Here is a 57,671-nt window from a genome sequence, read left to right as displayed (position 1 = left end):
GCTCGTCATAACCGACCGTGACCACAATCTCGCCCTGACGGGTAAATTTCACCGCATTGCCGATAAGATTCCATAAAATCTGTCGCAGCCGGGTACCATCAGCAATAATCGTTTGCGGTAGCGGAGGTTGCGCTGACATCACAAATTTCAGCCCTTTCGGCTGAACCAGTAACCCGGAGAGATTTTCCAGATCAGCGAGAAATCCGGTGAAATCAATCGGCTGGTTATCCAGTTGTACTTTACGACGTTCAATTTTATCCATTTCAATCACATCGTTAAAAATATTGCCCAGAGTGATTGCTGAGACATGGATAGTTTTCAGATAATTAAGTTGTTCCTGACTGAGCTCTGTATCCAGCAAAATACGGCTAAGACCGACAATGCCATTTAAAGGTGTCCGCAGTTCATGACTGATCGTCGAGATAAAGGTGGTTTTTTCGCGGCTGGCATTTTCCAGCGCATCCTGATAACGCTTACGTTCAGTAATGTCGCGACCGAAGCCCATCAGTCCGCTGCGTTTACCTACCCGGTCGTAATAAGGGACTTTACGGATTTCAAAACAGGCTTTTTTGCCGTCGGGATATTGTATCCACTGCTCATACGTCAGAGCCACATTGTGACGAAACACTTTCTCGTCTGTTTCAAGTATCTTTTCGGCGGTATCTGCATCATAAATATCTTTAGGTGACAGTCCCACCAGCTGCTTTTCGTTTCTGCCAGTCAGCAGTTCCACAGCACGGTTACAGCCGGAAAACTGGCGGTCAATATTGCGGTAGAACACCAGGTCCGGTGAAGCATCAAGAAAAGATCGCAGAAAAGTCGACTGTTGCTCCAGCTCAATCTGGGTTTTTTCACGACTTGCCATTTCCTCCCTGAGTTTGTCCATCACCTGTTCACGGGCCAGCTCAGCTTTTTTACGATCATTAATTTCCTGATTAAGCTGCTGAATATTTTCTTTCAATTGCTGATTAAGCTGTAAGTCACGCTTGCGCATTTCTTCCAGCTTATCCACCAGCCTTTCCAGGCGCTGACGCGAGTCTTCCAGCTGATCGACCACCACAGATAAAAAGTAGACAGCCCACGGGGTAATTAATAAGCCAAAAAATACCGACCGGACCACATCGATACTCTCTACGCGGCCCTGTAATACCAGCGTGACCGCCATCTGAACGATCATCGCCAGCACGACCAGCGCAGAAGCCAGAAGTAATGAAAAACGGATCAGGCCAAGTTTGACCATAAGATCCACGTAATATTGTGCTAACAGTCTTATTTGTTTCATAACGCGCTCCCGGACAATGACCTTCATCATATCCTAAATTGTCAGCCCTGAGAGACACGCCGGAAAATTCCCCGGGATCAATCACAGTTAGCGATTAATTATGGCCGCCTCCGGAGGCATACTGATACTTTGCCGCAACCGCCGGGTATACCGCCCCGCCCCGAAGATAAATATAAATTCATATTTGATGAATCAATAATCAGGAAAGAGTTGATTAATTTTATTAATATCCCGCCCGGGGGAATGCAAAAAAACATTGATAAAAAAAAACAGATACATCATATGAGTTTACCTAATATTCCAGCACTTTATGCTGAGAATTACCCCGGCACCAGCATGGTGCAGGCTCAGGGGCAGCGCACTATAGTGAGACAGCTCACACTTCACTGGCTGGTAATATCAGAGCCCGCCGACAGCTCTCTGATATAAATCTATAATAATCATAACGATAGTTATTAATCAGTGACCGGTACTGAAAAAACGCCACTATTTGACCTGACTTAACTTTCCCGATAAGTTGGAAATCCACTGGAAGCTTTCTGTGCGGATCCACTGTCCGCCATATTTATGCAGTAGCAGAGGTTCCCTGTAGCAAGTTCCCGGCACTTGTCACATCGACGAAACCAGTCCTGGCTGTAAGGGCGAAAAACGAATGTCCGCGTAACCCGCACATTCACTATTACGCCTGCACTGAGCCTGTCTGAATGCCGGAATAATAAGGGTCTATAGAGCCCGGGGAGGTTCACTAAATGTTGTATGATAAATCCCTTGAAAAGGATAACTGTGGTTTTGGTCTTATCGCCCATATAGAAGGTGAACCCAGCCATAAAGTAGTACGTACTGCCATTCACGCCCTTGCCAGAATGCAGCATCGCGGTGCAATCCTGGCTGACGGTAAAACCGGCGATGGCTGCGGACTGTTATTACAAAAACCGGACCGTTTTTTCCGCGTCGTCGCAGAAGAAAAAGGCTGGCGTCTGGCGAAAAACTACGCCGTCGGAATGTTGTTTTTCAGCACCGATGAGGCTAAAGCCAGTGCCGCCCGTCAAATTGTCGAAGAAGAACTCGTTCGCGAAACGCTTTCTGTCGCGGGCTGGCGTGAAGTACCGACCAATCAGGACGTACTGGGTGAAATTGCCCTCTCCTCGTTACCTGATATCCGGCAGGTCTTTATTAACGCCCCTGCAGGCTGGCGTCCGCGGGATATGGAACGTCGCCTGTATATGGCCCGCCGTCGGATAGAAAAACGGGTTGAAGCACTGAATGACAGTGATTTCTATGTCTGTAGTTTCTCCAACCAGGTGAATATCTACAAAGGGTTGTGCATGCCTGCAGACCTGCCACGTTTCTATCTGGATTTGGCAGATTTACGTCTGGAATCAGCAATTTGCCTTTTCCATCAGCGTTTCTCAACCAACACAGTGCCCCGCTGGCCGCTGGCGCAGCCTTTCCGTTATATGGCACATAACGGCGAAATTAATACCATTGCCGGTAACCGTCAGTGGGCTCGGGCGCGTGCATATAAATTCAATACACCACTGATCCCGGATTTGCAGGCCGCTGCGCCGTTTGTCAATGAAACCGGTTCAGACTCCAGCTCAATGGATAATATGCTGGAACTGTTTCTGAGTGGCGGGATGGACCTGATTCGTGCCATGCGTTTACTGGTACCGCCAGCCTGGCAGAATAATCCGGATATGGATCCTGAGTTACGTGCCTTTTTCGATTTTAATTCCATGCATATGGAGCCCTGGGATGGCCCGGCAGGGATTGTCATGTCTGACGGTCGCTACGCAGCCTGTAACCTGGACCGCAATGGTTTACGCCCGGCACGCTATGTGATCACCAAAGATAAACTGATTACCTGCGCCTCTGAAGTCGGGATTTGGGATTACCAGCCGGATGAAGTGGTCGAAAAAGGTCGCGTCGGTCCCGGCGAATTAATGGTAATTGATACCCGTGAAGGGCGAATCCTGCATTCCGCTGAAACGGATAATGACCTGAAAAGCCGCCATCCTTATAAAGAATGGATGGAGAAAAACGTTAAACGCCTGGTACCGTTCGAAGAGCTTTCTGAACAACAGGTGGGCAGCCGTCAGCTGTCTGATGCCATGCTGGCGACTTATCACAAGCAATTCGGCTACAGCAGCGAAGAACTGGATACTGTACTGCGGGTACTGGGTGAAAATGGCCAGGAAGCCGTCGGATCTATGGGTGACGATACTCCGTTTGCCGTACTTTCAAGTCGTCCGCGGATCATTTATGACTATTTCCGCCAGCAATTTGCGCAAGTCACTAACCCGCCGATTGACCCGTTGCGGGAAAACCACGTGATGTCACTGGCGACTTGTATCGGTCAGGAGATGAATGTCTTTTGTGAAGCAGAAGGCCAGGCGCACCGGGTCAGCTTTAAATCACCGATCCTGCTCTATTCTGATTTTACCCAGCTGACCACGCTGGAAGGTAAATATTACCGTGCAGATACCCTTGACTGTACCTTTGAGCCTGAAACCGAAACTCTGGAACAGGCCATTCACCGGCTGAATGACCAGGCCGAAGAGCTGGTCCGCCAGGGGACGGTATTACTGGTGCTTTCTGACCGTCAGATCAGTGCCGGTCGTCTGCCGGTTCCGGCCCCGATGATTGTCGGTGCAGTCCAGACACGGCTGGTAGAAAAAAATCTGCGTTGTGATGCCAATATCATCGTCGAAACGGCGTCTGCCCGTGACCCCCACCATTTTGCCGTGTTGTTTGGTTTCGGAGCGACAGCGGTCTACCCGTGGCTGGCTTATGAATCTCTGGCACAGATGTCAGACCGCCGGGTGATCGCAAAAGATTACCGCGCGGTAATGCTGAATTATCGTAACGGGATAAATAAAGGGCTGTATAAGATTATGTCCAAAATGGGCATTTCGACTATCGCCTCTTATCGTTGCTCTAAACTTTTTGAAGCGGTCGGGTTACATCAGGATGTGACACGTCTGTGCTTCCAGAATGTTACCAGCCGTATTGCCGGTGCCAGTTTTGATGACTTCCAACAGGACCTGGTCAACCTGGCGAAACGGGCATGGCTGCAGCGTAAAACGCTGGATCATGGCGGTTTGCTGAAATATGTTCATGGCGGTGAGTACCATGCCTATAATCCTGATGTAGTGAATACGCTGCAGCAGGCAGTACAGAGTGGTGAATATAGCGATTATCAGCAGTATTCGGCTCTGGTAAATAACCGCCCGGTAGCAACCTTCCGTGACCTTCTGCAGCTGCAACCCGGAACAAGTACACTGAGCATTGACGATGTTGAACCGGCCAGCGAGCTGTACAAACGTTTTGATACTGCCGCAATGTCGATTGGCGCATTAAGTCCGGAAGCCCATGAATCCCTGGCAGAAGCCATGAACAGTATTGGCGGATTCTCTAACTCCGGAGAAGGTGGCGAAGATCCGGCACGCTACGGCACCGGTAAAGTCTCACGTATCAAGCAGGTAGCTTCCGGACGTTTCGGTGTCACCCCCGCTTATCTGGTGAATGCAGATGTTATTCAGATCAAGGTTGCTCAGGGGGCCAAACCGGGAGAAGGCGGACAGCTGCCGGGCGATAAGGTCACACCTTATATTGCCAGACTGCGTTACTCAGTGCCGGGTGTTACTCTGATTTCGCCGCCACCCCATCACGATATCTATTCAATCGAAGATTTAGCCCAGCTGATTTTCGATTTGAAGCAGGTCAACCCGCAGGCGATGATTTCCGTCAAACTGGTTTCAGAGCCTGGTGTCGGTACCATTGCGACAGGTGTCGCCAAAGCCTATGCCGACCTTATTACCGTTGCCGGTTACGATGGCGGTACCGGTGCCAGCCCGCTGACGTCGGTGAAGTATGCCGGCTGCCCGTGGGAGCTGGGATTAGTGGAAACCCAGCAGGCTCTGGTCGCGAATGGCTTACGTCATAAAATTCGTCTGCAGGTAGATGGCGGCCTTAAGACCGGGCTGGACATTATTAAAGCGGCGATTCTCGGCGCAGAAAGTTTCGGCTTCGGTACCGGCCCGATGGTTGCTCTGGGCTGTAAATATTTGCGTATTTGCCACCTGAATAACTGTGCGACGGGTGTGGCCACTCAGGATGATAAACTACGTAAAAACCACTATCACGGCCTGCCGTTCAAAGTGACCAATTACTTTGAATTTATTGCCCGTGAGACCCGTGAAATTATGGCTTCACTGGGAGTGACCCGGTTGACCGACCTGATTGGTCGCACTGAGCTGCTCAAAGAGCTGGACGGATTTACCGCGAAGCAACAGAAGCTCGACCTGTCATCACTGCTGAAAATCGCCGAGCCAATGCCCGGTAAAGCGGTGCACTGTACTGAGAGTAACCCGCCATTCGATAAGGGGTTGTTAAATAAGGCCTTACTGGAACAGGCATTACCGTTTATTGAACAGAGACAAAGTAAGACCTTTTACTTTGATATCCGCAATACGGACCGTTCAGTAGGTGCGATGTTATCCGGCGCTATCGCCCGTATTCACGGTGATCAAGGCCTGGCTGCTGATCCTGTCCGCGTGCACCTTGCCGGGACTGCCGGACAAAGTTTCGGGGTATGGAATGCCGGCGGACTGGAAATGATCCTGACAGGCGACGCTAACGATTACGTCGGTAAAGGTATGGCCGGCGGTCTGCTGGCAATCCGTCCGCCGATGGGATCGGCGTTCCGCAGTGCCGAGGCCACCATCGCAGGTAATACCTGCCTGTACGGAGCCACCGGCGGTAAATTATTTGCCGCCGGCCGCGCAGGTGAACGGTATGCGGTTCGTAACTCCGGGGCAATTACGGTGGTTGAAGGGATCGGTGATAACGGCTGCGAATATATGACCGGTGGTATTGTCTGTGTGCTGGGCCGTACCGGTGTCAACTTTGGGGCCGGGATGACCGGTGGATTCGCGTATGTTCTCGATGAAGACGGTGAATTTCGCAAGCGTGTGAATACAGAGTTGGTAGAAGTGCTGGATGTTGAGCAACTGCCAATCCATGAAGAACATCTGCGCGGACTGATCACTGAACATGTTCAGTGCACACAATCGGTCCGTGGTGAAGAAATGCTGGCCAACTGGCCGCAGTGGTCTTCAAAATTCACCCTGGTAAAACCTAAGTCCAGTGATGTAAAAGCATTGCTGGGTCACCGCAGTCGTTCCGCAGCAGAGCTGCGGGTTCAGGCGCAGTAAGAGGTCACGATGAGTCAGAACGTTTATCAATTTATCGACTTGCAGCGCGTTGATCCGCCAAAAAAACCGCTGAAGATCAGGAAAATTGAGTTTGTAGAAATTTACGAACCCTTTTCTGAGGGCCAGGTCAAAGCGCAGGCCGACCGCTGTCTGGCTTGTGGTAATCCCTATTGTGAATGGAAGTGTCCGGTTCACAACTATATTCCTGACTGGCTGAAACTGGCGAATGAAGGCCGGATCATGGAAGCTGCGGATTTGTCACACCAGACTAATAGCCTGCCTGAGGTCTGCGGGCGGGTATGCCCGCAGGACAGACTATGCGAAGGATCCTGTACGCTGAATAATGAGTTTGGGGCTGTCACCATCGGTAACATTGAGCGTTATATCAATGATAAAGCGATGGAAATGGGCTGGAAGCCGGATATGTCACACGTCACCCCGACAGGTAAACGTGTGGCTATCATCGGTGCCGGTCCGGCCGGACTGGCCTGTGCTGATGTCCTGACCCGTAACGGTGTTAAAGCCGTGGTATACGATCGTCACCCGGAAATTGGCGGATTGCTGACGTTTGGTATCCCTTCTTTTAAATTAGAAAAAGAAGTGATGATAAAACGGCGCGAATTGTTCACTGAGATGGGTATTGAATTCCGGCTGAATACAGAAATCGGCCGTGATGTTCACCTGAATACCCTGATGGTCGAGTATGATTCAGTATTCCTCGGCGTGGGAACCTATCAGTCAATGCGTGGCGGGCTTGAAAATGAATCTGCCCCCGGAGTATATGATGCGCTGCCATTTCTGATTGCCAATACCCGTCATACCATGGGCTTCGCTGCTCTCGATGACCAGCCCTATATTTCCATGCAGGGCAAACGCGTGGTGGTTCTGGGGGGCGGTGATACAGCGATGGACTGTGTACGCACGTCGATTCGTCAGGGCGCCAGTCACGTCATCTGTGCCTATCGTCGTGATGAAGAAAATATGCCGGGCTCCAAACGGGAAGTTAAAAATGCCCGTGAAGAGGGCGCAGAGTTTCAGTTTAACCTGCAGCCTCTGGGGGTGGAGATTAATGGCAATGGCCGTGTCTGTGGCGTGAAAATGGCCCGCACCGAGATGGGACCACCGGATGCTGCCGGACGCCGCCGGGCTGAGATTGTCGCAGGTTCGGAACATATCATCCCGGCAGATGCGGTAGTTATGGCGTTCGGTTTCCGTCCGCACAAAATGGAATGGCTGAGTGATTTCAGTGTAGAGCTTGATGCTCAGGGACGGATCATTGCTGCTGAAGGCAGTGATAACCCTTTCCAGACCAGTAACCCTAAAATCTTTGCCGGGGGCGATGCCGTCCGCGGGTCTGACCTGGTCGTCACCGCTATCGCAGAAGGTCGTAAAGCCGCTGAAGGTATTATGGACTTCCTCGAAGTGTAGTCATATACAGAGTATTCATGTGAAAAGGCACAATCATGTGCCTTTTTTTATTGCCTGTGACCCGTCCTGAATAGCCGTTTTTACTGTCAAATACTGCTGTACAGATGGCAGAGAGGAACCGTAGCCGTGCATCTCCCTCAGCAGCCCTGTCCTTATGCCCGGATAAAAAAACCGGCCATACTGGAATATGGCCGGCTTCAGAGAATATCTGTTGATATCAGCAGAATGTCGCGGGTTATTTCACGACCCGTAAAGCCGGACGACCACCGCGCGGAGGCTGAGGAGGCTCATTATCGTCGTCGGTGTCTGCCTCAACAGCTTCAGCTTCATCCGGCCGATCACCGTCAATGACAGACATAACAGGATCAGCAGTAGCCATTTGTGAGGCGGCTCCTTCTTCTGACTCATAAGCCGGTTCAGGTTCAAACATCGTTCCGGCACCATTTTCCCGTGCGTAGATAGCCATAACAGCAATCATAGGTACCACTACCTGACGTGGCACCCCGCCGAAGCGGGCATTAAAATGGACTTCTTCGTTAGTCAGTTCCAGATTACCGACCGCACGTGGTGCAATATTCAGGACAATCTGCCCGTCCCTTGCATATTCCAGCGGAACCATCACTCCCGGCAGATTAATATCAACCACCAGATGCGGGGTCAGATCGTTATCCAGTAACCAGTCATAGAAAGCACGCAGCAGATAAGGACGACGTGCCGTCATTTCTGTCATTTCCATAATCAACCCCGGAAGTGCAGGCGCATTTCACGTTCAGCTTCGGTCAGGGAAGCCAGGAAAGAATCACGTTCAAATACGCGGGTCATATAACCTTTAAGTTCTTTCGAGCCTGCGCCACTCAGGTCAACACCCATGGACGGCAGACGCCACAGCAGCGGCGCAAGATAGCAATCAACCAGGCTGAATTCTTCACTCATAAAGAACGGCGTACGGGAGAATAATGGTGCAATGGCCAGCAGCTGTTCACGCAGCTGTTTACGGGCATCATCTGCTTCCTGAGCCGTACCGTTTTCGATCCGGAACATCAGGCTATACCAGTCCTGTTCGATACGGTGCATCATTAAACGGCTTTCACCACGGGCCACCGGGTAAACCGGCATTAATGGCGGGTGGGGAAAACGTTCATCCAGATATTCCATGATAATATGGGACTGGTACAGAGTAAGCTCACGGTCAACAAGAGTCGGTACCGTACAATACGGATTCAGATCAATCAGATCCTGTGGAAGGTTATCCATATCGACCTGTTCAATCTCCACACTAACGCCTTTTTCAGCCAGTACAATACGTACCTGGTGACTGAAAATATCAGTGAGTCCGGAAAACAGTGTCATTACCGAACGTTTGTTGGCAGCGACAGCCATGAAAACCTCCACTTTGCTCAAAAAGATACTGCGAATAGTCAACCACAGCCGACTAGCCAGTAAACATGGCGCTTGCAACCTGTGCTGATGCGTTGTTTTCAACTGTTGCCTGAATTGAGCGCATCGCTTAACTGCTGACAAGCATAAATTAGTTCGCTAGTTTATCAGATCTTCGCCTGTTTGTGGCGGGTGATTAAAGATTTGCCAATAAAATGCCTGAAACAACAGAAAAACAGAGGATAAAAACACAAAAAACCCGCCGAAGCGGGTTTTTGATGCCAATTGCGATGCTGCATAAGCAGCAAACAAGTCGGGTAGGCGGAAGAGTATTACTACTCTCCGCCCCCCTAAGAACCGTACAAGCGAATCTCTCCGCATACGGCTCAAGCCTTCCTATTAACTCGTGATTGAGTCGGCTTAACTACATTTAGATCAAGAGCATGTAAGCGTATATGGCAGACTGGATGTAGTAGAACACGATTACTTAGTGCATTACTCCCTCCATTCATCCGATACACTATATGGTGATCATGCCACCCTGTTTCCTGCGTCATCAGCTTTCCACATAGCCCGCATTTACCTTTCTGTTCCCGATACAGTGTTTGCCATCCCTTACGGTGTGCCCATTTATCAAGCATCCGTTTACGGTAGAGTTCCTCACCATAGAGTTCCCATTCTGGTAAATAAGGGTTATATGCCGCCTTAACTTTCTGGTGTCGTTTAATCTTGGTATCGCCTGCCATTCGCAAGTTCAACCATTTCATTCCGTCACCATCAATTATGCGTACACCAAACACCCAATTACGGTTTGCTTCTGAATGAAAGTATTTATTTTTCACCCATCGCTTACCTTTCATTGGATGTCTACGGCTTGCCCAGCGCCAGATGGCTCGCCATATCAGCGCATCCATCCGGTAAAACGCACCACTGGCGACTTGATGACAATGGTAGTTTGTCCATCCTCTTATCTTCGGATTGAGTTTTCTTACTAAGACTTCCTGCGTCTGTGAACCATATTTTGTTATCGTGTCCTTCACATTTCTATAGAATGCTTTCACATTCTTGCGTGAAGGCTTGATAAGAATATGTCCGTTATAACGCCTCACCATCCAGCCTAAAAACTCAAATCCTTCCTCAATATGCCTTACTTTAGTTTTTGTCTCAGAAAGAACGAGTCCTCGCTTCGCAAGAAACTCTTCCACCAGTGGTTTAACCCGCTGTTCAAGCAACTCTTTCGAGATCCCTGAGATGACAAAATCATCTGCATATCGAATCAGATAGACTTTAGTTTGACGAATAGCTCTACTGCCTTTTGCACCGAAGTGTTCCGCCAGTTGCTTTTCTAAACCATCCAATGCCATATTTGCCAATGTAGGGGAGATAATTCCCCCTTGAGGCGTCCCTTCCTCTGTCGCTTTAAGCTGCCCCATGTCCACGACCCCAGCTTTTAACCACCTGCGTAATATCCCTTTATCCATTGGGATATTCTCAAGTAACCAGTCGTGACTGATATGGTCGAAACATCCTTTGATGTCTGCGTCCATAACCCAACGGGGTGACCCTGCTTTACTCAGCGTCATATGACAGTGAGTAATCGCATCTGCCGTAGACCGATTAATGCGAAATCCATAAGATCCCGTATCACCGGTAGTTTCCGCTACTGGCTGTAATGCCATCAGAAACAGAGCCTGCATCGCGCGATCTTTCATGGTTGGAATACCCAGAGGGCGTTTCTTCCCATCCGCTTTAGGGATATATACTCTGCGTAATGGCATCGCTTTATATCCTTTCCGCGTCAGTCGACCGATTGCAGACCATTTTGCTTGAGGTGAATTCCACTTCTCCTTATCAACCCCAGCAGTCTTGCTGCCCTGATTTTCTGTCACTCGACGTACTGCCAATGCTTTCGCACATGTTGAGTGGGTCAGTTTCCGTTGTAAGTTTTTAACCCTACGCCAGTCCCCTTCCTGTGTTGCCTTCGCAATCCGTACCTGCAATCCTCTCACGACCGTAGTAACATGACTCCAATTAATGAGGTGCCATGGACTACTCTCGCCGGAGGACGCTGGGCTAGCTACCTTGCGCTTAGCACTGACATATTGTTGTTTGTCAGACTGTTGCGTTAGATTCACTGGCTTAATCATGCTTTCCTCCTGTGATACAGGAGTAAGCAAGTCCCCGGTTTATGTTTCAGTTCACGTTTCCCAGCGTGCCGAATCAGGATCAATTCTCTCTTTGGTTGCCACGTTACGAAGGCAGAGAGAACTGAACCTTTTGCTCCAGTTTCCTGCCTACTGCCCATAACATGGTGTTTAATTAAGGTTGATAGAGATATTTCTCCTCTCGCTCTTAATTTCCATTAGAGAATTAGCCTGTCATCTTGCGATGAAAGACCAGATGGAAGTCTGCTCCCTTTCGGGCGAAGGTATGTTTCACCCTCCTATCGGCACCATTACAGCGCCGCATTCGCTTTCTCCATCCTCCTTTACCTGCACTCTCATCAGCTCCCCTTACGGTTTGCCTGCCTGTTTCTTTCGTTCCATTTCGCTGATAATAACGATTAGAGAACTGTGGACACAGGCGAAAATACAGGCTTACCGAGTTCCGTAATCATCACACGGAAAATTAAGACGCTGCCTTGTCCGCCGGTGGTCGTTGTGTTGACGTATTCCAACGCTAAAGTGGAATAACCGACCACTTACCTTTTTGGTTAGAGCCTGTCAGCAACTTTGGCTCCTTCTCGATTACGACGTTTAAACAGACAATTCACTTACGTTCGTCTTTCTTTCCAGCCTTGCCCCTCAACCGCTTTGTTGCTAGCAGTCTCTATATTCTCACCTCACGGTGAAACTATACCTTTATACAAGGGGGTACGTTGTCAGGAAGCTTCGCACCAGACCGTTACCAGTCCCGCACTATCCCTAGGCTACTGTTGGTCAAACAACAGGTCGGCTACCTTTTATCAGGCTCGACAATGATGAACTACAGCTTTAGCCTTGCCCTGCAAGCACTTCCGATTAACAGTGAGACTCAGCCCCATACATCTGAAACCCGCCCGAGGGAATATCCCCACTACGGCTTTTGATGAAGGAAACAAGCGCTGTTAACTTCCAGATAAGTTTTACCGAAAACCTTGTAGATAAGGTTTGTGATAAAAATGGCGTAATGATGAACTTTACTCTGTAAAACAGATAAAAGAGTAGAGGACATGCCATGTTAGGATTGGTGCAACAGATATTAGTGAATAAATGTTGGATAAGTTTGGAATTCAGATTGAAAGCGTGATGCTTTATCTAAAGGAAGGTTGAATAATCCTAGGGAACGAAAATTTCTTTCGTTGGATTGTATCCCGTTTCGCTAAAAACCTTCCAAGCCCCAAAAGGGCTGGAAAGATCCAGCTCTTCGGGGCTTGCAAGGATGTTGAAAGATGCGATAAACACCTTCCAACACTCCAAAAAGTCCTTGAAAAACAAGGACTTTTTGTCGCCAAGGCGACTCTCGTCGCACTTAACGTTTGGAGAACTGTGGACGACGACGTGCTTTACGCAGACCGACTTTCTTACGTTCAACTTTACGTGCATCACGGGTAACAAAGCCCGCTTTGCGCAGTTCTGAACGCAGAGATTCGTCATACTCCATCAGAGCGCGTGTGATACCGTGACGGATCGCACCAGCCTGACCAGAGATACCACCACCTTTAACAGTGATGTACAGATCAAATTTTCCAACCATATCGATCAGTTCCAGCGGCTGACGCACGACCATACGTGCAGTCTCACGACCGAAATACTGCTCTAAAGAGCGCTGATTGATAACGATGTTACCGCTTCCCGGCTTGATAAAGACGCGAGCGGAGGAGCTTTTGCGGCGACCTGTGCCGTAGTTTTGAGTTTCAGCCATTGCCTGTAATCCCGATTAAATGTCAAGAACTTGCGGTTGCTGTGCCGCATGGTTGTGCTCGTTACCTGCGTAAACTTTCAGTTTACGGTACATAGCACGACCCAGCGGGCCTTTTGGCAGCATGCCTTTAACCGCGATTTCAATCACACGCTCAGGACGGCGAGCAATCATCTCTTCGAAGGTCGCTTGCTTGATACCACCGATGTGGCCGGTGTGATGGTAATAAATTTTATCGCTACGCTTGTTGCCGGTAACAGCAACTTTATCAGCGTTCAGAACGATAATATAATCACCGGTATCAACATGCGGAGTGTATTCCGCTTTATGCTTACCACGCAGACGACGAGCCAGTTCAGTCGCTAAACGACCTAAAGTTTTGCCTGTCGCGTCAACAACATACCAGTCACGCTGGACGGTTTCTGGTTTAGCTGTAAAAGTTTTCATTGAAAAGCTTACCCAAATATAAGTTACACGTTGGTGAAATCCCAAACGCTTAAGTAAACGATTGAGGCTCACACGACCATTTTGCCAGCAAGCCTACCCCTTCGGATAGAGTTACCGGATCACAAAGGTTTTTGGGAAAAAAAACCATTTGCCGTAACGTGGGGTCGCAAGATTATAGAGAAGTCACCGCGAAAGGTCGACTCTTTTTGCGATAAAATTGCGCTCCCTCTTCCCGGCATTCGCATTCAGGGCAAATGAGGGCGGCGCAGAAACTCTTCACTTTGCATTTCCTGCAAACGTGAAAGGCAACGCTGGTATTCAAATTTCAGCTGGTTGCCGGCATAAATCTCTTCCAACGCTGCTTCTGCACTGACGATCAGTTTAACATGTCGTTCGTAAAACTCATCGACTAATGCCAAAAATCGTCTGGCCTGATCTTCCTGAGCATAATTCATCACCGGTACATTAAATAACAATACACTGTGATAATGGCGGGAAAGCTCAATGTAATCCATCTGACTGCGCCCCTCACCGCACAGGGTAATAAAGTCCAGCGCGACCACACCATGTGCCGATTTCAGAGTTTGCATCTGACGATGATTGACTTCCAGTACCGGTGATTCCGCCGTCTGATAGTCACACCCGGCCAGTGATCCAAACATTGAAACCATCTCTTCCGTGGTCTGTGTGTTCAGAGGGGTTTTCCATAAATGTGCAGAAGTCAGGGTACGTAAACGGTAATCGATCCCCGCATCGACATTCATAATTTCACAATGGCGATTGATCTGCTCAATTGCCGGTAAAAAACGCGCCCGTTGCAGACCATTACGGTAAAGCTGGTCCGGGGGGATATTTGAAGTTGCTACCAGGGTAATCCCCCGTTCAAACAGCGCTTCCATCAGGGTACCAAGCAGCATCGCGTCAGTAATGTCCGAAACAAAAAACTCATCAAAGCACAGTATATCGGCCTGTGTTTTAAAACGGTCAGCAATAATCAGTAAAGGGTCACTTTGCCCCTGTAATTCGGTCAGTTGCTGATGTACCCGCTGCATAAAACGATGGAAGTGTAAACGAAGCTTACGTTCACCCGGAATAGACTGAAAAAACAGATCCATAATCCAGGTTTTCCCCCGTCCTACTCCGCCCCACATATACAATCCTGTGGCCGGTGCAAGCAGATCTGCTTTTCCTTTACCCAGTAAACCGGATAACCGGCTAAAGACGCTTTTTTTAGGCTGAGTACTGGCAAGACTTTTTTCTGTAAGTAACTGATAAATTTCATCAAGTCGGGTTATTGCAGCCTTTTGTACGTCATCAGGCTGAAAACTACCACGGGTAAGCTCTTGCTGATACAGGGCCAGGGGTGATGTCATTTGTATTTTCTCAGCTGTCCGGAAAAGTCCGTTTGGTGTTATTTGACGAAAAAAAAACCGTTATACAGTACGCCAGGCTGACGCAGGATTCCACTTCCGGAAGATTAACGGGTATAGTGACAGGTATTGAAGTAGGTTATCTTCTTGTTGTTAACTGACTGGCATAAAGAAGAAAACCGTTGTGCCCTGGACAACAACGGAAATGAGGGGAGTTATTATGACCTGGGAATACGGGCTAATCGGATTGGTTGCCGGCCTGATTATTGGTGCCGTCGGCATGCGCTTTGGTAACAGAAAATTACGTGAGCAACGTAACGTACAATATGAGCTGGAAAAATCTAAATCTGAGCTGGAAGACTATCGCAAGGAACTGACCGGACATTTTGCCCGCAGTGCGGAATTACTGGACAATATGGCCCATGATTATCGCCAGCTTTATCAGCATATGGCGAAAGGTTCCAGTGATCTGCTGCCGGATTTGCCCGGAGATCAAAACCCGTTTGCATGGCAGGAAACCGAAGCTGAAGCGGATAACGATCAGGCTCCGGTACAAATCCCGCGGGATTACTCCGAAGGGGCTTCCGGATTACTCAGAAGCGGCCCGGTAAACCAGAAATAATCCTCCGGGCGCTTCAGGCGCCCGGTTTTTTTCTGCTGCTCTCAGCCTCTGGTCTTTGCTTTTAACCGTGAGAATACTTGCATAATGAAAAAACTATCACCGCTATTGCTCGCCATGACGCTAAGTGCCGGGCTAAATCTGTCCCTGACCCCTGCTGCACATGCCAGCCTGCCGGTTAAAGTTCAGGGACAGCAGCTTCCTTCACTGGCACCGATGCTGGCTCAGGTATTACCCTCAGTGGTCAGCGTAAAAGTAAGCGGTATCCAGACCCCTTCAGCTACAGCTCAGCTACCCGGCCCCCTGAAAAAATTCTATGGTCAGCAACCCCCGCAAAATCCCCAGGGCACGCCGTTTGAAGGACTGGGATCAGGGGTAATCATTAATGCCGGAAAAGGCTATATTCTGACCAACTACCATGTTATTAACGGTGCCAGCAAAATCACGGTGCAATTAAGCGACGGCAGTGAATACAATGCAAAACTGACTGGCAGCGATAGCCAGTCAGATATCGCACTGATTCAGGTAAGCAACCCGAAAAATCTGACCCAGATAAAAACCGGCAATTCAGATCAGTTGCAGGTGGGCGATTTTGCGGTTGCTATCGGTAATCCGTATGGTTTAGGTCAGACAGCAACTTCCGGGATCATTTCAGCCCTTGGCCGTAGCGGGTTAAATATCGAAGGACTGGAGAATTTTATTCAGACTGATGCCGCCATTAACCGGGGTAACTCCGGCGGGGCACTAGTGAATCTACGCGGTGAGCTAATCGGTATCAATACGGCAATTCTGGCTTCGGGTGGCGGTAACATTGGTATTGGCTTTGCGATTCCCGGTAATATGGCCCTTAATATCGCCGACCAACTAATAAAATATGGTCAGGTAAAACGGGGACAGTTGGGCATTAAAGGTACTGAACTCACGGCTGATATGGCAAAAGCGTTCAGGGTTAATGTCAATCACGGAGCCTTTGTTGCGCAGGTTTTGCCGGGGTCGGCGGCCGAAAAAGCCGGTATAAAAGCCGGTGATATCATCACAACACTCAATGATAAGGCAATTTCCGGTTTTGGCGAACTCAGGGCCAAAGTAGCAACCAGTGCCCCCGGGGAACGGGTACGCCTCGGCCTGCTGCGCGACGGCAAGCCACTGAACCTGGTGGTAACTCTGGACCAGAGCACAGCGTCTCAGCCGGTGACAAAAGAATTATCACTCCCTGCCTTACAGGGTGCTGAGTTCGGCGACGGACAAACAGCGGCCAAAGAGAAAGGTATACAAGTACTGAGTGTAAGCCCGCAAAGTGCTGCGGCACAGACGGGGTTCCGGCCCGGTGATGTTATCGTCAGTATTAACCACCAGCGTGTGCAAAGCCTGGAAGCTCTGAAAAAAGTACTCGACACGAAGCCAGACGTGATTGCATTAAATGTGATCCGCGGTAAAGAGAGTATCTATCTGTTAATGCGTTAGAAAAACGCAAATGACGCGGGCACAAGCGAATACCTGTGCCCGCTGTTATCGTGTTATCCTTAACCATCCTTTCCCGGCAATTATACTATCGGTATGCTACTCAAATTATTACGTTCAGTGATTATCGGCCTTATTGTGGCAGTGGTAATACTGCTGGCTATGCCTGAATACCATGTCGGCAGCCGCCTGCTGGCGTTAGTTAATCATTCAGATACCAGTACCGAAGAACCTATCGTCAGTTTCAGTCAGGGTGTCCGGCGTGCAGCTCCGGCAGTGGTCAATGTCTATAACCGTAATACCCAGACCGACAACAGCCACGGGATCACCACGCTGGGTTCCGGGGTGATCATGAACAATAAAGGCTATATCCTGACGAATAAGCATGTGATTAATAATGCTGACCAGATTATTGTAGCATTGCAGGATGGCCGGTTTTATGAGGCGACGCTGGTGGGGTCCGATGCAATGACTGACCTTGCGGTACTGAAAATTTCTGCCACCAATTTACCGGTTATTCCGATTAATTCGCAGCGTATTCCACATATCGGCGATGTCGTGATGGCGATCGGCAATCCTTATAACCTGGGACAGACAGTCACCCAGGGCATTATCAGTGCCACAGGACGGGTAGGACTGAGCTCTTCCGGCCGGCAAAATTTCCTGCAAACAGATGCATCGATCAATCAGGGAAATTCTGGTGGCGCATTAATTAATTCCCGCGGAGAACTGATGGGGATAAATACACTGACCTTTGACAAAAGCAGTGACGGAGAAACGCCCGAAGGCATCGGCTTCGCTATACCCACAGCACTGGCAACCCAGATTATGGATAAACTCATCCGTTATGGCCGTGTAATACGTGGCTTTATCGGTATTACGGCGCGGGAGATCCCGGCGCTTAATGGTCACGGAAACTCAGTGGATAAGATACAAGGAATTATCGTAAGTAAAGTCGCCCCCGGCGGGCCTGCTGAGCTGGCGGGTATTCAGGCCAACGATCTGCTGCTGAGTGTTAATGGCAAACCGGCTATTTCTGCCCAGGAGACGATGGATCAGGTGGCTGAGATCCGTCCGGGGTCAGTGGTCCAGGTCCGGCTGCTGCGTAACGATAAACAACTGACTATCCCGGTAACTCTCCGTGAATTTCCGCAAGATACCCCGGCAGTGAACTAATTAGTATTCAATAGCAGCCAGTCACAACCCTGTGCTGGCTGCACTCTCTGTCCCAGCCTGGTAATCCGCGACCTGTTTCATCATTGTCTGACTTTTTATCCAGATTAACCCCCACTTATCCGGCCGGCACTGTCCATTATTTTCACTGTCAACGCCCTGCAGACAGCAGAGCGAATACGCTATCCTTCGGTCAGCTACAATATAAAAAACTGCGAAAAAATGCTTATTTAGTAATTTGGACTATCAGGGTTTTATTTGTTAGAATCCGCGCCTTGTATTATCCCGCCCCTTGATACCAACACCACGCATTGCATAAAAATTCATCCAGGTGCATAATAATGTAATTATCTCTGCGGGATCCTCTTTAAACAAACATGGTAGCCTATGCGAACCTCCTCTAAACAAGAAGATTTAATCAGGGCTTTTAAAGCACTGCTAAAAGAAGAAAAGTTTAGTTCTCAGGGTGAGATTGTTGTTGCTCTGCAGGACGATGGCTTTACTAACATTAACCAGTCTAAAGTCTCAAGGATGCTGACCAAATTCGGCGCAGTACGTACCCGTAATGCAAAAATGGAGATGGTCTATTGTCTCCCCGCTGAACTTGGCGTACCGACCACCAGCAGTCCGCTCAAAAACCTGGTATTAGATATTGATTATAACGATGCACTGATTGTTATTCATACCAGTCCTGGTGCGGCACAATTGATTGCAAGATTACTTGATTCATTAGGAAAAGCGGAAGGGATCCTCGGTACCATTGCCGGCGATGACACTATTTTCGTAACCCCTTCCAGAAGCTTTACCGTGAAAAAACTCTACGACGCCATTCTGACGTTGTTTGAACAAGAGCTCTGAGTCTCTGTCCCCCGGCCTCAGCCGGATGTCGGGGGGAATAAAGGCTTTCTGCTTTCTGCTTTCTGCTTTCTGCTTTCTGCTTTCTGCTTTCTGCTTTCTGCAGAGATAATCACTCAGGAAACTATGAAGCCAGCATTACACATCAACCAAACAGCACAAATTGATAAATTGTTATATGCCTATGTTTTAAATGTAAAAATAACATCATTGTTTAAAACATGGTCATCTTTTAGTTGAATTTGTTATAAAAAATATCAGGTAAACGGTTACATTTGAAAAAACATTATTAGCAATGTATTAATTTCTTACGTTACCAGACCTATAATGCGCTTCGTGATCTGAATCACAAAAATGAATAAATCAACGAGGAATAAATTGTGAGTATAAAAGCCGGTCTGGCTATGATGGGTGTACTTTCCGCACTGTCGTTTGGTGTATCTGCTGCACAATCAGTAACCAGCGAACAAGCACAAGCGATGCAGTCTATCGGTGTTATCTCTGTCAGTGGTCTGGACGCTTCTCCTTCTGAGATCAGTGAACAATTAAGTCATAAAGCAGATGCAATGGGAGCAACGGCCTACCGTATCACGGAAGCCTATATGAACGGTAATTATCACGAGACTGCAAGTATCTACAAATAATAAAAGCAGATATGTTAAATTTTCACCTGTGAAATAGCGTCAGTTATTATCTTACTGAGCAGGTTTATCAATACGTCAAAAGTAAGCAATGTTGTTTATAGAATAACGATATTCAGGAGGAAGGGTATTTATTACCTTCGGTAAATATAAAAACACCTCAATATCGTAGCCGGACAGGGAACGTCGGCAAGAATAGTAATCATCAGTAAAGAATCATAATAAAGTTAATTCTTCGGGGCTGCCCCGGGAATTACATAAAGAACCATCGTAACGTCATATTAGACCCCTTGTCAGGGGGGCCTTTTTCGGATGCTCAAATCTGCAATGATCTCCGCCAGTAAAGCCCGGGGGCAAAGATAATATCAGATATTAATCAGCGTATTTTGATAGCGGGTCAGTATGTCCACCAGCCGGCGAACCGGTTCGGTGACAGATAATGGTGCTGCATATTGCTGTAACTTCTGCTGATAAATATCAAACTCCTGCAATAGCCGCTGGTAATAGTAACGTTTTTTTTCTTCACCGTGTGACGAAATTATCCGGTCTCCCGTATATCTCAGACGACGATGAAATTCTGATAACTCTTCCTGGCAGGGAATATTAGCCTGACGTAATCTCTGATGACTAATAATAAGAGTTAATGCCAGACGGTATTTATTAATATCCCCGGGAAATAAATTAAGCAGCAGGAATAATTGCTGATACAGTGAGGGAAGATGATTTTCCCTGCGTCTGTCAGGGTTAGTTGTTAATGCAGAAACCGCCGCATACATAAACCTGTTCAGTATTTTTCTGCCAGTACGGCCTTTGGATTTATCACGGATTAACAGTATCACCAGCATTGCCAGAAAACAGCCAATCACCTGTCCCAGTGCGTTATCAAGAAAGGTATTAATCCCGAAGCTCATCGGGTTACTCAATACAATGATATTCAGCGTTCCGATAAAAGCCCCGAGGGTGCCTAGCTGCCGGCGCTGGATAAAAATACCCGAGACAAATGCCAGTGCACCAATAATCAGACACAGTAAGAACAGGCTTTGCTGGGTACCCGGCATCAGAAAAACATAATACAGCGCCCCGAGTGGTACTGCGACAGACATCCCGTACAGAAAATCTTTCGCCAGCATCAGCGGGTTAGGTAAACGCATCGCTAATGAAGTGACCACTGCCAGCATCACCATACAGGCACTGCCTGCATTCCAGCCCGAATATAACCAGAATAATGACCCAAGGGCCGTCGCCACAAAGGTACGGATACCGTTAATCATCGCCGGATGCGTTTCGGCAGAGCGTACGTGAACTTCACCTTCCCGTTGCAGGATGGTTTCTTCGATTTTATTAATACGTGCGTTGGTCTGAATACCTTTCATTAATAACAAGTACTCAGACGCAGCCCCGATCCAGCTGCTGAGTGTGACCGGGATATCTGCATTAGTATTCAGTGTCAGCAGACGCCTGAGCTCTTTTAATTGTTTACGCAGATCGACAATATTGCTGACATCCTGCCCGATTAACTCCCGGAAGGAAGCCGGAATATAGTTTTCGCGGGTATTCTGAATAAGGAACGTTTCTGCCGCCTGGGTAATCATGGTCAGTGACAGAGTATGTAACATCTTCATTCGCCGGCTGGCATTTTGCCAGTGGCTGGATTCCATACGTAACTGGCTGCGCATACCGCTGAAAGCACTGGTCCTGCGAACCAAAGTACTCCATGCCTTATCAAGTTCTTCTTTACTGTTATGTCTGACCCCTGACTGCAGCAACTGATACTGAGATAACAGTAATGACTCCACTTCCTGGTCGATAACTTTTTTTATCGAACGGGGAGAAAAGATCATGTCCGCCAGGATGGCGCAGACAATACCAATAATGATTTCACAACACCGTTCTACGGCGAAACGCGGTACCAGCTGCAGTGTACCGCTGGCATTCACTGTCACCACAATAATCAGGGTCGTATAACCTGCCAGTCCCAGCGCATAAGAATTTTCGGCTCGAATAAGGGATGACTGCCAGACACAGAGTCCTGCCCAGGCACAGCAAAGCATCAGCATCACCACCGGTGCCTGTGCGGTAAAAATCATAATGGTCAGGGCGGCAATACAACCGATAAAAGTACCGATAATCCGCAATACCCCACGGTGTCTCAGGGCTCCTGAATAAGGATCACCCCCTGCCGCAAAGGCCTGTCCGCCGGCCACAATTCCGGCTGTCATTACCGCCCAGCGCGGGGTTTCTAAATTACAATAGAAGCCCAGCATCAGCGCTAACAGGATGGCGAAAGTCAGCTTAACCGGGAAACGCAGATACTGAACCATAGCCCCCCCAATCAACCAAATTCTCTTAATCTGTTCAGCATATCTGATACAAAAGAAGGTTTTTCATGGGGACGATCTTTATCACCGGTCACAACGACTGTCGCAGTGGTTCCTGCAGGAAAACGATTACCGGGTTGCTTATCCAGACGGATACGGACCGGTACACGCTGAGCCAGCCTGACCCATTCAAGGTTCGAATCAACCGTTGCCATCCCTTTTGAATCGACAGTACTGCTGCTATTGGTGACCCCGGCAGCAATACTGTCTACGGTACCCCGCAGTACACTATTACTTCCCAGCGGAGTAATCTCGGCGCGGTAGCCCGGTTTAACCCCATCCAGCTTGGTTTCCTCCATATATGCAAGGACATAGAAAGAGTCAGCTTTCACCAGTGCAACAGCAACCGAGCCACGGCTGATAAATTCACCACCGTATACCGTCAGGTTGGTCACCCAGCCATCAGAGGGCGCCCGGATATCAGTACGCGTCAGGTCTATCTGCGCCAAATCACGGGCAGCCGTTGCCTGAGCCAGCTGATGCTCACTGGTCTGCAGATCATTATTCGCCTGCTCTACGGCTTCTTTAGACAGCGCCAGAGTCCCTATTTTATTGCGTCGTGCGGCCTCACGGCGTTTTTCACTGACCACGGCCTGGTAGTAATCCACATTCGCCTGAGCTTCATCTAAGGCTTCCTGAAAGCGCGGACGGTCAACGATAAATAGCGTATCACCTTTTTTCACAAACTGGTTATCACGCACATTAACATCCGTAATCAGGCCGGTGACATCGGGTGAAATCGCCACCACGTCTGCCGCAAACTTAGCATCTCTGGTCCAGGGGGATTCGGTGTAATAAACCCATGCCCTGAAGACAATAATAATGGCAACAATCACCAGAATCAGGGTTATCCCATAGCGTGCGATTTTTCTTATAAGCGTTTTCACTGAAACCTCAGACCATTAAACTGGAGACAAAATAAAAGACACAGCAATACAGCGCTGTGTTAAAAAGAGAAGGATGCCAGACAAGATCATAGATCCCGCTGGGTGTGAGGATCCTTTTCACTACCCAGAACAGCAGCAATGACAGGATCAGCTCGACAAAAATAGGCGGAAAAGATAGCCCAAAAACGACTAAAACCGGATGCACACTCATTTTAAATCCTTTGGAATAAATATCTTACACCCGGCCAACCAGTAACCGATAGTCGTTAACATCAGAGCAAACGTTGCCTGATGGCAGGTTAACCACAAGCCTGTGTCAGAACACATGGATTCGTATAATTTCAGAAGTTACGGTAAGCACATAAATTATCGACCGGATCTCATTATAGTAACGTGTCTGATAGTTAGTTTTCTACATTATGTGACATAAATCACTTTTAAGTCAGAGTTAATAATGGAACGGTTAAAAGGTATGTCAGTTTTTGCGAAGGTTGTCGACCTGGGGTCCTTCACAGCCGCGGCTCGTCAGCTCCGGCAAAGTGTTTCCTCAGTCAGCCAGACAATCGCGAAACTGGAAGATGACTTACAGGTTAAATTACTCAACCGTAGTACCCGCAGTATTGGTTTAACCGAAGCAGGCAGGATTTATTATCAGGGCTGCAAACGGATGCTAAACGAGGCATCGCAGGTCCATGAGCAAATTTATGCGTTTAATAACACGCCAATTGGTATGCTGCGTATCGGCAGTACCACTACCATGGCCCGGAACGTACTGTCACCGATGACAGCCAAACTGCTGAATGACTTCCCGGGACTGAGCGTTAATCTGATCACCGGTAACCCTTCTCCGGATTTGATTGCTCATGGGCTGGATTTAGTGATCAAAGCCGGCAAACTGGAGAATTCGGCTTTATTCTCACGACGGCTGGGAAGTATGCCAATGGTACTCTGTGCATCCGCACATTTTCCGGAACTGCGTAATTTACCGGCCAGCCCCGAAGAATTAGAACGTTTTGTCTGGCTGGAATACAGTGTTTCGCCTTATAACCAATTCAGGCTGATAGCCCCCGACGGTCATCACCTGAAGATGTCGCCGAAAGGACGGTTTGCGACCAATGATCCCCTGACGTTGATTGGCTGGCTGAAAGCCGGTTCGGGGATCGCTTATATGCCGCTGATGTGGGTACTTGATGAAATCAAACGCGGTGAAATTGAGATCCTGTATCCCCGGTATCAGTCGGAACCCCGCCCTGTTTATGCGCTGTTCACCGAACGGGACAAATTACCCCTGAAAGTACAGGTATGTATTGATTATCTGACAGAATACTTCCGGGAAATGGCAGTAAAGTATCAGGAATATCGTGCCAGACTCTGACCCGCATCACTTTATCAGCACTACGGGTCAGCCTCAGAGAGCAAACGCTGCTCAGGCGGTCCCGCCGACGGTCAGTTTATCCAGTTTCAATGTCGGTTGTCCTACGCCAACCGGTACGCTCTGCCCGTCTTTTCCGCAGACACCAACTCCTTTATCCAGCGCCAGGTCATTACCGACCATCGAAACCTGCTGCATCGCTTCGATACCGGAACCAATCAGGGTCGCCCCTTTGACAGGTGAAGTAATCTTTCCTTTTTCGATCAGGTACGCCTCAGAGGTCGAGAATACAAATTTACCGGAAGTAATATCTACCTGACCACCACCAAAGTTTGGCGCATACAGCCCGAATTCAACACTTTCAATAATATCCTGTGGCGTTGATTTCCCTGCCAGCATGTAAGTATTGGTCATCCGTGGCATCGGTAAATTCGCATAAGATTCACGGCGGCCGTTACCGGTCGGTGACACACCCATTAGCCTGGCATTCAGCTTATCCTGCATATAACCTTTAAGAATACCGTTTTCAATCAGTACATTATACTGACCAGGTACGCCTTCATCATCGATGGCCAGAGAGCCACGGCGTCCGGACATGGTGCCATCATCAACAATAGTGCAGAGTTCTGAGGCCACTTGCTGTCCTAGTTTCCCGCTAAAAACCGATGTTCCGCGGCGGTTAAAGTCGCCTTCCAGACCATGGCCTACGGCTTCATGCAATAGCACTCCCGGCCATCCTGCACCCAGTACTACCGGCAAGGTACCTGCCGGTGCGGCGATTGCCGAGAGGTTGACCAGAGCCATACGGACCGCCTCTTTTGCCCAGGCATCGGCACGGACATCCCCGTCTTCGTCGGCAAGGAAAAAGTCATAACCGGTACGCGCACCACCACCACTGGCACCACGTTCACGTTTACCCTGGTCCTCGACCTGTACACTGACCGACAATCTGACCAGCGGGCGAATATCTGCCGCCAGAGTACCGTCAGTCGCAGCCACCAGTACCTGTTCATAAACACCTGTCAGACTGACACTGACTTCCTGTACCCGCGGATCAGCTACTCTGGCGACCTTATCCACCTGGTGTAATAAGGCTATTTTATCATCACGGGTCAGGCTATCCAGCGGATTCAGTACCGGATAGCGCGGAGTATGATCCACTTTCGCCAGTGTTTTTATTTTTCCGTTACCCGCTTCACGGACAATACTGCGCGCAGCTTCTGCACTCCGGGTCAGTGCTTTCAGCGTCAGTTGATCGGCATAAGCAAAACCGGTTTTTTCGCCACTGATGGCACGGATGCCCACACCCTGATCGATATTCCACGATCCGTCTTTAATAATACCGTCTTCGAGTACCCAGGATTCATGGTAACTCGACTGAAAGTAAAGGTCGGCATAATCCAGACGGCGTTCTGAAAGCTGGCCTAACCGGGAAAATAGATCCTGCTGTGTAATGTTATTAGCAGTTAGCAGGTGCTCACTTACCAGACTCAGTGTCATCGTTTCTCACTCGTATTATCGCGTTTAGATATAGCCTGCTGTAATTCTGCTCTGTCGTCAAATCTGAGTCATTTCTCAGACCGTGGCTGACGCAGTACTTCTTCTATTTGCGGATCGTCCATCGTGCCACCAATATGATAGCGTAGCAGTGAAATTTTATTCCACAGCGGCGCCAGTACTTTACTGGCGGCAAATACCGCCGCGCCAACCACCGGATTGATCACAAATGCAGTAGCCACGCTGACCGAGGTCGAAAGTTCAGGCGCAACCACCGCTTCAAAGTCTAAGCGCCGTCTGACAAAATCAGCTTTGCCCTGCATAGCAATATCCGCTTCCAGCCCGTCGATCAGCAAATTGTCAGTCTGTAATACCCCGTTTTCAATCCATGCGGTGCCTGATACCGAATCAAAGTAGAAGCCTTTATTGCTGAAAGTATCTTTAAAATCAAAGCTGAGTTTACGTAATAATGCATCCACGCTCACCAGCCGCAGTAACTGACCGGCTCTGCCGGTGCTGATATTTTCAACCACACCTTTACCAGTGTTCAGCTTCAGTATACCGCTCAGGCTTGAAATGTCCGGTTTCCAGGGGACATTCCGCCAGTGTAAATCATAATCAAGAGTCACAGGAGCTTCCCTGACCGGGGTAGTCACACCAAACCACTGACTGGTCTGACCAATATCCTTACTGCTCAGCTGACCTTTAAGGGCCGAACGCGGAGCCCCCGGAATATTGTCCCATTCTCCGCTGATCTTCAGCCGGGCCTGGCCGGAATCTACCTGGCCATTAGTGAGTACTAACTTGCTTCCTGAGGGGGTCAGGCGACCGGCAACTCTGCCAAAATTCTGCCCGGCAAACCAGCACTGCTGGCAATTCATCTGCAGAGCTGGCCACTGGCTGAAATTGAGTGCCGGGGTATCTGTATCCTGACGATTCAACAGCGTCCCTGATACTGACTGCGGATTGTAATACAGATAATTCAGATCCAGCTGCCATGGCTGACGCTGGTTTATCCGTAACTGACCACGAATTTCTTTACCCGAAGCTGTAACCTGTGTATTCCCCGCAACTGACTGTGACAGGGAGACCGTCAGATCATTCCAATACTGCCCGCCCAGATTCAGTGACTGTGTATGTAACTCTATATTCCCCGGCAGTTTCAGCTGTCCGACAGCTGGCACTGAAGATGGTATTGATTTCGCGGATGACAGGTGATTACTGCCGAATAATGACAGCCATTGTTCACCCTCCAGTGGCGGTAAATTCAGTACCATCGCCCCTGTGGCAGGTAGCGCAGGGATCTTAGTGGTATTATTTTTCCAGATTCCGCGCTCAAGTCGTAGCTCCGGCTCCAGCAGCCAGCGGCTGGTGAAACGCTGAGCGCTACCGGCACTGCCATTCAGAATAAAACTCTGCAGGTCACCCGTCACGTTAACCGAAAACGGGAACTGACCGCCAGCTGGTTTCGATAGCGGAGCAGGTAAGTGACTGCTTACACCACCGGCATCGCCGCTGATGTTCACTTTATAGCTGGCTTCACCGTGATAGGGTAAACGAATATCCACGTTACCCTGCCACGGAAAACGTCCTCTGAGTCGTGAGCGCAGAACATCCGGCAGTACCGTTAATGTTGCCGGAGACCAGACAGATTGCAGACCGACGTTGACGGTAAAGTCGTCTTTTTGTTGCTGAGTGGAAAAACTGAAAGTCACTGGCTGCCCAAACCATGTCGCCTGAACAGGATCACTGCTTAATGCGCCATTGTTATAGCGGAAATTACCACGCAGGTTTTTCAGGGTGGTTTTCAGGGGCCGGATAAATAAATCATTGTGGTTAAATACCACATTTCCGGTGGCTGTCACCGCTTTTCCGTCCAGCGGAATATCCAGATTCAGATGGCCGCTGACATCACCTTTAATCTGTAACTGAGCTAAGGCTGCTGCCAGCGATGTTTCCAGCGGCGTTTGTTTAAAATAGTCATGGATATCGCTGCCGCTGCCGGAGATATCCCCATTAATAATCAGCTTTTCTTTACTGTAGTCCGGAATATCTGCGGTGACATTCGTCGCGACAGCGTTACCGAGCTGTGCCCGCGGTGCTTTCATCCACAGACCGTCGTTAGAAAAATTAAGGTCGATATTCAGGTTTTTGAGCGCCGGCCAGTCCGGCTGGAAGGCATAGGTGGCATCACGTAACGGTACACTGACCTGAAACATCCCTTCGTTATGCCTGAACGGAAAATCATGGGGATTACCGGCAAAAAGCAGTGTCGCATTACGGGTATTCCCCCCTTTAATCGCCCCGCTCAGATAATCGGTCAGCCCTTTCCCCATCAGATGATGGGGAAAATACCGCCAGGCATCTCCGGCATCAGACACACTGATGCCCGCCAGGATATCCAGACGCGGCTGCCCTTTGGCCGACTGTTGATAACGAAAATCACCACCCGCGTTAACCGAACGGGCAACCGCTTTCATATTTTTTCCGTCCAGCAACAAATTCCCCTGCCGGGTATCCCACGTCAGATCCCCGGAAAAAGACTGCATTTCAAGCGGTGCGCGGAACATATCCCCTATCGTGATATTCTGAGGTCCCCCGGCAATCGTCAGCTGGCCATTATCGAAACTGCCACTGCCGCTACCTGATAGTCCGCTGACCGCTGGTACTGACTGGGATTGCTGCCACCCCAGATCATGCCAGCTGGCCTGAAAACGGCTTTGCTGCGGATGCTGTAACGAAAAATCGACCGCCAGTCTATCCACACTGCCCTGAGGCTGCAGTGCCTGCCAGTGTTCGGCAAGCTCAGGTGCCAGCGGAGAAACCAGTGGCATCAGTGGTGCGAGACGCTGTAAATCAAGATGCGTGGCCCGTAACCTGATTTCAGAGGCATCTGCCGCCGGTAGCAGATTGTTCCCTTCAGGCTGCCAGTATAAGGATAAAAGCCCCTGCGGCCAGCGCTGCTGATCCGTTTCCAGCCCCGTCTGAGGGATCGCCAGAGTCCAGCCAGGACCGGACCGGGACAGATGTGCGGTCAGATTATCAACCGTTAACTGATGCTGCTGAGGTCCTGCCTGCCAGAGGGCACTGCCTTTACTCAGCAGTAAATCTCCTGAATCCATAACGCCATCTTTTAAAGTCACCCAGGCATTCAGGCTGAATTTTGCAGTTTGCAGTGTTGTGTTGTCATGCATCCAGCGCCCCAGCCAGGGTTTTACATCAACTGCATCCGCCTGTAACCAGATACGGCCATTATCAATGGTCTGTTTAACATCCCGCAGATCCAGCCTGACTTTCACCACACCATGTTGTCCGGTAAAGCTGCTCAGGCTGACTTCACCCTCAGCACGGTGCCGTTTACGCTCATTAAACCAGGTCAGACTGGGGATGGCCAGTTTGACTATTTGCCCGGACGGGGCGGGAAAGGTAACGCTGCTGTCACGCAGGATAAAGTGGTCAAACTGATGCAAAAAAAGGTTATTCAGCTGTTCGGAAGCCAGATGCCCGCTGCCGGCAGAGGAGGTGGCGGGTAAAGCAGGAAGCGTCAGTTGCAGTTGCCAGAAAGTCAGGTCACGGAATTGCAGACGGGCATGGAGTAATGACTGCCAGACATCAAGTGCCAGCCGGACATGAGAGACTTCCAGTTCGGTGCCATCATCAAGGGTACTTTGCAGATCTTTGATTTCGATGGCGGGGCCGAAGTTTTCCCAGCGTCCGGTCAGTTCACCGGCGCTCAGGTTGCTGTCAGTGATGGCAGAGACAACTGACATAATACGGGGCCGGTAGTCGTTCATATAAGGCATCAGGATACGTAATCCGCTGATCAGCAACGCAACAATCACTATCAGCGCAGCAACGATCAGCGATAATATCCGGGGCAAACGCCTCACACAATTCTCCTTGAGATGCACTCAGTACACGAATCCGACAATACACAACCAATATGGCTGGCAGATATCCCTGCCCGTCCTGCAGTATAGCCGATCAGCGGCTTAACATCCCCCCGCCAGCGGAGAATACTTCCCCCGTCAGATCAGGGAAGATTACATCATAACCACATCAAACTGTTCGCGGGTGTACAGTGGTTCGGCATGAATTTTGACCTGTTTGCCGATAAAAATTTCCAGCTCAGCCAGTGCGTGAGACTCTTCACTCTTTAATGCCTCACCCACCGCCGGTGAAGCATACACCAGGAAGCGGTCCGTATCGTAGGCATGATGTACGCGGACAATTTCACGCATAATCTCGTAACACACGGTTTCAATCGTTCTGACGGAACCTCGCCCCTGACAGGAGGGACATTGTCCGCAGAGCACATGCTCAAGGCTTTCGCGGGTACGTTTACGGGTCATTTCCACCAGTCCCAGCGCAGAGAAGCCATGAATACCGGTTTTCACCCGGTCACGGCTCAGAGCCCCCTCCAGGGAGTGCAGCACGCGACGGCGATGCTCGCTGTTTGCCATATCAATAAAGTCGATAATAATAATCCCCCCCAGGTTACGTAACCGTAGCTGGCGGGCAATAGCCTGTGTCGCCTCGATATTGGTATTAAAAATCGTCTCTTCGAGATTACGGTGGCCGACAAATGCTCCCGTATTAATATCGATGGTGGTCATGGCTTCAGTCTGGTCGATAATCAGATAACCGCCGGACTTCAGCTCCACTTTACGCTCCAGCGCCCGCTGGATTTCGTTCTCGACATCATACAAGTCAAATACTGGCTGCTTACCGCTGTACAGTTCCAGTTTCTGAGTCACTTCCGGCATATATTCTGCGGTAAATTCCAGCAGTAGCTCGTAGGTCTGACGCGAGTCGATACGGATACGATCTAATTCTGCTTCTGCAAAATCGCGCAAGATCCGCTGTGCCAGCGCCAGCTCACCGTAAAGTAACGAACGGGTCTGATTCCTTTTTTTGCGCTCAGACACTTTACCCCACAGCCGTTTCAGGAATGCCGCATCCCGCGCCAGCTCTGTTTCACCGACGCCTTCTGCCGCCGTGCGGATAATAAAACCGCCGTTTTCGTCACAATAGTCTGCAACGACATTTTTCAACCGCTCCCGTTCCTGCTCGCTTTCTATGCGCTGAGAAACACCGACATGAGAAGCCCCCGGCATAAAAACCAGATAGCGCGACGGTAAGGTTATATCCGTGGTGAGCCGTGCACCCTTGGTACCCAGCGGATCTTTCACCACCTGTACCATCAGGTCCTGTCCCTGGCGTACCAGTTCGCCAATATCACGGACATTAAATTTTTTCTGTTCTTCGCCGGCAACACACTCAGTATGGGGCATAATGTCCGACGCGTGCAGGAATGCCGCCTTTTCCAGACCAATATCAACAAATGCCGCCTGCATACCAGGTAACACCCGGCTGACCCTGCCCTTATAAATATTACCCGCTATCCCCCGTTTGGATTCCCTGTCAATATGGATTTCCTGCAGGATACCGCCATCAATATAGGCAACCCGTGTCTCCGAAGGAGTCACATTTACAAGTAATTCAGCCGTCATGATTATCCTTTTCCGCCGCTAACTTTTGTAACTGCCCGAGTAATTCTTCCGTCTCAACCAACGGAAGTCCGACCACCGCGTGATAACTGCCAGCGATAGAGCGGACAAAGCGCCCCCCTTTGCCCTGAATGCCATAAGCACCGGCTTTATCCATCGGTTCTCCGCTGGCAATATACTGATCAATATCTTCCGTGCTGAGCTGACGAAAGGTAACCTCAGTAATGACTTTACTGGTCAGAGAAAATTGCCGGTTTGCCACAGTAACCGCCGTTATCACCTGATGCGTTTTTCCAGAAAGCATCGCCAGCATCTGTCGGGCATGGACTTCATCACGTGGCTTTTCCAGCACTCTGCCTTCAGTCACTACGATGGTATCCGCGCCAATCACCGGTAAGTCCTGCGGTGCAATACGGACACCGGCTTGTGCCTTATCGACCGACAAACGACACACATAATCCTGCGGAGATTCGTCCTGATGACGGCACTCTTCAACGTCAGTCACTAAACGAGCAAAAGTAAGCCCTGACAGGGCCAGCAGTTCCTGACGCCGCGGAGAACCGGAAGCAAGATATAAGCTGTGCATAGGGTTCCTTACTGAACAGCAAACTGATAACGAATTTTACGCATCAGCAAAAATAACCACGGCCAGAGAATACCGTTAACCAGCCCACCCCAGAAAATTTCCGGACGAAAGGCAACATCGCTGACCATAAATTCTGCCCAGAACACCACGACATCGACAAACAACGACAATACCGTCACCATACAGGCCTGTTGCCAGAGGGCGAGATTACGGAATAGCTGAAATTTGTAAGCCACCAGATAGGCGACCAGACTTAATGCCAGTGCACGGACACCGAGGGTCGAACCAACAATAAGGTCCATTACCGCCCCGAGGAAAAAACCCGTCCCCACATTCACTCTGTGGGGTAAAGCCAGTACCCAGTACAGCAGAATAAGCAGTACCCATGATGGCCGGAACATATAAATTTGCTCCGGCCACGGCATCACTTCCAGCATCAGAGCAATAATAAAAGATAGCCAGATGACCCAGCGGCCCTGGCTGCGGTAACGGCTGCTCAAGGACGTTCTCCACGCACAGTATCTGCTGACGGCGTGGTGCTGGTGCTGCCGGTGCCGGCTGAATAATCACTGGTGGCCGTCTTACCTGCTTCACCTGCCGGTGGCAGTACCTGTGGCATCATTTGCATCAGTCGCTGATCCGCCGCCTGATGTACCGCTTCCGGCGTTACTGAATTGCTGTCTGTATCACCCGCGCCCCACAGCAACAACAGGTAACGCAGACGCTGTAACCCGGCCGTCGGCCTGGCCTGAATAATTGTTGCTGCCTGTCTGGTGTCCACTGTTACCGAAGAGACAACGGCCACCGGATATCCTTCAGGAAAACGCCCGCCCAGCCCGGAGCTGACTAACATATCACCCACCCGGATATCAGGGGTACCGGACATATTTTCCAGTTGCAGACTTTCTGAACACCCGGTCCCGGAGGCGATAGCACGGACATCATTACGTAATACCTGAACCGGTAAAGCATGGGATGCATCGCAAATCAGCATCACCCGGCTGCTGAATTTTCCGACAGAGACCACCTGACCGACGACGCCTTTATCACTAATCACCGGCTGACCTTCATAAACCCCGCTATCACTGCCCCGGTCAATGATCACCTGGTCACTGTAAGGATCTGCCCCGGCGGAGATCACCTGAGTAATCATTTTACGCTCACCCGGACGCAAGGGGGAACCGAGCAGCTCCCGCAGCCGGATATTTTCTTCTTTATACTGATCCAGCAGCAGCAACTGGCTATTCTTCAGCATCAGTTCCCGGCGTAATGCGGTATTTTGCTGTTCCAGCATTTGCCGTGAGGCAAAGGTTTCAGCAGCACCATCCAGAAAACGTCTCGGGCCATCAGCCAGAAAGTAAAACGGGCTTACCGAAGTATCAAGATAGCTGCGGATCTCGCGGAAAGAACTCATACGGCTATCAGCGATGATGATCGCTATCGCAGCAACTACTGCTAATACTAAGCGTAACTGCAGAGACGGTCCTCTGCTAAAAATCGGCTTCATAAATCCTGCGTGTTCCTCGACAAATATAAAGGGAGTGCGATTAGCCTGCACTCCCTTAGGCTGGACACGTCATCATTGGGTGTACATAAAGAGCAACGTGGCCGGCGAAAAACGCCAGCCAAAACATTACAGCTCTGCCAGCAAGGATTACTCTTCGCTGAACAGGTCCCCGCCGTGCATATCAATCATTTCCAGAGCTTTACCCCCACCGCGCGCGACACAGGTTAGCGGATCTTCAGCCACCACAACCGGGATACCGGTTTCTTCCATTAACAGGCGCTCCAGGTTCCGTAACAGTGCACCACCGCCTGTCAGGACCATACCCCGTTCTGAAATATCAGAAGCCAGTTCCGGCGGACATTGTTCCAGTGCCACCATGACTGCACTGACGATACCGGTTAACGGTTCCTGCAATGCTTCGAGGATCTCGTTGGAATTCAGGGTGAAACCGCGGGGAACACCTTCTGCCAGGTTACGGCCACGAACTTCAATTTCCAGAACTTCGTCGCCCGGATATGCAGAACCAATCCCGTGCTTGATGCGTTCGGCGGTCGCTTCGCCAATCAGTGAACCATAATTCCGACGGACATAATTGATGATAGCTTCATCGAAACGATCTCCCCCGATCCGGACTGATGACGAATAGACAACACCATTCAGAGAGATAACCGCGACTTCGGTGGTCCCCCCGCCGATATCCACGACCATGGAACCGGTCGCTTCAGAAACCGGCAGTCCGGCACCGATAGCCGCTGCCATAGGTTCTTCTATCAGGAAGACTTCACGGGCACCGGCACCTAATGCCGATTCACGGATAGCGCGACGTTCAACCTGGGTTGCTCCTACAGGCACACAGACCAGTACACGCGGACTCGGGCGCATAAAGCTGTTACTGTGCACTTGTTTAATAAAGTGCTGAAGCATTTTTTCGGTAACGAAAAAGTCTGCAATCACACCATCTTTCATCGGGCGAATCGCTGCAATATTACCAGGTGTACGACCCAGCATCTGTTTAGCTTCCTGGCCAACAGCTGCAACACTTTTTGGCGAGCCGGCACGATCCTGACGGATAGCAACCACAGAAGGCTCGTTCAGCACGATGCCTTGTCCTTTTACATAAATCAGGGTATTGGCGGTACCCAGGTCAATGGACAAGTCATTAGAAAACATGCCACGAAATTTTTTAAACATACTAAGGGGTAATCCTGCAAGCTGGGGGCGGAAAATAAAATCCGCTTACTTTACCAACCACTCGGAGCTGCCACAAGGCGCAAAAACATTCGACTCCGGTGAAAAAATAATCAATTGTAGATTTCTGTTATCATCGGCTATGACAACGCTCATCACAACACTGTAAACCCGACATTTTTCGGACAGACACATTTACCACTGACTCATGTCAGAAACAAAATCTAACATTTAGTGTTTAATTACTGGCTATCGCTATTCTGCGCGGACATTGAATTCATCAATGAAGAAAACAAATCCCTGCTCAGCAGGCTATTCCGCTCTCCGGCTGCCTTTTTTATCAGTTATCACGATGTACAAATTTAACCGGTAAGGGTGGCGCAATATAATCACCTTGTCCACCGCTAACCCCTAAATTTACCAGCGTCAGCCACTCTTCCTGTGTCCTGATCCCGGTAGCAAAGACTAATGTCGAACTGGAAAGGCAACTCTCTGCCAGACTGCTGACCAGTAACTGATTTTCAGGACGCCGGTCGATATTACGTACCAGCCCGGAGTCCAGTTTGACGATCTCTGGTTTCACCTGCTGTAAATAAGCACTGCTGACCAGTGTTTGCCCGGCCTGACTGACCACAATCCGGCACCCGAAGGCTGTCAGTCCACGCAAAACAGGCAGTAACCGGCAAATATGTTGACCGACATCTGCTTCAGCAAGTTCAAATAAAAAGTGTTTTCTTTGCGGCCGGGGGACATGTAATAGCATCTTATACAGCCATTGCACAAAAGAACCCTGTAACAAAGCATCTGTTGTCAGCGGGAATGACCATGCCTCTGGTTTGCCCGCCGCAGACAAGCTAATGATCCTCGTCAGCAACTGACGATCCCAGCAGGCAGCCATCCCCATATCGCAGACCAGCGGCATATACTCTGCGGCTAAAATATATTTTTTATCTTCTTTAATCCGTCCCTGAAGCGCCCGGTGGTGCACCTGTCCCTGCAAGTCAGTCACCGCTTTCTGATATAATCGCGGCCCGCCCTGCTGATAGGTTTTATCGAGCAATGTCCGCCAGCGTACGCTGCCACGGCCCATAGCGACGGCATGACTTTCTTCCACAGCCCAGTTATTCCCGCCCAGCAGCGTTGCCCTGCGCATAGCGATATGTAGCTGCTCCATCACTCCGGCTACTGACTGACCACGCCGCCAGTCACTGATCGCAATATGAATAAAATCTTCTTTATCATAATGATGCAGAGGCACCAGCGCGTCTGCCGCAGTCAGTAACTTAGCCGCAATGCTTTCAGCATCTTTCAGTGAACGATGCGGCAGCAGTACCGCATAATCCTGCTGAAAATAGCGGGCCAGTAATGCTCCGGGGTAGCAGGAGAGCAAAGCCGATATCCCATGCAAAAATTCGAACAGCCGCTGATTATCATCCTGGCCGCAGTTTCCTGTGCCGGGCAAATCAGCTTCGGAAAACCGAATCATCATGATACAGCCATGGTCACTGGCCTCTTCCTGTGTATCCAGTAAGGTGGCAAAACGATTATCAAAAAACAGCCGGTTATGCAGACCGCTTTCCGTATCCAGTGATGCAAATTCACGGATAAGCTTGTCAATCCTTGCCCGCCGGACCCCGGCCTGCTCTATTTCCTGTAATAAACGGTCCAGCGCCTGACCAATACCTGCTGGCCACTCTCCGCGATCCCCTTTCACTCCCGCAGAACGTTCTCCCTGTAATATCCGCCGGGTACGGGCTTCGAGTAAGGCAACACCCGTTGACTGCCGCAGTAACCAGAAATGCAATAACACCAGTAATACAGACATCACCAGCACGACAATACCCATAAAGACAAATGTTGATATTCCGATAAACGAACGCAGCCAGGTCCAGGCCGGATTAAGCATCGCAATACGCAATGTCAGAGAAGGATGGTAAAGCAACGGGGCAGAAAAAGAGTAAAACTGATTGGGCGTATCTTCAACCAGCGGAACTTCATGACGGCTCAGGGAAAGTACCGCCTGCTTACCATCATATAACTCGAGCTTTTCAATATTGACGACCGGCATAATGCCACGCAGCCATGGCTCCATTTCTGCCGGGGTATGGTTAAACAAGGACTGATCCACGGAGGTTGTCAGTGTATTAAACTGATGCTTAATTCTCTCTTTATTCAGCCATAGAAAACTGGCAATACACCCTGATAACATCAGTAGCATCGCCAGCATACTGACGAAAGTAATCACAGCGGTAAGGCGGGCTGTTGAACGCATCCATGTGCTCCCTGAGACAATGTCCATAAGACATTCACCACTCCGGGCGAATGTTCGGACAAAAATACCACATTGCTGCCAGCGAAACAGTGATAGTCCGTGGCAAATACATTTTTTTTACACTATTCGTTTTCACAGCCCCGGACATTGAGGATAGGATAAATACTGTCCCGGCGAGTACCACCGCTGATAAATACCTTATGCCCACCTGAATTTTCTAAAGGAAGCCCTGACGATGCGAAATCCTTTCAAAGAATCGGACGTTACTCCCGAACAGGTATTTAATCGTTCCCGTCGTGAGCTGCTGAAAATACTGGGGATCAGCGGTGCAGCCCTGACGCTCCCCGCGACCGCCAGGGCCGGGCTGTCCGACTGGCTTACGGGTTTATCTGCGCCCCCTTCGCCGGTAACCGATACCCGCCCGATAGATTTTTCGTCTCCCGCCGAATGGCAGGCTGGATTACCCCTGACGCCGGAGAATAAGGTCGAAGGTTATAATAACTTTTACGAATTCGGGATGGATAAAGCTGACCCGGCAGCTAACGCCAGCCATTTTAAAACGTCCCCCTGGCAAATCACTGTCGATGGTGAGGTATCCAGACCCGTCACCCTCAGCATGGAAGATATTTTTAAAAAATTCCCGATGGAACAACGGATTTACCGCATGCGTTGTGTTGAAGCCTGGTCAATGGTCGTACCATGGATAGGGTTCAGTCTGGCCTCACTGCTTAAACTCGCCGATCCCACCAGCCATGCCCGATATGTCGCTTTTCAGACCCTGTATGATCCACAGCAGATGCCCGGCCAGCGGGAGGGGCTGAACAGTGCCGGACTGCAGTATCCTTATGTGGAAGGTCTGCGACTGGATGAAGCCATGCATCCGCTGACCTTATTAACCACCGGTGTCTACGGGAAAACCCTGCCCCCGCAAAACGGTGCACCACTCAGACTGATCGTTCCGTGGAAATATGGTTTTAAAGGTATTAAATCGATAGTAAAAATCAGCCTGACCCGTGAACAACCACCAACAACCTGGAACCTGCTGGCTGCCGATGAGTATGGCTTTTATGCCAACGTTAACCCGCATGTTGATCACCCTCGCTGGTCACAGGCAACTGAGCGCGTTATTGGTGCTGGCGGACTTTTCGATGTCACCCGCCAGCCAACCCGAATGTTTAACGGCTATGCCAGCGAAGTGGCCGGTCTCTACCAGGGCATGGATTTACGGAGAAACTTTTAATGGCGAACCGGGAACGCAAAGCGTCTGTAAAATTGCTGATCGTCAAAGGTTTGTTACATCTTCTTGCTTTTAGCCCGTTTATCTATCTGCTGCTGGCGGTACGTGCCGGAGCATTCAGTGCCGACCCGGCAAAAGACATTCAGCAATTCACCGGGCTGACCGGGTTAAAACTCCTGACAGTCACCCTGCTGATCAGCCCTTTGTCCCGCTGGTTTCACCAGCCTCTGCTGTTGCGCTGCCGGCGGCTTATCGGATTATGGTGCTTCGCCTGGGCTACCCTGCATCTGCTCAGCTACTATTTTCTTGAACTTGGCAGCGGTAATTTAGCGTTACTGGCTCAGGAAATTATTCGCCGCCCCTATCTGACCCTCGGGATGCTCAGCTGGGTCGTCTTGTTATTACTGGCCGCGACATCCTTTTACAGAATACAACGGCGGATGGGAAAACGCTGGCAGCAACTGCATAATTGTATTTATCTGCCGGCAATTCTGGTGCCGCTGCATTATCTGTGGTCAGTGAAAGCCTGGTCCCTGCAACCTTTTATCTGGCTGACACTGGCGCTGTTACTCTGTGTCTTGCGTTCCCGGAAATTACTGCGAAAAACTCACCTTTGAAATTATCTGATTGGCTTCTTACGCTAATTTCTGTTAAAAAGCTCCGCAGAGTGACAAGTAACTAAACTTCGCAGATAAAACGACTATTGTGCGGCGAATTGCGACGAAACAAGTATACTTAAAAAAATCCCCCTGCAATAGCACCTCTTTTTCACCAGAATGGGTGACAAATGATTACAGGGAGAGTATTTTACGCGATGTCTTTATTATTGCAGGAGATAGCTACACGATGGCTGATAACTTTCATATTTTAGTTCTGCAAGGTCCGAACCTTAATTTGCTGGGAACCCGTGAACCTGAGACCTATGGTCACATGACACTACAGGATATTACCCGCCAGTTAGACCAGACCGCACAGCAACTTAATGTGAAACTGAGTCACCTGCAATCGAATGCGGAATATCAGTTGATTGACCGTATTCATGAGGCAAAAGGCAATGTGGATTTCATTATTATTAATCCTGCCGCATTTACGCACACCAGCGTAGCCCTGCGTGATGCATTGCTGGCGGTAAGTGTCCCTTTCATCGAAGTGCATCTCAGTAATGTGCATGCCCGTGAAACTTTCCGTCATCACTCATATCTGTCTGATATTGCTGTTGGCGTCATCTGCGGATTAGGCGCCGACGGGTACAGCTGGGCTTTACAAACGGCAGTTAAACGCCTGTCAAATTCAAATTAAACAGAGTACGGAACCACACTCATGGATATTCGTAAGATTAAAAAACTGATCGAACTTGTTGAAGAATCCGGCATCGCCGAGCTCGAGATTTCTGAAGGTGAAGAATCAGTTCGCATCAGTCGCTCACCTGCAAATATGGGCTACCCGGTTATGCAGCAGGCCTACGCAGCACCATTAGCCCCTGCGCCTGCCGCTGCACCAGCAGCCGCTGTTGCGCCAGTCGCAGAGCCAGCAGCAGCCAGCAACGAAATCAGTGGCCACATTGTGCGTTCACCGATGGTAGGGACCTTCTACCGCACGCCAAGCCCGGACGCTAAAGCTTTTGTTGAGGTCGGACAAAAAGTGACCGCCGGTGAAACTCTGTGCATCGTTGAAGCAATGAAAATGATGAACCAGATCGAAGCCGACAAGTCCGGTGTTGTCAAAGCTATCCTGGTAGAAAGCGGCCAACCTGTTGAATTTGACGAGCCACTGGTCGTCATCGAATAACGAGGCAACCATGCTGGAAAAATTAGTTATTGCTAACCGCGGCGAAATTGCTCTGCGTATTTTACGTGCCTGTAAAGAACTGGGCATTAAAACCGTTGCAGTACATTCCACCGCGGACCGTGACTTAAAACACGTACTGCTGGCAGACGAAACCGTATGTATTGGTCCTGCCCAGTCCGTAAAAAGCTATCTGAATATTCCTGCGCTGATTTCTGCTGCAGAAATCACCGGTGCGGATGCTATCCATCCGGGGTATGGCTTTTTATCTGAAAACGCTGATTTTGCAGAACAGGTTGAACGCTCAGGCTTTATTTTCGTTGGCCCGAAAGCCGATACCATTCGCCTGATGGGCGATAAAGTCTCTGCAATCCATGCCATGAAAAAAGCAGGTGTACCTTGCGTGCCGGGTTCCGATGGATTCCTTGGCGATGACATGGACAAAAACCGCGAAATCGCTAAACGTATCGGTTATCCGATTATCGTTAAAGCTTCCGGCGGCGGCGGCGGGCGTGGTATGCGTGTCGTCCGTGGCGAAAAAGATCTGGAACAGTCGATTAATATGACCCGTGCGGAAGCAAAAGCTGCTTTCAATAACGATATGGTCTATATGGAAAAATACCTGGAAAATCCTCGCCACGTCGAGATCCAGGTCCTGGCTGACGGTCAGGGCAATGCCATTTATCTGGCAGAGCGTGACTGTTCTATGCAACGTCGCCATCAGAAAGTCGTGGAAGAAGCACCGGCTCCGGGGATCAGCGCGGAACTGCGTAAATTTATCGGTACCCGCTGTACTCAGGCGTGTATTGATATCGGTTATCGCGGTGCAGGAACCTTTGAGTTCTTATTTGAAAACGGCGAATTTTATTTCATCGAAATGAATACCCGTATTCAGGTAGAACATCCGGTAACGGAAATGATCACCGGTGTTGATCTTATCAAAGAGCAATTACGTATTGCCGCCGGTCTGCCTCTGGCGATTAAGCAGGATGATGTGGTGGTCAGCGGACATGCGATTGAGTGTCGTATTAACGCAGAAGACCCGAATACCTTCCTGCCTAGCCCGGGTAAAATTACGCGTTTCCATGCGCCGGGTGGTTTTGGTGTGCGCTGGGAGTCGCATATTTACTCCGGCTATTCCGTGCCTCCTTACTACGATTCAATGATTGGTAAACTCATCACTTACGGTGAAACCCGCGAAGTTGCTATCTCCCGCATGATCAATGCGCTGGGTGAGCTAATCATTGATGGTATTAAAACTAATATCGATCTGCAGTTAAAAATTATGGCCGATGAGCATTTCCAGGCCGGTGGAACCAATATCCACTATCTGGAGAAAAAGCTGGGGCTGCAGGAAAAATAATTTTTTCCTGAGTAAAATTCCAGGGCCGGATCTTCCGGCCTTTTTATTTGCCTTATGGTTGAGGTTAGCCATGGATTCCCGCTTTATACAAGCCAATAAAGAGGCCCGCTGGTCTGTATTACTGACCCTCGGCTGGCTGCTTGTCTGGTCTGTAAGCGCATGGCAGGGAGGAAATACCCCGGGAGTATTTGGTTTTCCCCGCTGGTTTGAATTATCCTGTCTGTTTGCTCCGTTGTTGTTCCTGTTGTTATGCGCCCTGATGATCCACTTTCTGTTCCGCGATATTTCGCTGGAGGATGGCGATGAACACTAAAATACTGATCCCGCTGCTGGCATATTTGTTAATCGTTGCCGCTATCTCTCTGTTTGCCGTTTATCAGCAGAAACGCGCTACGGGGACTTTTCTGAACGAATATTTCCTCGGCGGAAGGACCCTCGGCGGATTTTTGCTGGCAATGACACTGACCACCGCCTATATCAGCGCCAGTTCGTTTGTTGGCGGGCCGGGTGCCGCCTATAAATACGGACTTGGCTGGGTTTTTCTGGCAATGGTTCAGGTTCCCGCCGTCTGGTTATCTCTGGGGGTTCTGGGGAAGAAATTTGCTATTCTCGCCCGTCGCTACAATGCGGTAACCCTGAACGATATTCTGTATGCCCATTTCAGGAGTAGCCTGGTGGTCTGGCTGGCCAGTATTACCCTGCTACTCGCCTTTATCGCGGTGATAACAGTACAGTTTATTGGTGGCGCAAGGCTGCTGGAAACGGTTGCCGGAGTCCCCTACAGCCAGGGATTACTGACTTTCGGCGGGGTGATCGCTTTGTATACCGCGCTGGGCGGATTCCGCGCCAGTGTACTGAATGATGCGATGCAGGGCATAGTGATGCTGGCAGGGACGTTCCTGCTGTTATTTGCCGTGATCCACGCAGCCGGCGGCCCGGCCCATGCAGTCGCGACACTGAAACAGATTAATCCGCAGCTGATCGACCCGCGGGGTGCAGGCAATATCATCACCGGACCGTTGTTAGTCTCCTTCACGGTACTGGTCTGCTTCGGGGTACTGGGGCTGCCAAACACGGCTATCCGCAGTATGTCCTATCGTGACAGTAAAGCGGTACACCGGGGGATCTTTATCGGGACCCTGGTGATGACCCTGCTGATGCTGGGTATGCACCTGGCAGGAGCTCTGGGCAGAGCGGTGATCCCTGACCTGCATATTCCTGACCTGGTTATCCCGACACTGATGATCAAAGTGTTACCGCCTTTTGCCGCAGGCATTTTTCTCGCCGCGCCGATGGCGGCCATCATGTCGAACGTCAATGCCCACTTACTTCAGGCATCAGCGACCCTGATTAAAGATCTCTATCTGCGGGTATTACCGCAGCGTGCAGGCAATGAACGTCATTTGCGGCGTTTATCCACTCTGCTGACATTAGGGCTGGGTGTGCTGATGATACTGACTGCATGGCGGCCACCGGATATGCTTATCTGGATGAATCTGCTGGCATTCGGCGCACTAGAAACAGTATTTCTCTGGCCACTGCTGCTGGGTTTATACTGGCAGTCTGCAAACGCTACCGGCGCTGTCAGTAGTATGCTGTGCGGAGCGGTCAGCTATACCCTGCTCGCCAGTTTTGATATTCACTGGTGGAATTTCCATCCGATAGTTCCGTCACTGTTACTGAGTCTGGCCGCGTTCCTGATTGGCAACCGGCTGGGTAAACCCGCACCTCAGGCGATGATGCCGGGTGCGAAGAAATAAAGAGATATGCTATGCCCTGGATCCAGATAAAAATTAATACTTCCGGCACAGATGCGGAAGAAATTGGTGATGCACTGATTGAAACCGGTGCTGTTTCTGTCACTTTTGAAGATACTCATGATAATCCTGTCTATGAACCTATGCCGGGAGAAACTCCCTTGTGGGGCGATACGGATGCTATTGGTCTGTTTGATGCAGAAACGGATATGCAGCAGGTCGTTGCAATGCTGGCGCAGCATCCGCAACTAGGTGACGGATTTCGCCATAAAATCGAACAGATAGAAGATAAAGACTGGGAACGCGAATGGATGGATAACTTCCACCCGATGTGCTTTGGTGAACGCCTGTGGATTTGTCCGAGCTGGCGTGAAGTCCCTGATCCTGATGCCGTGAATGTGATGCTGGATCCGGGTCTGGCATTTGGTACCGGCACCCACCCGACAACATCGTTATGTCTGAGCTGGCTGGATAGTCAGGATCTGACGGGCAAGACAGTGATCGATTTTGGTTGCGGATCGGGGATCCTGGCGATCGCCGCCCTGAAACTGGGGGCCAGCCATGCTATCGGGATTGATATCGATCCGCAGGCTATTCAGGCCAGCCGGGAAAATGCCAGCCGTAACGGTGTTTCTTCGCGGCTGGATCTGTATCTGCCACATCAGCAGCCATCTGATTTAAAAGCCGATGTTGTGGTAGCCAATATTCTGGCAGGCCCGCTACGCGAACTGGCACCATTGATCAGTGTATTGCCTGAAACCGGCGGTAAGCTGGCCCTGTCCGGTATTCTGGCAAGCCAGGCTGAGGATGTTTGCGAAGCCTATGCGGATAAATTTGTGCTCGACCCCGTGGCAGAGAAAGAAGAGTGGTGCCGTATCACCGGCCAGCGCAGCTGACTGACCACTGCACACTCCGGGGTAACCACCACAGAGTGTGCTTTACCGTTATTTTCCGGCCCCGCACAGCACTGCTGATTTTTTACCTGATATCTGCCTTTTTATGGCAAATTTTATACTGCAGATATGCTGTAAATTATGTTTGTGACTGTTTTTTATCTTGTATATCAAGGGTGAAGAAAGAAATTTTTTCCGCCTCCCCGCGAATATTTTGATGTAACTCATTGATATTAGTATTTATATTGTATCTGTCTGCTGCCTGATATTCATTTCCGTGATCAATGACGGCATATTGTTCAAAGTTTGGCCTTTCATCTTCGTTAAAAAATGCGTAATATACGCCGCCTTGCGAACATATAAGGTCATCTCTTTCCCATGCGCATTGGATCATACCAGCTTCGAAATCGACTGATTGCTGCGCCAATGGCCGGTATTACCGACAGGCCATTTCGTACGCTTTGTTTCGAGAACGGCGCAGGAATGACAGTATCAGAGATGATGTCATCGAACCCTGAAGTCTGGGCAAGTGACAAATCCAGACTGCGTATGGTGCACAGTGATGAGCCGGGTATCCGCTCAGTACAAATTGCCGGTGGTGACCCTGATGAGATGGCGGCGGCGGCACGGATTAATGCACAATCCGGCGCTCAAGTCATTGATATTAATATGGGTTGTCCCGCAAAGAAAGTGAACCGAAAGATGGCAGGTTCCGCATTGCTTCAGCACCCGTCGCTGGTAGAGTCTATTTTACGGGCGGTGGTTAATGAAGTGGATGTACCGGTCACCCTGAAGATCCGTACTGGCTGGAATACCGAAAATCGTAATTGTATAGAAATTGCCCAACTGGCCGAACGTTGTGGCATTCAGGCGTTAACCATCCACGGACGAACCCGCGCTTGTCTGTTTAATGGTAACGCAGAATACGACAGCATTCGGATAGTTAAGCAGAACGTGTCCATTCCGGTTATCGCGAATGGGGACATTACTGACCCGCATAAAGCCAGGGCCGTACTTGACTACACCGGAGCGGATGCTCTGATGATAGGCCGCGCGGCTCAGGGAAGACCCTGGATCTTCCGGGAAATCCAGCATTATCTGGACACAGGAGAGCTGCTTGCACCAAAGCCACTCGCCGAGGTGAAGCAAATGCTGATTGGACATATACGGCAGCTGCACGACTTTTATGGTCACGGCAAGGGATACCGTATTGCCCGAAAACACGTTTCCTGGTATTTACAGGAACATGCTCCTGATGACCAGTTTCGGCGCACATTCAACGCCATAGAGGATGCCAGTGAACAACTGGAGGCGTTGGAGGCATACTTCGAAAATCTTGCGTAAACGAAAAAAAGAGCTGAAAGAACTATGTTCGAACAACGCGTAAATTCTGACGTACTGACCGTTTCTACCGTGAATTCACAGGATCAGGTAACTCAAAAACCACTTCGTGACTCGGTTAAACAAGCACTGAAGAACTATTTTGCTCAGTTAAATGGTCAGGATGTTAATGACCTGTATGAGCTGGTACTGGCTGAAGTTGAGCAGCCTTTGTTGGACATGGTGATGCAGTATACCCGTGGCAACCAGACCCGTGCAGCACTGATGATGGGTATTAACCGCGGGACTCTGCGTAAAAAACTGAAAAAATACGGAATGAACTAATCATTCACCCGTAATAGTTTGAAAAGAAAGGCACTTTCCTGACGAGGACAGTGCCTTTTTTATGATGATTACGTCAGGCATGGCCTATTAATCTCAGAGACAGGATCCGGTACCGGCAGATAGCTTTCAAAAAATCTTCTGCGATTACTGCTCAGCGTTCTATCACCAGCTCTGCGGTGTGACTTCGGGAACAACACAATGCTATCTGCTGCTGGTCTGCCGATTTTTCCGCATCGGACTGTACCGTATCCCTGTGATCCACACGGCCCGATACAACCGGTGTCAGGCAGGCACCGCAAATCCCCATCTCACAGGAAAGAGGTACATCCACCCCGTTTTCCAGTAACACGGCGGCAATTGTTTTATCTGCAGGTACTCTGAATTGCCAGCCAGAAGAGGCCAGTGTAATAATAAAAGCATCACTGACACCGGCCGTTTGCGGTACTGCCGGCGGGCCAAAAGCCTCCATCTGAATATTTTCTTCCGGCCAGCCATACTGCAATGCCGTATTCATCATCTGCGTCATAAAACCTTCGGGCCCGCACAGCAAAATACGGGTCTCCGCTGAGGGGCTGAGTAACTCCTCCGGAATATGGTGCCTCGGAGAATCACCGTCGCTGCTGTACCAGAACCGGCAGTTACCATGCTGCAAAGGCCGTTGTAATTCGCGCTCAAATGCTCCGCACCCCGGCTTCTTCAGGTAATAATGCAGAACAAAGGGAGTTCCGCTGGCTTCAAGATGCTCAGCCATCGCATACAACGGCGTAATACCAATCCCGCCCGCCAGTAAAATAACCGGTCCCGACGCCGCCAGCGGAAACAGATTTTTCGGAACGCTGATGGTCAGCCGCTGGCCGGGCCGCAACACATCATGAATATAAGCAGACCCGCCCCGTGACGCCTGATCACGGGCGACGCAAATCTGATAACGATATGGATCATTCCCTCGTCCGGTCAGTGAATACTGACGGATCAGATGGTTATTCAGATAAAGGCTGATATGAGCCCCCGGCGCCCAGCGCGGCAGCGGCTGACCGTCTGCGGCGACCAGTGCAACCCCCAGATTATTCTCCCCTTGTCGCCAGACAGCATCGACAATAACATCCACCGGTATATCCATCACTGTCGCTCCTATACCAGGAAAAACTCACCAAAACCCATTTTTTTCAGGCTGCGGCGGTAGGCAATTGAGCTTCTGTCAGCAGGAATATGAGCTTCCAGAGTCATATCCGATGGCAGATTTTCGGGGCGCTGCGTTTCCACCATCAGCCGGTCTTCTTCGAAGACCCGCCGGTTAAAATCACAGATATCCTGCACCGGAATATGCAGATCAAAATTTCGGGCAATCGGCGCGAACATCCGTGTTTTCCTGGCCGATACCGGCGAGGCAGCATTCATAATCACCAGCCGTGACTCTCCCGGAAAATGGATCGTCAGTGTGGCCGTAAAAGGCAGATGCATTTCAAAATGCCGCAGCCAGACAAACCCCTCAGGCGCCTGCTCTTCAGAATCAGCCGCATAGTTGCTGACACTGCTTCGGTAATCGACACTAAACCCGGATTCGGTCTCCACCGGATGATAGGCTGGCACACTCTGGTTTTCCGGATCGGCGAACGTTTCGGTATGGACCCACGCAAAATGAGCCACGTCGAGAAAGCCTTCGACCTGCCGTCCGGCAAAACCATTCACATCAAACCCGGGGCAATTTATCTGCTGGAATCCGGAGCTATCCCATAAAGGCATCACCGGCAGAGCAACGGGGTTTTCTGCATCAGGTAACATACATACCCAGACCAGACCGTAACGTTCCTCCACGTCAAAGGCCGTTAAATTAAGCTTTGCCGGAATCGCCTGCTCCGGACTTGAGGGGATACGGTTACATTTCCCCCCGCTACCGAAACGCAGCCCGTGATAAGGGCAGACAATCCCGCCGTCATCGGCAAAACCAAGGGTCAGGGGTACACCGCGATGAGGACAAAGATCTTTCGCCGCAACCACCTCTTCACCAATCCGGTACACCACCAGCGGTTCATCAAGGAGTACGGTTTTATACGGCGAAGTGCTGACATCAACAGAACGGGCCACCGGGTGCCAGTATCTGGCAAGACGCACCCAGTCATCAGGGTCGAAAGTACAATGGGCAGGAGGTGATATTCTGTTCATAACGTTATCCGCTCAGCTCAGGAAAAAGCATAGTGATTGTCAGGACATTCTGTCTGCACTAAGGTGTATCCGTCCATCAGCATTAATTCAGATCTATGTTGCAAAAAACTGTACAGGTGACCAATGACCCCGTTCTCACGTTTTGCTGCTTATTTTGCTGAAGTCGCCCGCTGCGGGAGCCTGCGCAAAGCAGCAGAAAAATTGCATGTCTCAGCTTCAGCCATCAATCGCCAGATCCTTCAGGCAGAAGAAAGTTTTGGTATCGCCTTATTTGAACGGTTGCCGGGGGGAATGCGTATGACCACTGCCGGAGAGTTACTCTATAGTGATCTGCTGAACTGGCAGCGGGATTTCAGCCTGACACAGCAACGTTTCGCTGATATTCAGGGGCTGAAACGCGGTAAGGTCGCCATTGGTCTGGTACAGGCTCTGACAGAAGGTCCATTATGCGGAGAAATTGGCAGCATCGCCCACGGGCAGCAATGGCTTGATATCGAACTGGCTGTTGAAAGCAGCCAGGTCGTCAGCAGAATGGTGCGGGATGCCGTCGTCGATTTCGGACTAATTCTCGATCCCGGCACCGTCAGCGGGATCGAGGTGATCGCGTTTGCCGAACTCGCGATGGGGATCGTTGTTCCCCCGCGGCACAGGCTCAGTGACCTGCCATCTGTATCTCTGTCTGAATTGCATGATCAGCGGCATATTATCCCCGGTAAGGGACTGGTAGTACACGATCGTGTACAGTCCCTGTATCAGCGTGCAGGTCAGCCACCGGCATCGGTGATTTCCTGTAATGATATTCGGCTGATCCGCAGCCTGGTGGCTAACGGAACCGGAATTTCGGTGCTCAGCCGGCTGGATGTCATGGAAGACCTCCGTCTTAACCGGCTGTGTTTTATCCCGATAAAGCATAATCCACTACGGCCGGTCACTCTCGGGCTCTGTACTGCTCCTTCGAGACAACTGTCACGGGCTGCGCAATATATGATCCAGCGTCTGTCGGGGATTATCGAGGAGATGAATAGCACTGCCGCGCCTGATGGTCTGCAGCACCGGTGGTAATATAATGTCAGCGATTATCCTGTCGCCGGAGAAAGGGGCAAAGCCCGTCTTCGGCGAGGATAAAAAAAGCGCTTCCGGCAGGAAAGCGCTTTTTCATCAGACTTACCAGACTTACTGCAGTGGCTGATTCAGTGCCGGTGTACCAAAAGCCACCAGCCGGGCATCAGATAACGCAAACCATTGCTGCCAGAAATTTTGCAGGCTATCCAGCGTCTTACCGCCAATATAATGGCTGTCTTTGGCACTTAACAGCCCGGCCCCCAATACATAAATTTCTGCACCATCCATATCTGCCACTAAATTCTGCTGACGCACGCTGGCCAGTACTTTTGGTACATTCAGCTGACGGATCTGGTTATGCTGATAGAAGGACGCAGAATCACTGTTTTCCAGCATATCGCTGACCAGTAAGATAACCCGCTGGCGGGCTGGCGATGTTTTAAGATCTTCACCAATACTTTTCAGCGAGTGCATAATCTCACTTTTCGGGATATCTGCCCTCGATTCCTGCATTGCCTTCACCAGCGCCCGTCCCCAGTTCTGCGTAAACTGAGATTTCTGCTGGCTGAGACAACTGTCCAGATCGTCCAGGTCATCCATCGGGATATCACCACGGGCAGAGGAGGAAGGTGGCGTATCAAGCGTGCTGTCGGCCACCAATTGCATATATTGCCCGGGCACCACCGCCGAGAAGGTATACAGCTTTACCTCATCGCCGGGTTTAATAAAGGCTGCGACTTTATCCCATACGGAATGCTGTAATACATCCGGCAATACTACCGTCTGATCAATAACAACTGTCAGCTGTCGTCCGCTGGCCGGGGCCTGCCATTGCAGGGTATGAGTACGGGCATAACAGCTATCCGCCATCCCGCCAGCTTCCGCATTGGCGATCAACGGGCTGCCTAACCAGCCAGCCAGCAGTAACCCGAGAAACCTTTTTTTCATTATTATTCTCCCGTGTTTTACGCCACAGCAAACAAGCCACGCTTTTTCGCAAAGCATTGCGCTTTCCAGATAAAAGTGATCTGTTGTTCTGTCAGTCCTGAGAACGACGGATAAATATTTGCCAGGAAAATCAATTCACCTGCTTCGACTTCAGTGATATCCGGATATTCCAGTGGTTTAATGTCCGCATCAGAGACCGGGGCAGCAGCCTGACTCTGTGTATCTTCAGCCGGTATATCACGAATTACCGTGGCGGCTGGCTGTATTGTGTGACCAGCCCCGGCGCTATTATGACGGGTAATATCGCTATCCAGCTTCTGGTTGCGCTTATAGTCTTCCAGCTCTTTGCGACGACTGTTTTCACGTTCCTGCTCCAGCCCCGCCTGTTTTTGCCGGACATAGCTTTCAAAATCACGGTTCAGGGATTGCTTCAGTAATTCACGTTCTTCGGCACTGGTGGTCGTTTTGTGCATCAGTTTGCGCCGCAGCATACTCAGTTTATGATCGGCATGCATACTGATTGCCCGTTTCCGTCGCTCCATCCAGGAGCGCATTGCCTGTGCATTTGGAAAACGATGAGTGCTGTGCCAGGCCTCTGAAGAATGTACGCCGGCGAAACCATAATTGCGTCCGAGGAAGAAAGCAAAAAACTGCACACCGATATAAATGACAGAAAGGATAATAAACGTCACCAGCGAGGCATCATGCTTTGACTGCTGCATGTCGTTTTCGGCCTGCAGTCTGGCCTGCTGATCATTCTGTGCCGCCTGGGCAGGAAGTACACTACCCCATGGGCTGCTGACATCATTGCTGCTCTGCATGCTGGTGACTGATTGTTTTGATTCCACCATCTGCAAGGTGTAATAACGCACCCCGAAAGCCGCGATCGCAATAATCAGAATCCAGGCATAAAATCCCCAGACGGGACGGCGGTGTTCTGCACAGTCATGATCGATAGAGATCCTTGCTGCGATTTGGTTATAGCGTGGTTCATCATTATCACGGTAAGTATGGACAATCTGAATTTCACTGACTTCATTCAGATTCTTTTTTGAATCACTCTGACTGAACCAGCGATTTGCCTTTCTTAACAAAGAGTTATAATGCTGGGCGGCACCGGCGTGGTGGGCAATAAAGCCGGAAATCAGCGACAGGATCAACGCCAGTGACCAGACAACAATCTGCAGATTATTCGCTGAAATCCGTGGCGCCATAAAAGGACCAAGAACATAGGCGAACCCGATAGCTTCCATCACCAGCAGCACGACTATCAGGGGGGTTACCCATACCGGTGCTTTTTTACGACCAGATTCCAGTACTTTAGCCAGATAGTCTTTGCACTGATTGTAATAGGTAATGTCCTGATCCGCAGCCACATACTCATTGTAGTAGAGATCAGCAATATTCATTTCAGCATCCAGCCATTTTGACTGATGTACCAGCGATGAACGGCTGGAATACTGGCGAGAGGCTTTAGCTACCGTTCCCACCAGCGGCATGACATGCCAGACCCTCATACAAAAATAACGGACATCATCCCATTTTTTATACGCAATTCCTGCCGCCAGTAGCAGAAGAATAATGCAGAGAGTGAGCAGGCGGTGCTCAATAATCTGAGCACCAAGCCCGCCAAGTGAAAAGTCATTCATAGTTATTGAGTCTCATCATAATTAATGCGTCGGGATATAATCGGCCACATAGGTCGTGGTCGCTTTCGGATAGAAGAGCTGCCCTTTTGTCGCTTTCGCGCCACGGGTACTAAAAACAATATCCATACAAGTTACGGCACTGCCGGTCTGGCGCGGGTAAACACGATAAATAATGTCGTCTTTCCCCTGATAGGTCTGCGCAATGGCAGGAATAACCGCCGACGGTTCTTTCCGGGTTCCGGTAAAATGCGTCACTATCGATATGGTCGGATTCTGACCGGGCTGGGCACCATCACGCAAAATAGCGACCGGGGAAATAACCACCAGATTGTTATTCACTACATTCGCCCAGGACAAGCCACCGTAACCAGGTAAATAGTCATAGCTATGATGGGTAGTGAAGTCTTTGCCGGTTGCCAGGCTCTTCACCTGACCACTGATCCTGAGACTATCAGTTGCACAACTCATAATGGCAGTATCTGCGGCACGGGCCGTCGGAAACCAGGAAGAAGACTCACTGGCATCCACTTCGGTAACCACACTGGTCACAGAAGCCGCCGGCTGCCCATTAAAATCAATCTGTTCTGATGCAGGAATGTGCCGGGTCGTCTCTGCCGTAGTGGTGGCGACAGACGTCTTGTTTTTGTTACCCGTGCGGGTTTGTTTTTTATTCTCCGTGATCTGAGAATGACGTTCCGGAACTGCTTTATCCGCAGCGGATGGCACCAGGGTCGTTGCCCGGGATAGGTTTTTTTTCTCATCACCGGCGGACGATGCCCTGACAACCGATACAGTACTGCTATAGTCCAGATAGCGGCTGTTACCCTGCTCCTGCTCTACCCGCATCGCCAGTGCTTTTTCATCACTTAATTCACTTATTTCTACCCGGCGATTTTTAGCCCGTCCCTCAGGGGTCTGGTTACTGCCAATCGGACGCGAAGCTCCTGCCCCCTGATAGTAAATATGGCTGGCAGGTATCCCGGCACCGCGTAACAGGCTACCGACTGATTTTGCCCGTTGCTCAGAAAGCTGCTTATTCACTTCCGGATTACCCGTGGAGTCCGTATGTCCGACTACCAGATAGTAACGGGGAGTACTCTGAGCCTCTGCATACACCCTGGCCAGGCTCTCTATCTGCCGGTGACCTGTGGTAGTTAATTGTGCTGAGCCGGTATCAAACATCCCCTGGTCACTGACCTGGGCCACGATGCCGCCCGCCTGTTTATCTGTGGCAGAGGGACGGGTTAACGCAGATTCGGTCGTCATCCGGATATTGGCTTTTCTGGCTGCTTCCAGCAGAGCTTTCGAACGGGTCTGCCAGATGTTTCCCGCATAGCAGCCTCCTCCGGTACCTAATGCCGCACCAATCGCGGTACCGGCAGCTGCATTACCCAGTTTTCTTCCCACCAGGTTACCGACGATAGCACCCCCGATAGCACCGACGCCGCAGAGGATCTCTGTTCCATAATGAGCACCGGTTTCATTGAGCTGGTCTTGTGTATTTGCACAGCTGCTGAGCAGACTGGCCGATAAAACAACAACTGTTATTTCCGTAATTTTCATTCAGGGGGGCCTCTGAATACCCGCAGCAGAGTATTCTGTCTGTATTGATATTTTACTGTCCGCAGACACGCAGAAACCGTCATTCCAGACAGTAATAGTAAAAAATGTTAATCAATATAATCAGCCGGTGAGCATAACACTTTGCTATAGACTGACTCAAACTGAAATTTGTTTTAACAAATACCTGAGAAAAATAAGTTTATTTAAGGATGTTCATGTCCTGATATTACAGAATGGCTGTTATAACTAAAAAATATCCATTTTAAATCAATGTGATAAAATTATTCTGTGGGATTTGTGGTGGAACTGATAAGGCGAAGACAACAGAAAATTAAATATAATTTCTACTGATTAATAAGTACGTTTATTGATATGTCTGATGAACAGCTCAGAGACCGCTGGCTGAAACAGACGACTGTGTAAGCATCCTCACCTGTAACCATACTGGCAGTCTGTATCCCCGCCATCGCCGGGTAAGGTTATAATCCGTGGCCGGATAGCTGTTGTTAAACATTTCAATAAATACAATTGCAGAAGCCCTCCCGCCCCGCTAAAAAGTATAAATACCCCCACGGCTCTCTGACTATTATTCCACGGGTGCTGCTGTCAGCCATAGAATTGCAGAGCCGCCCGGAGGCATAAAAAGGTGAAAAAATGAAACCCATGACGTTTGTTTTAGCCCCAGACTCATTCAAAGAAAGTATGACCGCGAAGGAAGTCTGTATTGCCATGGAGCGCGGTTTACGGAGGGTATTTCCTGAGGCCCGCTATATCCATGTGCCGATGGCTGACGGTGGTGAAGGGACCACCCGGTCACTGGTTGATGCGACCTGCGGAGCCTTACACTCTGTAACAGTAACCGACCCTTCGGGTTCTCCTGCAGAAGCTATTTTTGGGATCAGTGGCGATGGTACTGTGGGTATTATTGAAATGTCTTCTGCAAGCGGTATCCAGCATACCGCTCCTGATAATCGTAATCCCTTACTGGCGACCAGCTATGGCACCGGTCAGCTGGTCACAGCCTGTCTGAATAAAGGTGTCAGACAGATAATTTTAGGCCTCGGCGGCAGTGCCACCAATGATGGCGGAGCAGGTATGGCCGAAGCTTTAGGTGTACGTTTTTATGGTCCGCATCACCGGCAGCTGAGCCGTGGCGGAGGTGCGCTGGGAGACCTGCAACGAATTGATATATCCGGCCTCGATCCACGCCTGAACGGTGTAAAGTTTCTTGTCGCCTGCGATGTAACAAGCCCTCTGTGTGGTGACCAGGGAGCCTCGGTCGTATTTGGTCCGCAGAAAGGGGCTACGCCACCCATGGTCCGCCAGCTCGACGACAATCTGGCCCATTATGCACAGATTATCTGTCAGCAACTTGGCAAAAATTTGGCTGATCAGCCCGGAGCAGGTGCCGCGGGAGGACTCGGTGCTGGATTGCTGGCATTTACCGACTGCGAATTAAAAAACGGTGTTGAAATTATACTGTCGTATACCCGGCTGAAGCAGCACCTGACCGGTGCAGATTATTGTTTCACAGGTGAAGGACGGATGGATGCACAGACCATGTTTGGTAAAACTCCGCTGGGTGTTGCACGGCTGGCAAAAGCTGCCGGGGTCCCTGTGATCGCGATTGCCGGCAGTATGGGTTCAGGTACTGAGCCTCTCTACCGGCAGGGTATTGATGCTATTTTTGGGATCATCCCTCAGGCTGACAGTATCGACAACCTGCTGCGCAGCGGTACGGTTAATATCCAGCGAACCTGTGAAAACGTCGGAAGATTACTCAGATTACACCTGAGCTGATCCGGCATCGGAATGGCTGATACAGGGGGCAGAAAAGCCCCCTGCGAACAATGGCGGAACTATTTTAAACGTGCGGTAATTGAAGCAACCCGTGCGCCGTACTGACGTGCTGTTTCAATATCACCGGCAGGGATGAGTTCAGCCCCGGCATCGGAAGGTGACTGAATAAGCGGCCCTGCGGATCCTCCGAGGTTATTAATATCTTCACGGGTTGCGGTCGTGGTGTTGGCCGGTAGTATCCCCAGGCTGACCCAGATCCCGCCATGTTGTGCTGCCAGAGTCTGGAAGAAAATCAGGGTATTCTGCTTATCACCATTCAGACTGGCACTGTTGGTAAATCCGCCAAAAACCTTATCCTGCCATTGACGAGTAAACCAGGCTTTAGAACTGGCATCCGCAAATTTTTTAAACTGCCATGGCGCACTCCCCATATAAGTCGGTGCACCAAAAATAATACCGTCGGCGGCATTCAGTTTTTCCCAGTCCTGTTCGGTAATTTCACCCTGATTATCTATTGCAATAAGTTCTGCTCCGGCACCTTCAGCAACACTTTCGGCAACGCGTTTAGTGTGTCCGTACCCGGAAAAATAAATCACATAAATATCTGACATATTAACCTCTCTGTTAGACTAGCCATTGGTAAAACACGGTGATACACAGCATACGTGAATAGCTATCATCGCCGTTTTTTGATAAATATTCATCTACTGTTCTATGACAAAATATCATAAGGACAGCATACTTATCCCTGAAGAGAGGTACCGGGATTTACAGGCTGCGAATCCCGGATCGATCTCAAAGCGGGTCTGTTTAATGTCGCCGGAGACTGTCTGGTCTGAAATGGCTATAACAGACAACAGGGATTATATTTCTTTCGTTATGATTCCCGGGCTTTTATTATTACCCGGATAACTATTTAATGTATTACTTAATATCAATCAGATTTACGGTTATATATCGGTATTTATAACAGCTGTCATAATTAAACCTTCAGAAAAACATATTTACAGTGAATATAATAAACCAATAACTTTCAGTATGTTATTAACTATCCGATACAGAATTACTCTCCGGAGAAAATTCTATAGTCTGATGACAGGCCCCTGTTTCTCTGCTTTATAGCCGGAAGAGGTATTTTATTTCCGGCTAATAATGATGTAAGTTCTATTGTTTATTCAGGAAATGAAGATCTGTAATAACGGGCAATTTCTCCGGGAGTAGTTAGCCAGAATTCATTCTGCTGTAATATAAGTTCAGCAAGGGTTTTCTTTAACTGATAAAAACGGAACGGTTGCCCGACAATATATGGGTGCAACGCAATCCCCATCACCTGCGGAGAAAACTTACTGCGTTCCAGAAGTTCTGCAAATTGATCTTTAATCATCTGGCAGAAAATATCTATAGATGTGCCATTCGGAATAATTGTTGGTATATCATTAATTTCCTGAGGGTACGGTATCGACAGCAACTCACCGTGCCGGGTGTTGATCGGTACCGGTCTGTCATCATGTGCCCAGTTAAGGCTGTAGTCAAAACCGTGCTGTTTCAGCAGGTCAGGGGTATTATGACTTTCTGAGATCCATGGAGATAACCAGCCAGAGACTTTCTGATTCTGATATTGAGTCAGTTGCTGCTGACAATAGCTGATCAGATAAGACTCCTCTTCTTCATCCAAATCCCCTTGTCGCTGAGAATTCGTATACCCGTGGCCTATCAGTTCACTGCCGGGTAAATCAGTCCAGCGTTGCAGTAATTCAGGATAATGTTCCAGTATTGAGCTATTCGCGATAACAGCAGGAGGGATCGATAGTTTTTCAAATAACCCGGCCAGATGCCAGCCGCCGACCCGATTTCCATAGTCACGCCAGCTATAATTCAGGATATCGAGAGAGTTAGCCACCTGCGATATTTTAGCGCCTTCTGAACAGCCAAATGAAAAATGCTCCAGATTCATCGCTACATAGATCGCCAGGCCATGACCTCCGGGCCAGCTGAATGAAGCGCTATTTTTATCCGTCGAAGGATAACGGTGATGCTCATTTAATGTCAGTATCAGGTCAGCGTTCTGTGTCATAGTTAATTGAATTACCCGGATGAATGAATAGGCCGATAATAAGTTCTCACTATGCCAGTCTGACCGGCCTTCCGGCAACTGTGTTTATGGCAGAAAGGGATAACTGACGGCAAGACAGGACAATCTTACTCAGGTCGTTTATTATGAGCGAAAGTAAGTTTAGGAGAAGCTGGCATGCGTATCTTTAGCCTGGTATTAGTCACTTTATTGCTGTCAGCCTGTGCAGCGAAAAAAGAACCTCCGCAGGAAACCGTTGTGATCCATAACGGGGATTGCAGTGCCGGAAAAAAAACCATTAACTGCCAATGGACAGATGTCCCGGCGAGTAATATGCACTGAGTCATCGAAGTAAGGCCATCCGTCAGGATGGCCTTTTTGTCTTATTGGATGCCTGGCCGTTGCCGGAGGCAACGTTCAGAAGCAGGCTTCTGTCCTTCTCCCGCACGGGGAGACCCCGCACTGCCATCGGTGCTGTGCTATTGCCCCGGCAGCAGACGAAAAAATATCAAAACTTCCGGATACAGCCGCGCCGGCAGCCTTTTCAGTCACCGGTGTGCTCATAAAGAAGCCATAATGCGGACATAAACAACAGAGATGCCGTTATTCTGTACAGAAGGATTAAAAAAACCAGTGCAAAAAGGCCATCCGTCAGGATGGCCTTTTTGTCTTATTGGATGCCTGGCAGTTCCCTACTCTCGCATGGGGAGACCCCACACTACCATCGGCGCTACGGCGTTTCACTTCTG

Annotated in this window: 47 protein-coding genes (1 of these 47 running past the window's edge); 21 read left to right on the top strand and 26 right to left on the bottom strand. The window is 49.7% G+C overall.

Going from position 1 to position 57,671, the window contains the following annotated elements; all coding sequences use genetic code 11:
* On the bottom strand, positions 1–1,282 hold the 5' portion of the coding sequence (gene arcB / locus JK211_RS05180) for an aerobic respiration two-component sensor histidine kinase ArcB (protein WP_212707608.1). 1,055 nt of this gene lie to the left of the window's left edge; only the first 1,282 of its 2,337 coding nucleotides appear in the window; the start codon lies at positions 1,280–1,282; the stop codon falls past the left edge of the window.
* A gap of 749 nt (positions 1,283–2,031) precedes the next feature.
* On the opposite strand from arcB, the gene gltB reads away from it, so the two are divergent.
* Together gltB and JK211_RS05170 are read left to right on the top strand one after the other, a co-directional pair.
* Complete coding sequence (gene gltB / locus JK211_RS05175) at positions 2,032–6,498, top strand: glutamate synthase large subunit (RefSeq protein ID WP_212707607.1); 4,467 nt, start codon at positions 2,032–2,034, stop codon at positions 6,496–6,498.
* A 9-nt stretch (positions 6,499–6,507) separates the two neighbouring features.
* Complete coding sequence (locus JK211_RS05170) at positions 6,508–7,926, top strand: glutamate synthase small subunit (RefSeq protein WP_212707606.1); 1,419 nt, start codon at positions 6,508–6,510, stop codon at positions 7,924–7,926.
* Positions 7,927–8,161: 235 nt separating this feature from the next.
* On the opposite strand, the gene sspB is transcribed toward JK211_RS05170, so the two are convergent.
* The 6 genes from sspB to zapE all read right to left on the bottom strand — a co-directional run bounded on the left by sspB (position 8,162) and on the right by zapE (position 15,029).
* Complete coding sequence (gene sspB / locus JK211_RS05165) at positions 8,162–8,662, bottom strand: ClpXP protease specificity-enhancing factor (RefSeq protein ID WP_212707605.1); 501 nt, start codon at positions 8,660–8,662, stop codon at positions 8,162–8,164.
* A gap of 2 nt (positions 8,663–8,664) precedes the next feature.
* The gene (sspA, locus tag JK211_RS05160; protein ID WP_212707604.1) at positions 8,665–9,306 is read right to left on the bottom strand and encodes a stringent starvation protein SspA; all 642 of its coding nucleotides are present in this window, start codon (positions 9,304–9,306) and stop codon (positions 8,665–8,667) included.
* A gap of 383 nt (positions 9,307–9,689) precedes the next feature.
* Positions 9,690–11,450 carry a group II intron reverse transcriptase/maturase gene (gene ltrA / locus JK211_RS05155; protein ID WP_212707603.1) on the bottom strand — a complete coding sequence of 587 codons (1,761 nt, stop codon included), beginning with the start codon at positions 11,448–11,450 and terminating at the stop codon, positions 9,690–9,692.
* A 1,363-nt stretch (positions 11,451–12,813) separates the two neighbouring features.
* Positions 12,814–13,206: a 30S ribosomal protein S9 gene (gene rpsI / locus JK211_RS05150; RefSeq protein ID WP_038016832.1), complete on the bottom strand. Its 393-nt coding sequence runs from the start codon at positions 13,204–13,206 to the stop codon at positions 12,814–12,816.
* A gap of 15 nt (positions 13,207–13,221) precedes the next feature.
* Positions 13,222–13,650 carry a 50S ribosomal protein L13 gene (gene rplM, locus JK211_RS05145; protein ID WP_038016830.1) on the bottom strand — a complete coding sequence of 143 codons (429 nt, stop codon included), beginning with the start codon at positions 13,648–13,650 and terminating at the stop codon, positions 13,222–13,224.
* A 245-nt stretch (positions 13,651–13,895) separates the two neighbouring features.
* Positions 13,896–15,029 (bottom strand): cell division protein ZapE, encoded by a 1,134-nt coding sequence (zapE, locus tag JK211_RS05140; RefSeq protein ID WP_212707689.1) that lies wholly within the window; start codon positions 15,027–15,029, stop codon positions 13,896–13,898.
* Positions 15,030–15,240: 211 nt separating this feature from the next.
* On the opposite strand from zapE, the gene zapG reads away from it, so the two are divergent.
* The 5 genes from zapG (at position 15,241) to JK211_RS05115 (ending at position 19,772) form a co-directional block, all read left to right on the top strand.
* A complete protein-coding gene (gene zapG, locus JK211_RS05135) occupies positions 15,241–15,642 on the top strand; it encodes a Z-ring associated protein ZapG (protein WP_212707602.1) in 402 nt (133 codons plus the stop codon).
* Between the two features lie 84 nt (positions 15,643–15,726).
* The gene (locus tag JK211_RS05130) at positions 15,727–17,103 is read left to right on the top strand and encodes a Do family serine endopeptidase (protein ID WP_212707601.1); all 1,377 of its coding nucleotides are present in this window, start codon (positions 15,727–15,729) and stop codon (positions 17,101–17,103) included.
* A 93-nt stretch (positions 17,104–17,196) separates the two neighbouring features.
* Positions 17,197–18,276 carry an outer membrane-stress sensor serine endopeptidase DegS gene (degS, locus tag JK211_RS05125; RefSeq protein ID WP_212707600.1) on the top strand — a complete coding sequence of 360 codons (1,080 nt, stop codon included), beginning with the start codon at positions 17,197–17,199 and terminating at the stop codon, positions 18,274–18,276.
* 384 nt (positions 18,277–18,660) lie between these two features.
* Complete coding sequence (argR, locus tag JK211_RS05120; RefSeq protein ID WP_212707599.1) at positions 18,661–19,131, top strand: transcriptional regulator ArgR; 471 nt, start codon at positions 18,661–18,663, stop codon at positions 19,129–19,131.
* 377 nt (positions 19,132–19,508) lie between these two features.
* A complete protein-coding gene (locus JK211_RS05115) occupies positions 19,509–19,772 on the top strand; it encodes a YdgH/BhsA/McbA-like domain containing protein (RefSeq protein WP_212707598.1) in 264 nt (87 codons plus the stop codon).
* A gap of 362 nt (positions 19,773–20,134) precedes the next feature.
* On the opposite strand, the gene aaeB is transcribed toward JK211_RS05115, so the two are convergent.
* The 3 genes from aaeB to aaeX are packed head-to-tail and all read right to left on the bottom strand — an operon-like array spanning position 20,135 to position 23,245.
* A complete protein-coding gene (gene aaeB / locus JK211_RS05110) occupies positions 20,135–22,090 on the bottom strand; it encodes a p-hydroxybenzoic acid efflux pump subunit AaeB (RefSeq protein WP_212707597.1) in 1,956 nt (651 codons plus the stop codon).
* A gap of 11 nt (positions 22,091–22,101) precedes the next feature.
* Entirely contained in the window at positions 22,102–23,034 is a 933-nt protein-coding gene (gene aaeA, locus JK211_RS05105; protein WP_212707596.1) for a p-hydroxybenzoic acid efflux pump subunit AaeA, read from the bottom strand.
* Positions 23,035–23,041: 7 nt separating this feature from the next.
* Positions 23,042–23,245 (bottom strand): p-hydroxybenzoic acid efflux pump operon protein AaeX, encoded by a 204-nt coding sequence (aaeX, locus tag JK211_RS05100; RefSeq protein WP_212707595.1) that lies wholly within the window; start codon positions 23,243–23,245, stop codon positions 23,042–23,044.
* 243 nt (positions 23,246–23,488) lie between these two features.
* On the opposite strand from aaeX, the gene aaeR reads away from it, so the two are divergent.
* Positions 23,489–24,409: an HTH-type transcriptional activator AaeR gene (aaeR, locus tag JK211_RS05095; RefSeq protein WP_212707594.1), complete on the top strand. Its 921-nt coding sequence runs from the start codon at positions 23,489–23,491 to the stop codon at positions 24,407–24,409.
* Positions 24,410–24,460: 51 nt separating this feature from the next.
* On the opposite strand, the gene tldD is transcribed toward aaeR, so the two are convergent.
* The 8 genes from tldD to csrD all read right to left on the bottom strand — a co-directional run bounded on the left by tldD (position 24,461) and on the right by csrD (position 36,966).
* Positions 24,461–25,906 (bottom strand): metalloprotease TldD, encoded by a 1,446-nt coding sequence (gene tldD, locus JK211_RS05090; RefSeq protein WP_212707593.1) that lies wholly within the window; start codon positions 25,904–25,906, stop codon positions 24,461–24,463.
* Between the two features lie 68 nt (positions 25,907–25,974).
* A complete protein-coding gene (gene yhdP, locus JK211_RS05085) occupies positions 25,975–29,793 on the bottom strand; it encodes an AsmA2 domain-containing protein YhdP (protein WP_212707592.1) in 3,819 nt (1,272 codons plus the stop codon).
* 153 nt (positions 29,794–29,946) lie between these two features.
* Positions 29,947–31,416 (bottom strand): ribonuclease G, encoded by a 1,470-nt coding sequence (gene rng, locus JK211_RS05080; protein WP_212707591.1) that lies wholly within the window; start codon positions 31,414–31,416, stop codon positions 29,947–29,949.
* A complete protein-coding gene (locus tag JK211_RS05075; protein ID WP_212707590.1) occupies positions 31,406–31,999 on the bottom strand; it encodes a nucleoside triphosphate pyrophosphatase in 594 nt (197 codons plus the stop codon). The genes rng and JK211_RS05075 overlap by 11 nt, the downstream gene beginning before the upstream one ends.
* A gap of 8 nt (positions 32,000–32,007) precedes the next feature.
* Positions 32,008–32,499, bottom strand: coding sequence for a rod shape-determining protein MreD (mreD, locus tag JK211_RS05070; protein ID WP_212707589.1), 492 nt, complete (start codon positions 32,497–32,499; stop codon positions 32,008–32,010).
* Positions 32,496–33,506 carry a rod shape-determining protein MreC gene (mreC, locus tag JK211_RS05065; protein ID WP_212707588.1) on the bottom strand — a complete coding sequence of 337 codons (1,011 nt, stop codon included), beginning with the start codon at positions 33,504–33,506 and terminating at the stop codon, positions 32,496–32,498. The genes mreD and mreC overlap by 4 nt, the downstream gene beginning before the upstream one ends.
* A gap of 147 nt (positions 33,507–33,653) precedes the next feature.
* Positions 33,654–34,697 carry a rod shape-determining protein MreB gene (gene mreB / locus JK211_RS05060; protein ID WP_025903794.1) on the bottom strand — a complete coding sequence of 348 codons (1,044 nt, stop codon included), beginning with the start codon at positions 34,695–34,697 and terminating at the stop codon, positions 33,654–33,656.
* A 337-nt stretch (positions 34,698–35,034) separates the two neighbouring features.
* Entirely contained in the window at positions 35,035–36,966 is a 1,932-nt protein-coding gene (gene csrD / locus JK211_RS05055; protein ID WP_212707587.1) for an RNase E specificity factor CsrD, read from the bottom strand.
* A 235-nt stretch (positions 36,967–37,201) separates the two neighbouring features.
* Here csrD and msrP point away from each other — a divergent pair, with 235 nt between their 5' ends.
* The 8 genes from msrP (at position 37,202) to prmA (ending at position 44,004) form a co-directional block, all read left to right on the top strand.
* Positions 37,202–38,206, top strand: coding sequence for a protein-methionine-sulfoxide reductase catalytic subunit MsrP (msrP, locus tag JK211_RS05050; RefSeq protein WP_212707586.1), 1,005 nt, complete (start codon positions 37,202–37,204; stop codon positions 38,204–38,206).
* A complete protein-coding gene (gene msrQ / locus JK211_RS05045) occupies positions 38,206–38,820 on the top strand; it encodes a protein-methionine-sulfoxide reductase heme-binding subunit MsrQ (RefSeq protein WP_212707585.1) in 615 nt (204 codons plus the stop codon). The genes msrP and msrQ overlap by 1 nt, the downstream gene beginning before the upstream one ends.
* Before the next feature lie 229 nt (positions 38,821–39,049).
* Entirely contained in the window at positions 39,050–39,502 is a 453-nt protein-coding gene (gene aroQ / locus JK211_RS05040; RefSeq protein ID WP_212707584.1) for a type II 3-dehydroquinate dehydratase, read from the top strand.
* Positions 39,503–39,523: 21 nt separating this feature from the next.
* On the top strand, positions 39,524–39,991 hold the full coding sequence (gene accB / locus JK211_RS05035; protein ID WP_212707583.1) for an acetyl-CoA carboxylase biotin carboxyl carrier protein: 468 nt from the start codon (positions 39,524–39,526) through the stop codon (positions 39,989–39,991).
* 10 nt (positions 39,992–40,001) lie between these two features.
* The gene (gene accC / locus JK211_RS05030; RefSeq protein ID WP_212707582.1) at positions 40,002–41,351 is read left to right on the top strand and encodes an acetyl-CoA carboxylase biotin carboxylase subunit; all 1,350 of its coding nucleotides are present in this window, start codon (positions 40,002–40,004) and stop codon (positions 41,349–41,351) included.
* A 70-nt stretch (positions 41,352–41,421) separates the two neighbouring features.
* A complete protein-coding gene (locus tag JK211_RS05025) occupies positions 41,422–41,664 on the top strand; it encodes a DUF997 family protein (protein WP_212707581.1) in 243 nt (80 codons plus the stop codon).
* Entirely contained in the window at positions 41,654–43,111 is a 1,458-nt protein-coding gene (panF, locus tag JK211_RS05020; protein WP_212707580.1) for a sodium/pantothenate symporter, read from the top strand. The genes JK211_RS05025 and panF overlap by 11 nt, the downstream gene beginning before the upstream one ends.
* A gap of 11 nt (positions 43,112–43,122) precedes the next feature.
* Positions 43,123–44,004, top strand: a complete 882-nt coding sequence (prmA, locus tag JK211_RS05015) for a 50S ribosomal protein L11 methyltransferase (RefSeq protein WP_212707579.1) — start codon at positions 43,123–43,125, stop codon at positions 44,002–44,004.
* Positions 44,005–44,140: 136 nt separating this feature from the next.
* Here prmA and JK211_RS05010 read toward each other — a convergent pair whose 3' ends face one another.
* A complete protein-coding gene (locus JK211_RS05010; RefSeq protein WP_212707695.1) occupies positions 44,141–44,428 on the bottom strand; it encodes a hypothetical protein in 288 nt (95 codons plus the stop codon).
* Here JK211_RS05010 and dusB point away from each other — a divergent pair.
* Together dusB and fis are read left to right on the top strand one after the other, a co-directional pair.
* Positions 44,380–45,345: a tRNA dihydrouridine synthase DusB gene (gene dusB / locus JK211_RS05005; protein ID WP_212707578.1), complete on the top strand. Its 966-nt coding sequence runs from the start codon at positions 44,380–44,382 to the stop codon at positions 45,343–45,345. The genes JK211_RS05010 and dusB overlap by 49 nt on opposite strands.
* A 24-nt stretch (positions 45,346–45,369) precedes the next feature.
* On the top strand, positions 45,370–45,666 hold the full coding sequence (fis, locus tag JK211_RS05000; protein WP_000462905.1) for a DNA-binding transcriptional regulator Fis: 297 nt from the start codon (positions 45,370–45,372) through the stop codon (positions 45,664–45,666).
* Between the two features lie 151 nt (positions 45,667–45,817).
* Here the strand turns inward: fis and JK211_RS04995 are convergent, their stop codons facing one another.
* The gene (locus tag JK211_RS04995; RefSeq protein ID WP_212707688.1) at positions 45,818–46,786 is read right to left on the bottom strand and encodes a PDR/VanB family oxidoreductase; all 969 of its coding nucleotides are present in this window, start codon (positions 46,784–46,786) and stop codon (positions 45,818–45,820) included.
* Positions 46,787–46,797: 11 nt separating this feature from the next.
* A complete protein-coding gene (locus JK211_RS04990; protein WP_212707577.1) occupies positions 46,798–47,829 on the bottom strand; it encodes a Rieske 2Fe-2S domain-containing protein in 1,032 nt (343 codons plus the stop codon).
* 123 nt (positions 47,830–47,952) lie between these two features.
* Between JK211_RS04990 and JK211_RS04985 the strand changes: the two genes are divergently transcribed.
* Positions 47,953–48,891 carry a LysR family transcriptional regulator gene (locus JK211_RS04985; protein ID WP_212707576.1) on the top strand — a complete coding sequence of 313 codons (939 nt, stop codon included), beginning with the start codon at positions 47,953–47,955 and terminating at the stop codon, positions 48,889–48,891.
* Positions 48,892–49,002: 111 nt separating this feature from the next.
* Here the strand turns inward: JK211_RS04985 and JK211_RS04980 are convergent, their stop codons facing one another.
* The 3 genes from JK211_RS04980 to JK211_RS04970 are packed head-to-tail and all read right to left on the bottom strand — an operon-like array spanning position 49,003 to position 53,051.
* Complete coding sequence (locus JK211_RS04980) at positions 49,003–49,839, bottom strand: hypothetical protein (RefSeq protein ID WP_212707575.1); 837 nt, start codon at positions 49,837–49,839, stop codon at positions 49,003–49,005.
* 17 nt (positions 49,840–49,856) lie between these two features.
* Positions 49,857–51,488, bottom strand: coding sequence for a hypothetical protein (locus tag JK211_RS04975; RefSeq protein WP_212707574.1), 1,632 nt, complete (start codon positions 51,486–51,488; stop codon positions 49,857–49,859).
* A 21-nt stretch (positions 51,489–51,509) separates the two neighbouring features.
* Positions 51,510–53,051 (bottom strand): OmpA family protein, encoded by a 1,542-nt coding sequence (locus tag JK211_RS04970; RefSeq protein ID WP_212707573.1) that lies wholly within the window; start codon positions 53,049–53,051, stop codon positions 51,510–51,512.
* Between the two features lie 663 nt (positions 53,052–53,714).
* Here JK211_RS04970 and JK211_RS04965 point away from each other — a divergent pair.
* The gene (locus JK211_RS04965; RefSeq protein ID WP_212707687.1) at positions 53,715–54,851 is read left to right on the top strand and encodes a glycerate kinase; all 1,137 of its coding nucleotides are present in this window, start codon (positions 53,715–53,717) and stop codon (positions 54,849–54,851) included.
* Between the two features lie 59 nt (positions 54,852–54,910).
* Here the strand turns inward: JK211_RS04965 and JK211_RS04960 are convergent, their stop codons facing one another.
* Together JK211_RS04960 and JK211_RS04955 are read right to left on the bottom strand one after the other, a co-directional pair.
* Positions 54,911–55,462 carry a flavodoxin family protein gene (locus JK211_RS04960; protein WP_212707572.1) on the bottom strand — a complete coding sequence of 184 codons (552 nt, stop codon included), beginning with the start codon at positions 55,460–55,462 and terminating at the stop codon, positions 54,911–54,913.
* A 560-nt stretch (positions 55,463–56,022) separates the two neighbouring features.
* Positions 56,023–56,925 (bottom strand): polysaccharide deacetylase, encoded by a 903-nt coding sequence (locus JK211_RS04955; protein WP_212707571.1) that lies wholly within the window; start codon positions 56,923–56,925, stop codon positions 56,023–56,025.
* A 174-nt stretch (positions 56,926–57,099) separates the two neighbouring features.
* Here JK211_RS04955 and JK211_RS04950 point away from each other — a divergent pair, with 174 nt between their 5' ends.
* Positions 57,100–57,264, top strand: coding sequence for a hypothetical protein (locus JK211_RS04950; RefSeq protein WP_212707570.1), 165 nt, complete (start codon positions 57,100–57,102; stop codon positions 57,262–57,264).
* Positions 57,265–57,671 lie beyond the last annotated feature (407 nt).

The sequence above is a fragment of the Tatumella sp. JGM130 genome (genome assembly GCF_018257525.1).
Lineage (GTDB): Bacteria > Pseudomonadota > Gammaproteobacteria > Enterobacterales > Enterobacteriaceae > Tatumella > Tatumella punctata.
The sequence above is the reverse complement of the archived record's forward strand: the minus strand, read 5'-3'. Positions and strand labels throughout refer to the sequence as shown.

Bases quoted from the DNA above. Each gene is read 5' to 3' on its own strand.
- panF (WP_212707580.1), top strand. From the start codon at position 41,654: ATGAACACTAAAATACTGATCCCGCTGCTGGCATATTTGTTAATCGTT.
- tldD (WP_212707593.1), bottom strand. From the start codon at position 25,906: ATGACACTGAGTCTGGTAAGTGAGCACCTGCTAACTGCTAATAACATT.
- rplM (WP_038016830.1), bottom strand. From the start codon at position 13,650: ATGAAAACTTTTACAGCTAAACCAGAAACCGTCCAGCGTGACTGGTAT.
- degS (WP_212707600.1), top strand. From the start codon at position 17,197: ATGCTACTCAAATTATTACGTTCAGTGATTATCGGCCTTATTGTGGCA.
- rng (WP_212707591.1), bottom strand. From the start codon at position 31,416: ATGACGGCTGAATTACTTGTAAATGTGACTCCTTCGGAGACACGGGTT.
- JK211_RS04990 (WP_212707577.1), bottom strand. From the start codon at position 47,829: ATGAACAGAATATCACCTCCTGCCCATTGTACTTTCGACCCTGATGAC.
- accB (WP_212707583.1), top strand. From the start codon at position 39,524: ATGGATATTCGTAAGATTAAAAAACTGATCGAACTTGTTGAAGAATCC.
- rpsI (WP_038016832.1), bottom strand. From the start codon at position 13,206: ATGGCTGAAACTCAAAACTACGGCACAGGTCGCCGCAAAAGCTCCTCC.
- aaeX (WP_212707595.1), bottom strand. From the start codon at position 23,245: ATGAGTGTGCATCCGGTTTTAGTCGTTTTTGGGCTATCTTTTCCGCCT.
- sspA (WP_212707604.1), bottom strand. From the start codon at position 9,306: ATGGCTGTCGCTGCCAACAAACGTTCGGTAATGACACTGTTTTCCGGA.
- JK211_RS05170 (WP_212707606.1), top strand. From the start codon at position 6,508: ATGAGTCAGAACGTTTATCAATTTATCGACTTGCAGCGCGTTGATCCG.
- JK211_RS04960 (WP_212707572.1), bottom strand. From the start codon at position 55,462: ATGTCAGATATTTATGTGATTTATTTTTCCGGGTACGGACACACTAAA.
- JK211_RS04965 (WP_212707687.1), top strand. From the start codon at position 53,715: ATGACGTTTGTTTTAGCCCCAGACTCATTCAAAGAAAGTATGACCGCG.
- prmA (WP_212707579.1), top strand. From the start codon at position 43,123: ATGCCCTGGATCCAGATAAAAATTAATACTTCCGGCACAGATGCGGAA.
- gltB (WP_212707607.1), top strand. From the start codon at position 2,032: ATGTTGTATGATAAATCCCTTGAAAAGGATAACTGTGGTTTTGGTCTT.
- JK211_RS04950 (WP_212707570.1), top strand. From the start codon at position 57,100: ATGCGTATCTTTAGCCTGGTATTAGTCACTTTATTGCTGTCAGCCTGT.
- JK211_RS04980 (WP_212707575.1), bottom strand. From the start codon at position 49,839: ATGAAAAAAAGGTTTCTCGGGTTACTGCTGGCTGGCTGGTTAGGCAGC.
- JK211_RS05075 (WP_212707590.1), bottom strand. From the start codon at position 31,999: ATGCACAGCTTATATCTTGCTTCCGGTTCTCCGCGGCGTCAGGAACTG.
- csrD (WP_212707587.1), bottom strand. From the start codon at position 36,966: ATGCGTTCAACAGCCCGCCTTACCGCTGTGATTACTTTCGTCAGTATG.
- accC (WP_212707582.1), top strand. From the start codon at position 40,002: ATGCTGGAAAAATTAGTTATTGCTAACCGCGGCGAAATTGCTCTGCGT.
- msrQ (WP_212707585.1), top strand. From the start codon at position 38,206: ATGGCGAACCGGGAACGCAAAGCGTCTGTAAAATTGCTGATCGTCAAA.
- msrP (WP_212707586.1), top strand. From the start codon at position 37,202: ATGCGAAATCCTTTCAAAGAATCGGACGTTACTCCCGAACAGGTATTT.
- aaeB (WP_212707597.1), bottom strand. From the start codon at position 22,090: ATGGTTCAGTATCTGCGTTTCCCGGTTAAGCTGACTTTCGCCATCCTG.
- JK211_RS04970 (WP_212707573.1), bottom strand. From the start codon at position 53,051: ATGAAAATTACGGAAATAACAGTTGTTGTTTTATCGGCCAGTCTGCTC.
- JK211_RS04955 (WP_212707571.1), bottom strand. From the start codon at position 56,925: ATGACACAGAACGCTGACCTGATACTGACATTAAATGAGCATCACCGT.
- JK211_RS05025 (WP_212707581.1), top strand. From the start codon at position 41,422: ATGGATTCCCGCTTTATACAAGCCAATAAAGAGGCCCGCTGGTCTGTA.
- argR (WP_212707599.1), top strand. From the start codon at position 18,661: ATGCGAACCTCCTCTAAACAAGAAGATTTAATCAGGGCTTTTAAAGCA.
- fis (WP_000462905.1), top strand. From the start codon at position 45,370: ATGTTCGAACAACGCGTAAATTCTGACGTACTGACCGTTTCTACCGTG.
- JK211_RS05130 (WP_212707601.1), top strand. From the start codon at position 15,727: ATGAAAAAACTATCACCGCTATTGCTCGCCATGACGCTAAGTGCCGGG.
- JK211_RS04975 (WP_212707574.1), bottom strand. From the start codon at position 51,488: ATGAATGACTTTTCACTTGGCGGGCTTGGTGCTCAGATTATTGAGCAC.
- aaeR (WP_212707594.1), top strand. From the start codon at position 23,489: ATGGAACGGTTAAAAGGTATGTCAGTTTTTGCGAAGGTTGTCGACCTG.
- zapG (WP_212707602.1), top strand. From the start codon at position 15,241: ATGACCTGGGAATACGGGCTAATCGGATTGGTTGCCGGCCTGATTATT.
- mreB (WP_025903794.1), bottom strand. From the start codon at position 34,697: ATGTTTAAAAAATTTCGTGGCATGTTTTCTAATGACTTGTCCATTGAC.
- sspB (WP_212707605.1), bottom strand. From the start codon at position 8,662: ATGGAAATGACAGAAATGACGGCACGTCGTCCTTATCTGCTGCGTGCT.
- mreC (WP_212707588.1), bottom strand. From the start codon at position 33,506: ATGAAGCCGATTTTTAGCAGAGGACCGTCTCTGCAGTTACGCTTAGTA.
- ltrA (WP_212707603.1), bottom strand. From the start codon at position 11,450: ATGATTAAGCCAGTGAATCTAACGCAACAGTCTGACAAACAACAATAT.
- JK211_RS04995 (WP_212707688.1), bottom strand. From the start codon at position 46,786: ATGGATATACCGGTGGATGTTATTGTCGATGCTGTCTGGCGACAAGGG.
- aroQ (WP_212707584.1), top strand. From the start codon at position 39,050: ATGGCTGATAACTTTCATATTTTAGTTCTGCAAGGTCCGAACCTTAAT.
- JK211_RS04985 (WP_212707576.1), top strand. From the start codon at position 47,953: ATGACCCCGTTCTCACGTTTTGCTGCTTATTTTGCTGAAGTCGCCCGC.
- dusB (WP_212707578.1), top strand. From the start codon at position 44,380: ATGCGCATTGGATCATACCAGCTTCGAAATCGACTGATTGCTGCGCCA.